General features: G+C 57.7%; 59 protein-coding genes (1 of these 59 only partly in view). 27 read left to right on the top strand and 32 right to left on the bottom strand.

All coding sequences use genetic code 11. The annotated features are described in order from the left end of the window. Positions 1-237 carry the start of a thioredoxin gene (gene trxA, locus AC2FLP_RS16825; protein WP_299900950.1) on the bottom strand. It extends 678 nt beyond the left edge of the window, so the window shows 237 of its 915 coding nt (coding positions 1-237); its start codon is at positions 235-237; the stop codon falls past the left edge of the window. Between the two features lie 75 nt (positions 238-312). Continuing rightward, the gene (locus tag AC2FLP_RS16820; protein WP_299900953.1) at positions 313-1,101 is read right to left on the bottom strand and encodes an exodeoxyribonuclease III; all 789 of its coding nucleotides are present in this window, start codon (positions 1,099-1,101) and stop codon (positions 313-315) included. Between the two features lie 242 nt (positions 1,102-1,343). On the opposite strand from AC2FLP_RS16820, the gene AC2FLP_RS16815 reads away from it, so the two are divergent. Continuing rightward, complete coding sequence (locus tag AC2FLP_RS16815) at positions 1,344-2,162, top strand: DUF2189 domain-containing protein (protein ID WP_496685066.1); 819 nt, start codon at positions 1,344-1,346, stop codon at positions 2,160-2,162. A 216-nt stretch (positions 2,163-2,378) separates the two neighbouring features. Here the strand turns inward: AC2FLP_RS16815 and AC2FLP_RS16810 are convergent, their stop codons facing one another. After that, entirely contained in the window at positions 2,379-3,065 is a 687-nt protein-coding gene (locus AC2FLP_RS16810; RefSeq protein ID WP_117872957.1) for a response regulator transcription factor, read from the bottom strand. Positions 3,066-3,227: 162 nt separating this feature from the next. On the opposite strand from AC2FLP_RS16810, the gene ribA reads away from it, so the two are divergent. Further along, positions 3,228-4,319: a GTP cyclohydrolase II gene (gene ribA, locus AC2FLP_RS16805; protein ID WP_299900959.1), complete on the top strand. Its 1,092-nt coding sequence runs from the start codon at positions 3,228-3,230 to the stop codon at positions 4,317-4,319. Further along, positions 4,316-4,816, top strand: coding sequence for a L,D-transpeptidase family protein (locus tag AC2FLP_RS16800; protein WP_299900962.1), 501 nt, complete (start codon positions 4,316-4,318; stop codon positions 4,814-4,816). The genes ribA and AC2FLP_RS16800 overlap by 4 nt, the downstream gene beginning before the upstream one ends. Here AC2FLP_RS16800 and AC2FLP_RS16795 read toward each other — a convergent pair. Both AC2FLP_RS16795 and AC2FLP_RS16790 read right to left on the bottom strand, forming a co-directional pair. Continuing rightward, positions 4,800-5,459 carry a YggS family pyridoxal phosphate-dependent enzyme gene (locus AC2FLP_RS16795; protein ID WP_299900965.1) on the bottom strand — a complete coding sequence of 220 codons (660 nt, stop codon included), beginning with the start codon at positions 5,457-5,459 and terminating at the stop codon, positions 4,800-4,802. The genes AC2FLP_RS16800 and AC2FLP_RS16795 overlap by 17 nt on opposite strands. 101 nt (positions 5,460-5,560) lie before the next feature. Next, positions 5,561-6,616 carry a porin gene (locus AC2FLP_RS16790; RefSeq protein WP_117872956.1) on the bottom strand — a complete coding sequence of 352 codons (1,056 nt, stop codon included), beginning with the start codon at positions 6,614-6,616 and terminating at the stop codon, positions 5,561-5,563. A gap of 285 nt (positions 6,617-6,901) precedes the next feature. Between AC2FLP_RS16790 and AC2FLP_RS16785 the strand changes: the two genes are divergently transcribed. The 4 genes from AC2FLP_RS16785 to holA all read left to right on the top strand — a co-directional run bounded on the left by AC2FLP_RS16785 (position 6,902) and on the right by holA (position 11,497). Further along, the gene (locus AC2FLP_RS16785; RefSeq protein WP_117872955.1) at positions 6,902-7,384 is read left to right on the top strand and encodes a DUF3576 domain-containing protein; all 483 of its coding nucleotides are present in this window, start codon (positions 6,902-6,904) and stop codon (positions 7,382-7,384) included. A gap of 72 nt (positions 7,385-7,456) precedes the next feature. Continuing rightward, on the top strand, positions 7,457-9,994 hold the full coding sequence (gene leuS / locus AC2FLP_RS16780) for a leucine--tRNA ligase (RefSeq protein ID WP_496685063.1): 2,538 nt from the start codon (positions 7,457-7,459) through the stop codon (positions 9,992-9,994). Further along, positions 9,981-10,472 (top strand): LPS assembly lipoprotein LptE, encoded by a 492-nt coding sequence (gene lptE, locus AC2FLP_RS16775; protein ID WP_299643929.1) that lies wholly within the window; start codon positions 9,981-9,983, stop codon positions 10,470-10,472. Before leuS ends, lptE begins: the two co-directional genes overlap by 14 nt. Then, on the top strand, positions 10,469-11,497 hold the full coding sequence (holA, locus tag AC2FLP_RS16770; RefSeq protein WP_496685062.1) for a DNA polymerase III subunit delta: 1,029 nt from the start codon (positions 10,469-10,471) through the stop codon (positions 11,495-11,497). Before lptE ends, holA begins: the two co-directional genes overlap by 4 nt. 1 nt (position 11,498) lies before the next feature. Here the strand turns inward: holA and AC2FLP_RS16765 are convergent, their stop codons facing one another. Further along, the gene (locus AC2FLP_RS16765) at positions 11,499-12,683 is read right to left on the bottom strand and encodes a TIGR03862 family flavoprotein (protein ID WP_496685060.1); all 1,185 of its coding nucleotides are present in this window, start codon (positions 12,681-12,683) and stop codon (positions 11,499-11,501) included. Between the two features lie 48 nt (positions 12,684-12,731). Here AC2FLP_RS16765 and AC2FLP_RS16760 point away from each other — a divergent pair, with 48 nt between their 5' ends. Continuing rightward, positions 12,732-13,028, top strand: coding sequence for an HNH endonuclease (locus AC2FLP_RS16760; protein ID WP_496685058.1), 297 nt, complete (start codon positions 12,732-12,734; stop codon positions 13,026-13,028). Here AC2FLP_RS16760 and AC2FLP_RS16755 read toward each other — a convergent pair whose 3' ends face one another. The 3 genes from AC2FLP_RS16755 to AC2FLP_RS16745 are packed head-to-tail and all read right to left on the bottom strand — an operon-like array spanning position 13,029 to position 15,111. Then, positions 13,029-13,766: a VOC family protein gene (locus AC2FLP_RS16755; protein ID WP_496685057.1), complete on the bottom strand. Its 738-nt coding sequence runs from the start codon at positions 13,764-13,766 to the stop codon at positions 13,029-13,031. Then, positions 13,763-14,371 (bottom strand): enoyl-CoA hydratase/isomerase family protein, encoded by a 609-nt coding sequence (locus tag AC2FLP_RS16750; RefSeq protein WP_117872019.1) that lies wholly within the window; start codon positions 14,369-14,371, stop codon positions 13,763-13,765. Before AC2FLP_RS16750 ends, AC2FLP_RS16755 begins: the two co-directional genes overlap by 4 nt. Further along, positions 14,368-15,111: an SDR family oxidoreductase gene (locus AC2FLP_RS16745; RefSeq protein ID WP_117872017.1), complete on the bottom strand. Its 744-nt coding sequence runs from the start codon at positions 15,109-15,111 to the stop codon at positions 14,368-14,370. The genes AC2FLP_RS16750 and AC2FLP_RS16745 overlap by 4 nt, the downstream gene beginning before the upstream one ends. 140 nt (positions 15,112-15,251) lie before the next feature. On the opposite strand from AC2FLP_RS16745, the gene AC2FLP_RS16740 reads away from it, so the two are divergent. From AC2FLP_RS16740 to lpxK, 5 genes are all read left to right on the top strand, one after another. After that, a complete protein-coding gene (locus AC2FLP_RS16740) occupies positions 15,252-16,766 on the top strand; it encodes a DUF2125 domain-containing protein (RefSeq protein ID WP_496685054.1) in 1,515 nt (504 codons plus the stop codon). 172 nt (positions 16,767-16,938) lie between these two features. Continuing rightward, positions 16,939-18,285: a TldD/PmbA family protein gene (locus AC2FLP_RS16735; protein WP_496685052.1), complete on the top strand. Its 1,347-nt coding sequence runs from the start codon at positions 16,939-16,941 to the stop codon at positions 18,283-18,285. Continuing rightward, a complete protein-coding gene (locus tag AC2FLP_RS16730) occupies positions 18,272-19,072 on the top strand; it encodes an inositol monophosphatase family protein (RefSeq protein ID WP_496685050.1) in 801 nt (266 codons plus the stop codon). The genes AC2FLP_RS16735 and AC2FLP_RS16730 overlap by 14 nt, the downstream gene beginning before the upstream one ends. Next, a complete protein-coding gene (locus AC2FLP_RS16725) occupies positions 19,069-20,307 on the top strand; it encodes a 3-deoxy-D-manno-octulosonic acid transferase (protein ID WP_299900993.1) in 1,239 nt (412 codons plus the stop codon). The genes AC2FLP_RS16730 and AC2FLP_RS16725 overlap by 4 nt, the downstream gene beginning before the upstream one ends. Next, complete coding sequence (gene lpxK, locus AC2FLP_RS16720) at positions 20,294-21,295, top strand: tetraacyldisaccharide 4'-kinase (protein WP_496685048.1); 1,002 nt, start codon at positions 20,294-20,296, stop codon at positions 21,293-21,295. The genes AC2FLP_RS16725 and lpxK overlap by 14 nt, the downstream gene beginning before the upstream one ends. 39 nt (positions 21,296-21,334) lie before the next feature. On the opposite strand, the gene AC2FLP_RS16715 is transcribed toward lpxK, so the two are convergent. After that, positions 21,335-21,997, bottom strand: a complete 663-nt coding sequence (locus AC2FLP_RS16715; protein ID WP_299900999.1) for a DsbA family protein — start codon at positions 21,995-21,997, stop codon at positions 21,335-21,337. Positions 21,998-22,010: 13 nt separating this feature from the next. Next, positions 22,011-22,517: a DUF721 domain-containing protein gene (locus AC2FLP_RS16710; RefSeq protein ID WP_117872004.1), complete on the bottom strand. Its 507-nt coding sequence runs from the start codon at positions 22,515-22,517 to the stop codon at positions 22,011-22,013. An 81-nt stretch (positions 22,518-22,598) separates the two neighbouring features. On the opposite strand from AC2FLP_RS16710, the gene mutY reads away from it, so the two are divergent. Continuing rightward, positions 22,599-23,654, top strand: coding sequence for an A/G-specific adenine glycosylase (mutY, locus tag AC2FLP_RS16705; RefSeq protein WP_496685046.1), 1,056 nt, complete (start codon positions 22,599-22,601; stop codon positions 23,652-23,654). A 61-nt stretch (positions 23,655-23,715) separates the two neighbouring features. Further along, positions 23,716-24,852, top strand: coding sequence for an alkane 1-monooxygenase (locus AC2FLP_RS16700; RefSeq protein ID WP_496685044.1), 1,137 nt, complete (start codon positions 23,716-23,718; stop codon positions 24,850-24,852). A 79-nt stretch (positions 24,853-24,931) separates the two neighbouring features. Here the strand turns inward: AC2FLP_RS16700 and AC2FLP_RS16695 are convergent, their stop codons facing one another. From AC2FLP_RS16695 to AC2FLP_RS16680, 4 genes are all read right to left on the bottom strand, one after another. After that, complete coding sequence (locus AC2FLP_RS16695; RefSeq protein ID WP_496685042.1) at positions 24,932-26,314, bottom strand: adenylate/guanylate cyclase domain-containing protein; 1,383 nt, start codon at positions 26,312-26,314, stop codon at positions 24,932-24,934. Between the two features lie 140 nt (positions 26,315-26,454). After that, a complete protein-coding gene (locus AC2FLP_RS16690; RefSeq protein ID WP_117871999.1) occupies positions 26,455-27,555 on the bottom strand; it encodes a site-specific DNA-methyltransferase in 1,101 nt (366 codons plus the stop codon). A 107-nt stretch (positions 27,556-27,662) separates the two neighbouring features. Further along, positions 27,663-28,280, bottom strand: a complete 618-nt coding sequence (gene rnhB, locus AC2FLP_RS16685) for a ribonuclease HII (protein WP_299901010.1) — start codon at positions 28,278-28,280, stop codon at positions 27,663-27,665. Positions 28,281-28,389: 109 nt separating this feature from the next. After that, on the bottom strand, positions 28,390-28,848 hold the full coding sequence (locus tag AC2FLP_RS16680) for a hypothetical protein (RefSeq protein ID WP_117871997.1): 459 nt from the start codon (positions 28,846-28,848) through the stop codon (positions 28,390-28,392). 176 nt (positions 28,849-29,024) lie between these two features. On the opposite strand from AC2FLP_RS16680, the gene AC2FLP_RS16675 reads away from it, so the two are divergent. The 3 genes from AC2FLP_RS16675 (at position 29,025) to AC2FLP_RS16665 (ending at position 31,666) form a co-directional block, all read left to right on the top strand. Then, positions 29,025-29,312: a hypothetical protein gene (locus AC2FLP_RS16675; protein ID WP_117871995.1), complete on the top strand. Its 288-nt coding sequence runs from the start codon at positions 29,025-29,027 to the stop codon at positions 29,310-29,312. Beyond that, positions 29,284-29,985: a winged helix-turn-helix domain-containing protein gene (locus AC2FLP_RS16670; RefSeq protein ID WP_299901014.1), complete on the top strand. Its 702-nt coding sequence runs from the start codon at positions 29,284-29,286 to the stop codon at positions 29,983-29,985. Before AC2FLP_RS16675 ends, AC2FLP_RS16670 begins: the two co-directional genes overlap by 29 nt. Before the next feature lie 106 nt (positions 29,986-30,091). Next, a complete protein-coding gene (locus tag AC2FLP_RS16665; protein ID WP_496685039.1) occupies positions 30,092-31,666 on the top strand; it encodes a DUF427 domain-containing protein in 1,575 nt (524 codons plus the stop codon). 100 nt (positions 31,667-31,766) lie between these two features. Here AC2FLP_RS16665 and AC2FLP_RS16660 read toward each other — a convergent pair whose 3' ends face one another. The 6 genes from AC2FLP_RS16660 to AC2FLP_RS16635 all read right to left on the bottom strand — a co-directional run bounded on the left by AC2FLP_RS16660 (position 31,767) and on the right by AC2FLP_RS16635 (position 35,456). Then, positions 31,767-32,561 (bottom strand): DUF1217 domain-containing protein, encoded by a 795-nt coding sequence (locus AC2FLP_RS16660; RefSeq protein ID WP_299901020.1) that lies wholly within the window; start codon positions 32,559-32,561, stop codon positions 31,767-31,769. Then, positions 32,558-32,959 (bottom strand): flagellar biosynthesis repressor FlbT, encoded by a 402-nt coding sequence (gene flbT / locus AC2FLP_RS16655; RefSeq protein WP_496675442.1) that lies wholly within the window; start codon positions 32,957-32,959, stop codon positions 32,558-32,560. The genes AC2FLP_RS16660 and flbT overlap by 4 nt, the downstream gene beginning before the upstream one ends. Then, on the bottom strand, positions 32,959-33,333 hold the full coding sequence (gene flaF / locus AC2FLP_RS16650; protein WP_496685037.1) for a flagellar biosynthesis regulator FlaF: 375 nt from the start codon (positions 33,331-33,333) through the stop codon (positions 32,959-32,961). Before flaF ends, flbT begins: the two co-directional genes overlap by 1 nt. 77 nt (positions 33,334-33,410) lie before the next feature. Beyond that, positions 33,411-34,622 carry a flagellin N-terminal helical domain-containing protein gene (locus tag AC2FLP_RS16645; RefSeq protein WP_496685035.1) on the bottom strand — a complete coding sequence of 404 codons (1,212 nt, stop codon included), beginning with the start codon at positions 34,620-34,622 and terminating at the stop codon, positions 33,411-33,413. 209 nt (positions 34,623-34,831) lie between these two features. Then, on the bottom strand, positions 34,832-35,191 hold the full coding sequence (locus AC2FLP_RS16640; RefSeq protein ID WP_496685034.1) for a flagellar biosynthesis protein FlgN: 360 nt from the start codon (positions 35,189-35,191) through the stop codon (positions 34,832-34,834). Next, entirely contained in the window at positions 35,181-35,456 is a 276-nt protein-coding gene (locus AC2FLP_RS16635) for a rod-binding protein (RefSeq protein WP_496685033.1), read from the bottom strand. The genes AC2FLP_RS16640 and AC2FLP_RS16635 overlap by 11 nt, the downstream gene beginning before the upstream one ends. 109 nt (positions 35,457-35,565) lie before the next feature. Between AC2FLP_RS16635 and AC2FLP_RS16630 the strand changes: the two genes are divergently transcribed. Genes AC2FLP_RS16630 through AC2FLP_RS16620 form a run of 3 tightly spaced genes read left to right on the top strand, consistent with a single transcriptional unit; the run spans position 35,566 to position 38,375 of the window. Then, the gene (locus AC2FLP_RS16630; protein WP_496685032.1) at positions 35,566-36,789 is read left to right on the top strand and encodes a flagellar hook-length control protein FliK; all 1,224 of its coding nucleotides are present in this window, start codon (positions 35,566-35,568) and stop codon (positions 36,787-36,789) included. A gap of 3 nt (positions 36,790-36,792) precedes the next feature. After that, positions 36,793-37,455 (top strand): flagellar hook capping FlgD N-terminal domain-containing protein, encoded by a 663-nt coding sequence (locus tag AC2FLP_RS16625; RefSeq protein ID WP_299901038.1) that lies wholly within the window; start codon positions 36,793-36,795, stop codon positions 37,453-37,455. Between the two features lie 53 nt (positions 37,456-37,508). After that, on the top strand, positions 37,509-38,375 hold the full coding sequence (locus AC2FLP_RS16620; protein WP_496685030.1) for a phosphotransferase: 867 nt from the start codon (positions 37,509-37,511) through the stop codon (positions 38,373-38,375). Positions 38,376-38,384: 9 nt separating this feature from the next. Here the strand turns inward: AC2FLP_RS16620 and AC2FLP_RS16615 are convergent, their stop codons facing one another. From AC2FLP_RS16615 to AC2FLP_RS16595, 5 genes are all read right to left on the bottom strand, one after another. Further along, complete coding sequence (locus AC2FLP_RS16615) at positions 38,385-39,686, bottom strand: NAD(P)/FAD-dependent oxidoreductase (protein ID WP_496685029.1); 1,302 nt, start codon at positions 39,684-39,686, stop codon at positions 38,385-38,387. Beyond that, on the bottom strand, positions 39,683-40,501 hold the full coding sequence (locus tag AC2FLP_RS16610) for an ABC transporter permease (protein WP_117871973.1): 819 nt from the start codon (positions 40,499-40,501) through the stop codon (positions 39,683-39,685). Before AC2FLP_RS16610 ends, AC2FLP_RS16615 begins: the two co-directional genes overlap by 4 nt. Then, positions 40,498-41,388: an ABC transporter permease subunit gene (locus tag AC2FLP_RS16605; protein ID WP_117871971.1), complete on the bottom strand. Its 891-nt coding sequence runs from the start codon at positions 41,386-41,388 to the stop codon at positions 40,498-40,500. The genes AC2FLP_RS16610 and AC2FLP_RS16605 overlap by 4 nt, the downstream gene beginning before the upstream one ends. After that, positions 41,388-42,515, bottom strand: coding sequence for an ABC transporter ATP-binding protein (locus tag AC2FLP_RS16600; protein WP_299901049.1), 1,128 nt, complete (start codon positions 42,513-42,515; stop codon positions 41,388-41,390). The genes AC2FLP_RS16605 and AC2FLP_RS16600 overlap by 1 nt, the downstream gene beginning before the upstream one ends. A 76-nt stretch (positions 42,516-42,591) precedes the next feature. Next, positions 42,592-43,677, bottom strand: a complete 1,086-nt coding sequence (locus AC2FLP_RS16595; protein WP_496685027.1) for a polyamine ABC transporter substrate-binding protein — start codon at positions 43,675-43,677, stop codon at positions 42,592-42,594. Between the two features lie 140 nt (positions 43,678-43,817). On the opposite strand from AC2FLP_RS16595, the gene AC2FLP_RS16590 reads away from it, so the two are divergent. Together AC2FLP_RS16590 and AC2FLP_RS16585 are read left to right on the top strand one after the other, a co-directional pair. Beyond that, positions 43,818-44,501 carry a GntR family transcriptional regulator gene (locus AC2FLP_RS16590; RefSeq protein ID WP_299901055.1) on the top strand — a complete coding sequence of 228 codons (684 nt, stop codon included), beginning with the start codon at positions 43,818-43,820 and terminating at the stop codon, positions 44,499-44,501. 77 nt (positions 44,502-44,578) lie between these two features. After that, positions 44,579-45,976 (top strand): aspartate aminotransferase family protein, encoded by a 1,398-nt coding sequence (locus AC2FLP_RS16585; RefSeq protein ID WP_299638165.1) that lies wholly within the window; start codon positions 44,579-44,581, stop codon positions 45,974-45,976. Positions 45,977-46,028: 52 nt separating this feature from the next. Here the strand turns inward: AC2FLP_RS16585 and AC2FLP_RS16580 are convergent, their stop codons facing one another. Together AC2FLP_RS16580 and AC2FLP_RS16575 are read right to left on the bottom strand one after the other, a co-directional pair. Beyond that, complete coding sequence (locus tag AC2FLP_RS16580) at positions 46,029-47,345, bottom strand: lytic murein transglycosylase (RefSeq protein WP_496685025.1); 1,317 nt, start codon at positions 47,343-47,345, stop codon at positions 46,029-46,031. 62 nt (positions 47,346-47,407) lie between these two features. Beyond that, the gene (locus tag AC2FLP_RS16575; RefSeq protein WP_117871958.1) at positions 47,408-48,121 is read right to left on the bottom strand and encodes a helix-turn-helix transcriptional regulator; all 714 of its coding nucleotides are present in this window, start codon (positions 48,119-48,121) and stop codon (positions 47,408-47,410) included. Positions 48,122-48,208: 87 nt separating this feature from the next. Here AC2FLP_RS16575 and AC2FLP_RS16570 point away from each other — a divergent pair, with 87 nt between their 5' ends. Together AC2FLP_RS16570 and AC2FLP_RS16565 are read left to right on the top strand one after the other, a co-directional pair. Continuing rightward, positions 48,209-48,907 (top strand): glutathione S-transferase family protein, encoded by a 699-nt coding sequence (locus tag AC2FLP_RS16570; protein WP_496685024.1) that lies wholly within the window; start codon positions 48,209-48,211, stop codon positions 48,905-48,907. Continuing rightward, complete coding sequence (locus AC2FLP_RS16565; RefSeq protein WP_117871953.1) at positions 48,904-49,290, top strand: DUF1801 domain-containing protein; 387 nt, start codon at positions 48,904-48,906, stop codon at positions 49,288-49,290. The genes AC2FLP_RS16570 and AC2FLP_RS16565 overlap by 4 nt, the downstream gene beginning before the upstream one ends. On the opposite strand, the gene rnr is transcribed toward AC2FLP_RS16565, so the two are convergent. From rnr to dapE, 3 genes are read right to left on the bottom strand one after another with little or no spacing between them, the layout of a single operon-like run. Continuing rightward, a complete protein-coding gene (rnr, locus tag AC2FLP_RS16560) occupies positions 49,281-51,539 on the bottom strand; it encodes a ribonuclease R (RefSeq protein ID WP_496685023.1) in 2,259 nt (752 codons plus the stop codon). The genes AC2FLP_RS16565 and rnr overlap by 10 nt on opposite strands. A gap of 47 nt (positions 51,540-51,586) precedes the next feature. Continuing rightward, positions 51,587-52,162: a TIGR04282 family arsenosugar biosynthesis glycosyltransferase gene (locus AC2FLP_RS16555; RefSeq protein WP_496685022.1), complete on the bottom strand. Its 576-nt coding sequence runs from the start codon at positions 52,160-52,162 to the stop codon at positions 51,587-51,589. Positions 52,163-52,165: 3 nt separating this feature from the next. Then, a complete protein-coding gene (dapE, locus tag AC2FLP_RS16550) occupies positions 52,166-53,305 on the bottom strand; it encodes a succinyl-diaminopimelate desuccinylase (protein WP_496685020.1) in 1,140 nt (379 codons plus the stop codon). A gap of 209 nt (positions 53,306-53,514) precedes the next feature. Between dapE and AC2FLP_RS16545 the strand changes: the two genes are divergently transcribed. Next, positions 53,515-54,573 (top strand): transporter substrate-binding domain-containing protein, encoded by a 1,059-nt coding sequence (locus AC2FLP_RS16545; RefSeq protein ID WP_496685018.1) that lies wholly within the window; start codon positions 53,515-53,517, stop codon positions 54,571-54,573. Here AC2FLP_RS16545 and AC2FLP_RS16540 read toward each other — a convergent pair. Then, on the bottom strand, positions 54,570-54,914 hold the full coding sequence (locus AC2FLP_RS16540) for a DUF8846 family protein (RefSeq protein WP_117871945.1): 345 nt from the start codon (positions 54,912-54,914) through the stop codon (positions 54,570-54,572). The genes AC2FLP_RS16545 and AC2FLP_RS16540 overlap by 4 nt on opposite strands. A gap of 337 nt (positions 54,915-55,251) precedes the next feature. On the opposite strand from AC2FLP_RS16540, the gene AC2FLP_RS16535 reads away from it, so the two are divergent. Further along, positions 55,252-55,497 (top strand): hypothetical protein (locus AC2FLP_RS16535; protein ID WP_496685016.1); only part of this gene is annotated, 246 nt, incomplete at its 3' end.

Raw genomic sequence — 55,497 nt, 5'->3', positions numbered from 1 at the left:
AATTGTCTGCGCCTCATCCACATTGATCTTGACCATCTTCACCGCGCCTTTCGCGGCTGTCACAGCCTCTTCCAGCATCGGGCCAAGGGTTTTGCACGGGCCACACCAAGGCGCCCAGAAATCGACGATCACAGGTGTTTCCTGCGAGGTTTCGACCACATCGGCCATGAAAGTGGCCTCGGTCCCGTCTTTGATCAGATCGGTTGCTGGGGCGTCTCCGCCGTTCAGAAGGTCCATGGCAATCACTCTTTCGTTCGAATTTGCGCCCTATATGCAGTCGCTGGCCGCGGAAACCAAGGGCTGAGTTGCGGATCAGACGTCGAAACTGGCAAAGACCGGAGCGTGATCGCTGGGTTTTTCCCACCCACGGGCATCCCTCAGGATACGGCTGGAATGGCCCGCGTTCGAGATATCGGCCGTAGCCCAGATATGATCCAGCCGACGCCCCTTGTCTGCCGCATCCCAATCCCGGGCGCGATAGGACCACCAGCTGTAAAGCTGTCCTTCTTGAATATCCTGACGGGTGATATCGACCCAGCCGCCTGCTTCCTGTGTCTCGGCCAGATGCTCGACCTCGATGGGCGTGTGCGAGACGACCTTCAGCAGTTGTTTATGTGACCAAACGTCATCCTCACGCGGGGCGATGTTCAGGTCGCCGACAAGGATGGATTTAGCCGGCTTTTCCGCACGGAACCAATCGCGCATATCGGTGAGGTAGTCGAGCTTTTGGCCGAATTTCTCATTCACGTCCCGGTCCGGCACATCGCCGCCCGCCGGAACATAGAAGTTATGAATGGTGACACCGTTTTCCAACCGCCCGGCAATGTGGCGGGCATGCCCGAGGCCTGCGAAATCCTGATCGCCAACCTCTTCCATCGGCAGGCGCGACAGGATGGCGACACCGTTGTACCCTTTTTGCCCTCGCGCAATCATGTGCGTGTAACCCAGTTCGGCAAAACCTTCGGTCGGGATCTTCTCAACCGGTGATTTACATTCTTGCAGGCACAATACATCTGGGGCTTCTTCCTGCAGCAATTTCAGCACGATAGGCTCACGCAGGCGAACAGAATTGATGTTCCATGTGGCAAGGGTGAAAGGCATGTCGGGGATTCCTTTGTCGCAATTGGCGCAGGTTAGCGCGGCACAAAGCCAGTTGCCACGAGAAAAGGCAGCTTCATGCCTGGACTATCCGTCGGCAGGTCAACGAGCTTCGCCGTCGCGCTTTCCCTTGCCCTGATACCTCGCCTGATGCAGACTTGTGCGCGAGTTAGGAATGTCTGTTTCACCGCTGGGTCTGTTCGCGAACAGACCGGCCCGGCACTATGCTTTGGGAGGAGTGTGTCATGGCATCCGAATCCGCAGGTTCCACGCCGCCGGAAAACCTGACGCCACAGCAGCAGGCCATGCCCAAGGTCAACAGGGTCACTGTAGATGATATCACAGCGTCACTGAAGGCAGGGTTTTCCGACTTTCTGGCCCGTCCTGTCATGAGCGGTTTCTTCGGCCTTTTCTTTGCGGTTTTCGGAATTCTGTTGGTTTGGGCCCTGATCTGGCTTGGCCAGATCTGGATGATTATCCCTGCCATTGTAGGCTTTCCGCTGATCGCACCTTTTGCCGCCGCCGGGCTTTATGAAATGTCGCGCCGTTTGCAGAAAGGTGAAAGCTTTGGCTGGTCTGCAATCCTGACCGTTATGGCCAATCAACGCAAACGTGAAATGGGCTGGATGGCCTTTGTCACTCTTTTCATTTTCTGGGTATGGATTTACCAGGTTCGGCTTTGGCTGGCGATCATCCTCCAGAACGCATCCTTTTCGGATTTCGACGGGTTTTTGAACGCCGTATTCTTCACACCGCAGGGTTGGATATTCCTTGCCGTAGGCACCTGTGTCGGCGCATTCCTGTCGGCCGTACTGTTTTCGGTGACAGTCGTCGCCATGCCTTTGCTGCTCGACCGAGAGACCAACTTCATTTCCGCCATGTTGACCTCTTTGCGCGTCGTATCGGAAAGCCCGGTGGTCATGCTTGGCTGGGCGGCGATCATCTCGGTTACCATGCTGTTGTCGCTGGTTCCGGCGTTTCTGGGGCTGATCTTTACCCTTCCGATCCTTGGCCACACCACGTGGCACCTTTACCTGCGCGCCGTTGCCCCAGCGGAAGGGTAAACCGCCGCAGAGCTCACCTCCATCATTGGTCAAATATCGGTCAATGCGGCTGTCTGACTTGTGTGGAAACCTTCCCTCAGCAACGAAAAAAAGCCGGGCCATTCGGCCCGGCAGTCCAACAGGGAGGTACATGTCATAACCCGGGCATGCACGGGTTGGGAGTAACCTAATTATGAGTACAGAGTATCACTTTGATCCACATCAATCCACAACCAGTTAAGACACGAGCCTATATCCACCCGATTCTGTGACCAAAAGGCGCGCATTGGACGGATCGGGCTCGATCTTCTGACGCAAACGGTAGATGTGGGTTTCCAGCGTGTGGGTCGTGACCCCGGCATTATAACCCCACACTTCGTGCAACAGCACATCCCGCGCCACGACGCCATCGGTCGAACGGTACAGGAACTTGAGGATGTTGGTTTCTTTTTCGGTCAGACGGATTTTGCGATCTTCTTCCGTGATCAGCATCTTCATCGCTGGCTTAAAGGTGTAGGGGCCAAGCACAAATACCGCGTCTTCGGATTGTTCGTGCTGCCGCAGCTGAGCGCGGATACGGGCCAGCAACACCGGGAATTTGAATGGTTTGGAGACATAATCGTTCGCGCCGGCGTCCAGGCCAAGGATCGTATCGGCATCGCTGTCATGACCGGTCAGCATCAGGATCGGGCTTTTGACACCCTGTTTGCGCATCAGGCGACACAGTTCCCGCCCATCGGTATCGGGCAGACCAACATCAAGAATGACCAGATCATAGATCGCTTCGCGCGCGCGCTCCATTGCGGACTGGCCGTCTGACGCTTCGAAAACGTCAAAATCCTCGGTCATTACAAGTTGCTCGCTGAGCGCCTCGCGCAGATCCTCGTCATCGTCCACCAACAGGATTTTCTTGAGTTGAGCCATTTCCCGGTCCTCCAAACGCTTTTCCATCACTTGCGCGCGGAATATGCAATCAACAAGATTTGCTGCAACGGTTTCACGCCTTCGTGTCAGAGTTGGCAGAAATGTTTCACATTTCCTTTCGAAAGAGCTAGGAGAAGGGCTCAGCGTTATAGGGTAACATAGATGAGTCTCATTCCCGATATCACCGAACTTCTGGCCAGGGCCCGGGCCGATCTGCGCATGGGCGTTCCTGTGGTGCTGACCGATGACAGAGGCTTTAGCGTTGTGGCGATCTCTGCGGAAACGCTCAGCCCACAGCGCCTGGCTGATCTGAAAAAGCTCGGGGAACCAGTGGTGGCCATTACCGGGCGGCGGGCTGAAACTCTTAAAGCGCGGGCCTATGACGGTGATCTCGCGCGGGTTTCGATTCCCGCTGATGCAGACATCACATGGGTGCAGGCGGTTGCCGATCCCTCGGACGATCTGAACGCGCCGATGAAAGGGCCACTGATGACCGAGCGCCACGGTAACGCTAATCTGCACCGCATAGCAATTGCGTTGGCCAAGTCGGCTCGCATTCTTCCTGCTGCGGTCGTCGTGCCGGTTGAAGACGGCCGGGCCTTGGCCGCTTCGCATGGCCTGACCTGCATTGATCACACACGCGCCGCGCCGCATCTGGCGGACCGCAGCGCCTTGCATGAGGTGGTCGCCGCCCGCCTTCCGATGGAAGTGTCCGAGGCCGGTCGCCTGCATGTTTTCCGCCCCGAAGATGGCGGGGAAGAACATTACGCGGTCGAAATAGGCCGCCCGGATCGGGACAAGCCGGTTCTGGCCCGGTTGCATTCTGCCTGTTTCACGGGCGATCTGATGGGCAGCCTGAAATGCGACTGCGGTCCGCAATTGCGCGGCGCCCTGGCACAAATGGGGGCCGAAGGGGCAGGTGTTCTTCTGTACCTGAACCAAGAAGGGCGCGGTATCGGGCTGGCCAACAAGATGCGAGCCTATTTTCTTCAAGATCAGGGCTTTGATACGGTAGAAGCCAACCACAGGCTCGGCTTTGAAGATGATGAGCGCGATTTCCGACTTGGATCGGATATCCTGAAATCTCTGGGTTTCAATTCGGTGCGCCTGCTCACCAACAACCCCGCCAAGATCTCGATGATGGAGCGGGCAGGCATTGCCGTAACCGAACGTGTACCATTGAAAGTGGGCGAAACCGCGCATAACCGGGGGTACTTGGCCACGAAAGCCGCGAAATCCGGGCACTTGCTGTGATCCCAGACGATCTTGTGCTTTCCCCGCGTGGCGTTCGCTTTCTTGGCAGGACTTTCGCCTGTTCCATTGGCAAAGGCGGATTGAGCAACACGAAACGCGAGGGCGATGGGGCGACACCTACGGGATGCCATCGGATCGTTGGAATGCTCTACCGACCTGATCGGCTGATCGCACCCAACTTCTGGGCGATCCCGATTGGGCCGATGGACTTATGGTCGGATGACGTAGAGGACACCCATTACAATCACATGGTGTCTGCCCCTTATGCGTTCAGTCATGAAAAACTGCGCCGGGCCGATCCGCTTTACGATCTGGTCCTGTTGACAGACTGGAACTGGCCGAATGCGGTTCCCGGCAAGGGATCGGCGATTTTTCTGCACCAATGGCGCAGGCCCGGTTACCCGACCGAAGGCTGCATTGCCTTCCGTCGGGACCATCTGCACTGGATTGCAGGGCGAATTTCCCTTGGAACGCGCCTGATTATCCCAGAGGTTTGACCCGCTCGCCGAAAATGGCCGATCCGACGCGGACATGGGTCGCGCCCAATGCGATGGCCTGCTCGAAATCACCACTCATACCCATCGACAACCCCCCAAGCCCGTTGCGTGCGGCAATTTTGGCCAAAAGCGCGAAATGAAGTGTGGGTTCTTCATCGACCGGCGGGATGCACATCAACCCACGCACCGGAAGGTCCAAAGACTGGCATTCCGCGATGAACCCGTCCGCGTCCGCAGGAAGAACGCCTGCTTTTTGCGCTTCTTCACCCGTATTGACTTGAATGAACAGGTCGGGGCAGCATCCCACCTCTTGCGCCAGCCGCGCCAGGGTTTTGGCCAGTTTGAGGCGATCGACAGAATGGATCGCATTACACAGTTCCATTGCCTGCCTGGCCTTGTTGGTCTGCAAAGGGCCGATGAGATGCAGATCGACAGCATCAAACTGCTCTTTGAAAGCGGGCCATTTGCTGGCCGCCTCCTGCACCCGGTTCTCACCAAAACACCTGTGCCCCTGTTCAAGAACAGCCTGAACCCGTTCGTTGGGCTGCACCTTGGACACGGCAATCAATTTTACCGAACCGGCCTGCCGTTGTGCTTTGGCTTCGGCTTTGGCGATACGCGCGGTGATCTCTTGCAACGACATGGGGCCCTCAATCTGTCTTTGGCGCAGAAAAACACCAAGTCAGCACAAAAGAAAAGGGCGAGTCAGAAGACCCGCCCTTAAACCTTACGGTTCAGATCAGCTTAGAAGTTGAACTGAGCACCGAAGTCAGCCTTCATAGTCGAGTCTGCGCAAGAGTCACAGTCGTTTACACCCAGACCACCGCGCAGCGATACACCGCCACCCAAGTCGTAGATCGCACCGATAGCAACCTGCTGAAGGTCAGCAGAGGCGTTACCGTCACCGTAGGTGAACAGCAGGGTGGTTGCAGCGCCCAAGTTGTAGGCAGCCGACAGACCCCATGCAGTACCGTCAGTCGCTGCAACCCCAGTTGAGTCGTCCGCGACAAACAGAGTACCCGAGAAGTCACCCCATTCGCCACCCAGGGTCAGAACGGTCAGGCTCGGATCGCTTACACCGGCAACACCCGCGTCGGTCTGACCATAGGCCACAGCGGCAGTGATGTTGTTGAAGGTGTAGGTTGCGCTGATGTCCCAGCGGTCTGCGTCAACGGTGGTCGAAGTTGTACCACCAGCTCCGATAACGGTAGCCTGTGCTTGGTCATAAGATGCGCCAAACGAGAAGTCGCCTACGGAGTACTGGAAGAACACAGCGTTCGCACCCGAACCGGTCGACGAGTACGCCAGGAAGTTATAGTTAACGCCCGAGTACTGACCAGCGAACAGTTCCAGACCTACTTCGTTGCCGTAGTAGTTTGCCAGGTTGTCAAACGAACCTGCGACGTTGCCCGCGTCAACACGCAGACCACCGTAGATGACCGAGAAGCGTGCGCCGTTCAGGCCGGCCGAGTTTGCTTCACCGTTGCTGGCGTCTTCGTCGGCCTGCAAACGAACACGGCCTTCAAAACGTACGCCGCCATCGGTTTCTGCGATGCCGTCGATGTTCAGACGGAAGCGCGATACCAGAATGACGTCGTCGGTTTGAGCGGTCGAGCTTGCCAGAACGTCGTCGGCTGTCCCGTTCAGGCCGTCGGCGCCAGGCCCACGAACGATGGTGGTTTCGCTACGATCTTCAGTGTAGCCAATACCAAAACGGCCATAACCGCTGAAGTTAACTTCAGCTGCTGCAACGCCTGCGGTCGCGATCAGCGCCGTCGATGCGAAGAGAACTTTTTTCATCTTGTTTCCCTCGGTTTCATTCAAAAGAGTTATCTACTCGACACATGCCTAGGCATATGTCTCAGCACGGACACCGTTTCGCTCTTTTTGCCCCTGTTGCGCAAGCTTGGCATAAACCCGGTCACGTCATTGGGGTCAGATTGGTGCAAGGATGCCACAGTTCCTTTTCGCCCGGATGCAGGTGATACACTTACATTTCAGAAGAATAGGCTTGTTGCAGCGAGGGTCCTTGGCTAGGAGTATGCCCTGAATACTGCACAACAAGTGAAACAGGACCTGCTGACAATGCGCCTGCCTACGATTTTGGGATTAATCATGCTGACCACCACTATTGCGGCATGCGGGCAGAATCGAACCACTTCGACATATTCCCCCAACCCCGCCAGCGGTAACTCCGATGAACGCGAATTGAACGATCCCGAACGTTCAACGTTGTGGGATATTTTTGACCGCAGCACGGCCGAGCAGACCACCAATGTAAACCGGTACCTGTGGGCAGCTTCTCTGGACATATTGAATTTCCTGCCTGTGCAGGAGGTCGATCCGTTTACAGGAGTGATCGTAACAGGTTACGGCACCCCTCCGGGTGGTGGCCGGTCATACAGGGCGACCGTACACGTCAGCGATCCGGCGCTTGCAGCCCGGTCTTTGTCCGTCGCCCTGCAATCCAGCGGTGGCGCCCCGGTAAGCGCGGCAACAACACGTGCCGTGGAGGATGCGATTCTGTCCCGCGCCCGTCAGCTGCGCATCGAGGACAACAAGTTCTAGCAACCCGCCGAAAATCACACTAATACCACGCCGGGTTCCTACCCGGCGTTTTCATTCACGAAGGACCGCACAATGTCGCGCTATTCGGCCACCGAAATCGAAGCAAAATGGCAAGAGGCCTGGGACAAGGCAGGAATCTTCGCCGCCAACCACAAGGCGGACAAGCCGAAATACTATGTGCTTGAGATGTTCCCCTACCCGTCCGGCCGAATCCATATGGGGCATGTGCGCAACTATACGATGGGCGACGTCATCGCGCGGCACAAGCTGGCCACCGGGCACAATGTTCTGCACCCAATGGGCTGGGACGCGTTCGGGATGCCGGCGGAAAACGCTGCCATGGCGATTGGCGGTCACCCTAAAGAGTGGACTTACGGCAATATCGCCGACATGCGCGCCCAGATGAAGCCGCTGGGCCTGTCGATCGACTGGTCCCGTGAATTCGCCACATGTGACCCGGAATATTATGGCCAGCAGCAGGCACTGTTCCTCGACATGCTCGAGGCCGGGCTGGTCTACCGCAAGAACGCCGTGGTGAACTGGGATCCGGTCGACATGACCGTTTTGGCCAATGAACAGGTGGAGAACGGGCGCGGATGGCGCTCGGGCGCGCTGGTGGAACGGCGCGAGCTGACACAGTGGTTCTTCAAAATCTCGGATTATTCCGAAGAACTGCTGGACGCTCTGGACACGCTGGAAAACTGGCCCGCCAAGGTTCGGCTGATGCAGGAAAACTGGATCGGCAAGTCGCGCGGCCTGCAATTCGGGTTCGAGCGCACGGATGGTGGGGAACCGATCACCGTCTACACAACGCGCCCCGACACGCTGCTGGGTGCGTCCTTCGTGGGGATCTCGCCCGATCATCCGATCGCCAAACAGCTTGAGGCCGAAAACCCAGAAGTTGCTGAATTCGTTGAGGAATGCCGCAAGGGCGGCACCACGGAAGAAGCCATCGAAACCGCGGAAAAGCTGGGCTTTGACACCGGTATCCGCGTCAAGCACCCGCTGGACCCGAACTGGGAACTGCCGGTCTGGATCGCCAATTTCATCTTGATGGATTATGGCACCGGCGCGATTTTTGCCTGCCCGGCCCATGACCAGCGCGACCTTGATTTCTGCCGCAAATACGATCTGCCCGTGGTCGATACGTTCTTTGCGCTGGACGACGACACGCCGGTCGACAAGATCGCCTTTGTCCCGCCAAAGACCGAAAAAGTCCGCTGGGTGACCCATTTCGCGGGCCTGACCGAAGCAACCGGCGAAGAAGCGATCAACGCCACCGTCGATTTTGCCGGAAAAGCCGGTTGGGGCGAAGGAGTAACCAAGTATCGTCTGCGTGACTGGGGCTTGAGCCGTCAGCGCTATTGGGGTTGTCCGATTCCTGTCGTTCACTGCGACGGCTGTGGTGTGGTCCCTGAAAAGAAAGAGAACCTGCCTGTTCGCCTGCCCGACGATGTCACATTCGACAAACCGGGAAATCCGCTGGATCGTCACCCGACGTGGCGCGACTGCGCTTGCCCGAATTGTGGTGCCCCCGCCCTGCGCGAGACCGACACGATGGACACGTTCGTCGATTCGTCATGGTATTTCGCCCGTTTCACCGCTCCACGTGCCGAAACCCCCACTGATCTGGCCGAGGCGGAATACTGGATGAATGTCGACCAGTATATCGGCGGTATCGAACACGCGATTCTGCACCTGCTGTATTCACGGTTCTTCGCACGCGCGATGAACATCACCGGGCATTTGCCGGACAAAGCCATCGAACCCTTCGACGCGCTGTTCACCCAAGGCATGGTCACGCATGAGATCTACCAAACCCGCGACGCCAATGGTCGCCCGGTCTATCACCTGCCCGAGGAGGTCACAGACGGTAAACTGGCCGACGGTACAGAGGTCGAGATCATCCCATCGGCCAAAATGTCAAAGTCCAAGAAGAACGTGGTCGACCCGGTCAGCATCATCTCGGCCTTCGGTGCCGACACAGCCCGCTGGTTCGTTCTATCCGATTCGCCGCCCGAACGGGATGTGGAATGGACCGCTGCGGGGGCTGAGGCCGCGTACAAGCACCTCAACCGTGTTTGGAACCTCTGTGACAAGATCGGTGCCATGGACCCGAACGCCACGGGCGAAGGGGATGAGGATCTGCTGCGCGAGATGCACAAAACCATCCGCGACGTGACATTGGGTGTTGAAAGCTTTGGCTTCAATGCAGCCATCGCCAAGCTTTATGCCTTCACCAACACCCTGGCAAAATCCAAGGCAGGTGCTGCGGCCCAAAAGCAGGCCATCAAAACGCTGGCACAGCTGATGTCGCCGATGACACCACATCTGGCGGAAGATATTTGGGCCCATCAGGGCGCCGAAGGCCTTGTGGCCGTTGCGCCATGGCCCGTCGCCGACGAGGCGATGCTAGTCGATGACACCGTCACCTTGCCGATTCAGATCAACGGCAAGCGTCGCGCGGAAATCAGCGTGGCCAAAGATCTGGACAAAGCTGAGGTTGAAAAAATCGCGCTCAGCACCGAAGCTGTCCAAAAGGCGCTGGAAGGTAACGCGCCGAAGAAAGTGATCGTAGTTCCGGGCCGAATTGTGAATGTCGTCGTTTGATCGCAGAACCTTTTTACTGATGCCGCTGGCGCTGGTCGCCTGCGGCTTTGAGCCTGTCTATGCACCTGGTGGATCGGGTTCGGCCTTGTACGGCCGTGTCGAAGTGTCCGCCCCCAACACCGTGGAAAGCTATTTGCTGGTCCAAAATCTGGAACAGCAACTGGGACGAAGCGCCGGGTCGGTCAACGACTACAAGCTGGATGTTCAGGTTTCGACCGTAACACGGGGCGCCGCAATCACCACAACCAACGAAACGCAACGCTACACCATCGACGGAAGCGCGCAGTATGCCCTGCGGTCCAACGCAACCGGTCAGATCATCGCCTCGGGCTCGGTGGCGGACTTTGTGTCTTATTCTGCCGCAGGGTCGACCGTTTCCACGTTGGCGGATGAGCGCGATGCCAAGGAACGACTGATGGTGATTCTGTCGAGTCAGATCATGAATCGTCTTTACGCCACACCGGACCTGGCCGCATGAAGCTGAGCCCGCGTGAGGCTGACGGATATTTTGCCAAGCCGGACGCGGACAAGACCGGGCTGCTTATCTATGGCGCGGATGCGATGCGGGTTGCGCTCAAGCGGCAACAGGTGCTGGCCGCTCTGCTTGGCCCCGAAGCCGAAGAAGAAATGCGTCTGACCCGTCTGCCGGGGGGCGATCTGCGTGGTGATCCCGCTCTGCTGCTGGACGCAGTCAAGGCGGTCGGCTTCTTTCCCGGCCCACGTGCCGTTTTCGTGGAAGATGCAACTGAAACCGCAGCGCCTGCGATTCTGGCCGCGCTCGAAGACTGGGCCCCCGGAGATGCCCAGATCATGGTGACCGCAGGGCAATTGAAACCCAGCTCGAAAATCCGCAAGGCGTTCGAAGGCCACCCTGCCGCCTATGCGGTTGGTATTTATGACGACCCGCCCTCACGCGCCGAAGTGGAACGGGTTCTTGCCGAGTCGGGTATAAAAAACGTGCCCCGAGATGTCATGTCTGCAATCAGCGAGTTGGCCGTCAGCCTCAGCCCCGGTGATTTCGCGCAAACGATTGAAAAACTGTCACTTTACAAGCGTGATGACAGCTCTGACTTGACAGTCGAAGATATCGAGGCCTGCGCTCCTCGCTCGACCGAGGCGGCGCTGGATGACGTTCTCAACGTCGTGGCCGAGGGCCGCGCGGGTGAGATCGGGCCGCTGATTCGGAGGTTGCAGGCGCAAGGCACCAACGGCGTGACACTGTGCATCGGGGCGACGCGGCATTTTCGGACACTCTATGCCTGCGCGTCCGATCCCGGTGGTGCCGCGCAGGGCATCGGCAAGCTGCGTCCGCCGGTTTACGGCAAACGGCGCGACCGCATCCTGCGGCAGGCACAGGGTTGGGGGGCGGCCAAGCTGCAAACCGCGCTGACGGTTCTGACGGATACGGATTTGTCGCTGCGGTCCGCCGGGCAAACAGCCCCTGCCATGGCGCTGGTGGAACGCGCGATGATCCGTTTGGCGATGTTGGCGCGATCCCGCTAAATCACTTGGCCGTTTCAAGCCAATCTGCGGCGGCCTGACCGGCCCAGCACCCAGTAGCAAAGCAAGCCGTGAGCAGATATCCCCCGGTTGGGGCCTCCCAATCCAGCATTTCACCGGTGCAGAACACACCCGGCAGGGCCGTCAGCATCAGCCCGTCATCCAGCGCTGTCCGTTTCACACCACCTGCGGTCGAAATGGCTTCATCCATCGGGCGAAGTCCGGCATGCCGGATTGGCAGCTTTTTCAACATGCTCACTTGCACGGATTGAGAGTGGCCGCCGCGTTTTGCCATTTCATGAAACAGGGCGATTTTCTGAGCGGACAGGTTCAGCGACTTTCTCATCCACTGGGATAACGTTGTTTTCGACCGTTTTGCAGAAAACCGCGCCAGCAGAACCTGTCGGTCCAGATCGGGCATCAGATCAACAAACAAAGGCTTCCCCGCACGCAAGCCCGGTGTCAGAGAATAAAGCCCGCCGCCCTCCAGACCGGTCTCGGAAATCGCTGCCTCCCCTCGACTCTCAAGATCGCCTGCAATCCATCGGACCGATTTCAATGCGGCCCCGAAATGAGGCTGCATATGAGAGCTCCAATCGACTGAAATAGCTGAGTTCGCAGGTTCAAACGGAGCCAGAGCCACACCTCTACTGCCCAATATCTGCGCCCAGTGACCGTCCGAGCCAAGGCGGGCCCAGCTTGCGCCGCCCAGTGCCAGCACGGTGACATCCGCTGAGATACTGCGCCGCCCGTCCGGGGTGTCAAACAACAGCGCTTCACCGTCCCAGCCGGTCCAACGCCAGCGGGTCCTGACCTCGAACCTGGACTCGCCCAACCGTGCCAGCCAGGCCCGCAACAAAGGCGAGGCCTTCATGGATTCAGGAAATACACGCCCCGTCGAGCCGACAAACAGCGTCTGACCCAGATCACGCGCCCAGCGCTGCACCGCCTCGGCATCAAAGGCTGAAATGATCGGGCGCAACCAATCCGCCGCCACACCATAGGCGCGGATCAGGTCATCAAGCTGCTCGTCCTTGGTCAGGTTCAGACCCGACTTCCCGGCCATCAGGAACTTGCGCGCGACCGAAGGTTTGGCCTCGGCCACCAATACGGAATGCCCGGCTGCTGCCAGTTGCTCGGCTGCCATCAACCCGGCGGGGCCTGCTCCGATCACCACTGCCTGCGCCATTCGCACCCTCTTGCCTTCGCCCATCACAGGCGCAAGTTTCATATCGTCATGACGAACAGCGATCCGATCTGCCCGCTTTGCGGCCGCCCGATCCCCGACGGGGGTGGCAGCCTGCATCATCTGATCCCAAAACTCAAAGGAGGCAAGGGCGGACCGACCGTTATGCTGCATCAGATCTGCCACAAAGAGGTGCACGCCACCCTGACCGAAGCCGAACTGGCGCGCAGTTTCAACACGGTCGAGGCCTTGCGTGCGCATCCAAGGCTTGAGAAATTTCTGATCTGGGTTCGCAAACGCCCACCCGGGTTTCGTTCGAAAGTTCCGGGCAAGCGGCGCGGGAGGTGATCAGCCCGGCAGGATCGGGTCGCCGAAAGTATCTGTCAGTGGTTCGGACAGACCTTCGATCTCGATACCCAGAAAGTCCGGCACATGCGCGAATTGTGCGCCCGCAATATGCTGGAATTCCATCGTCGTATAGGCGCGTTTCCACAGCCATTCGCGGTTTTCAACAGCCCAAAGATCAGGATTGGGAGGGGTTTCGTCCATAAAGGCATAGAAATGCAGATCGAAGCCGTAGGGGGCGACCTCCTGCATCGACAACAACGACATGCCCTGGGCACGCCAGAACGCGTCTTCGACGGCAATATCGCCGGTTCGAAGGGTAATCTGGCCGATCCGAGCCTGCGCAAAGGGCGCGTCGGGGTCCGCCGCATGCGGCGGTCGGTTGCCTTCGAAATCATGTTGCAGCAGTTCGATGACGAACCCTTCGGGATCCGCAAGATGGCACATGTAGCCGATTTCCAGAAACTGGTTCGGCGCGCTCACTGGAACGTCAAACCTGCGCAGATGAGCCGCGGCAAGATCGACATCCGGTACAGTGATTCCTATCTTCCAGTACCGCTGCCCCTTGTCATGGGTGTACCCTCCTCCACCCGGCAGCAACAAAATGTCTGCGTCTGCGCCGTCATAGCCGACACGACGGTCGGTTTCTGCTTCGCGAACGGACATGCCCAGAACGTCGCGATAAAACGTGGCCAGCCGATCCGGATCAGCGACCCGCACGCGTAGTGCAGACAGCCTCATGAGCACAACCTTGCGATTCCCGCTGCGATCTCGGGGGCGGCGTTCACGCTGTCGGCCACCAGATCGCGTGCGGCTTGCATCAGGTGATCGGGGTCGACAATCCGGTCCACCAGGCCAAATTCATACGCTTCCTGCGCGGTGATTTTCTGACCGGCCACAAGAATCAACTTTGTCCTTGCCGGTCCGACCAGAGCCGCCAGCCGCGCGGGGTCGGACGGTTGTGGCAGAAACCCCAGCTTCATCACCGGATAGAAGAACTTGGCCGACGGCACGGCAATGCGCAGATCACAGGCCAGTGCCATACCATTGGCCCCGCCGGCCAAGGTGCCGTTCAGTGCGGCGACGGTCAGACAGGGCAGCGCGGCAATGGCGCCAGACAGTCTTTCCCAGACATCCGACCTGGCCAGACCGGCGCGTGCCTCGTCCAGATCCGCCCCGGCGCTGAACACTTTGCCCGCGCCGGTCAGGATCAACGCCTTCGCGTCTTTCGCAGACTCGGCAATCTCGGCCAGTTCTGACAGCATGGCCCCCGTCAGGGCGTTTGCTTTGTCAGGGTTATTGATCGTGACAATCCAGAGGCCGTCCTCTTTGGTCAATTCGATCATATCAGCCCGGCCCGCTTGCGAATGTCATCAAGCCGCAGCGAAATTTCAGTGCCAAGGAATTCATCTGCATCATCGGAGCACATCCACAGCAGCGCCCGTGCGGGCCAATCTGCGGGGATGTGGACATCCCAGTCCAGCTGACTGACGGGATTGATGCCGCTGGCCTTGATCGAACGCTGCATTTCGGTGGCCACCGTCCCCGGTGAAAGACCCATGGCGCGAATACCATTATGGGCTTCTTCCAGATGCAGGCATTCCGTGAGCATCTTGGCCCCGGCCTTCGAGGCGCAATAATGGCTCCAGGCTTCGACCGGGTTCGACGCTGCACCGGACGAGATCGTAAGAATACTCCCCCCTCCAGCGGCCCGCATCACCGGCAACGCCGCGCGCATCCCGTAGAAAATGCCTTTCAGGTTGATGTCGATGGCCTTGCTCCACGCCGCTGTATCAGCGTTCGAGAGATGAAAGATCGGATCGATCACACCCGCATTGCCGATCAGAACATCCAGCCCACCGAACCGGTCCACGCATGTGGCCACGGCTTGCTCGACCTGCGCGAAATCGCTGACGTCACAGGCCAGTGCGATGGCCTGATTGCCCAATTCTGCGGCCAGCGCGTCAATTTGATCATGGCTGCGGGCCACCAATGCGACATTGGCACCAGCTGCGGCAAAAACGCGCCCTGCCTCGGCCCCAATTCCACGGCTGGCCCCGGTTATGAGAACAGTTTTTTCCTGCATTTGCCCCTCCTCACGCATTGCAATCTCTGTCGGCTACAGCCGTAACGCGGAAACGGGGAAAGGGTCCAGCCCTTGCCCCCTTGACGATACCGGCTGCAAACCCGACCATGCGCCACAAATTGATCAAGAAGGGTTACCTTATGTCCGTTTTCCTTCGCCGCAGTTGCGGCGCTGCTCTGGCTTATGCCGTTGCCGCCCAAGGGGCGTTTGCCGACCTGTCAGCCAATGATGTCTGGTCCGACTGGCAGAGTTATTTCACCTCGATGGGTTACACCATCACAGGGGACGAAAGCACCGCAGGCGACGTTACCACAATTTCAAACATGACGCTTTCAGTGGCCTTTCCCGAAGAGGAAGGGCAGTTTCGGATGGTCATGCCAGAAATGACACTGACCGAAAATGATGACGGGACCGTTACCATTGGACTGCCGGAAAGCTTTCCCATGGAAGTCACCGGACAGGCCGAAGATGAAGATTTTGCGGCCACCGTCACCTATTCCCACAGCCAACTGAACATGGTCGTTTCAGGCACGCCAGAAGACATGACCTATGATTACACGGCTGACCAGCTGGGGGTGAAACTGGACTCGATTGAGGTCGACGGCCAGCCTTTGCCGAATGAAGTCTTTGGCATAAATGCCGAAGCAAGCGATCTGTCCGGCAGCTCGCGGATGCAGATCGGCGATAATCGCAATATCAGCCAGACCTTCAACGCAGCCACTTTAACCTATGATTTGAACTTTCAGGATCCTGAAAGCGGCGAAAACGGGCTGATCAACGGTCAACTGGATCAACTGGCATTTGAAGGCAACAACGTGATCCCCCCGGATTTTGACTTTTCGGACCCAGAAGCCTTTTACAAGGCTGGTTTCTCGTTTGACGGCACCTTCACCTATGCTTCCGGCAGCACTGATCTGAGCGGGACCAGCGAAGGTCAGGCGTTCTCGGTGAACAGCACATCCGAAGGCGGGCGATTTGCAGCCAGCATCGATGCAGAGCGTATCGTCTATGACATTGACCAGAACAGCACGAAGATGGCCGTTACCACGGCGGGCTTGCCGTTCCCGATCGAGCTTTCGATGGCCAAGGCTGGCCTGAACTTCGAATTCCCCATCCAGCAATCGGACGAAGTTCAACCCTTCGGCTTTGGGCTGAACCTGACTGATTTCACCATGTCGGACATATTGTGGGGCATTTTCGATCCTGCGGGCGCACTGCCGCGTGATCCTGCGACGATTGCGTTGGATGCGACGGGTACTGCGAAAGTGCTGATGAACATATTCGATCCTGAAATCGACGTCGAATCCGACGAAGCGCCGGGAGAACTGCACTCGTTGAAGATCAACGACCTGCTGGTTTCGCTGGTTGGCGCCAAACTGACCGGTGACGGTGATTTTGCTTTCGACAACACCAATACCGAAGAGTTTGATGGCCTGCCCAGCCCAAGCGGCGTGGCGAACCTGCAACTGGTTGGAGCCAACCAGTTGATCGATACCCTGATCGGCATGGGAATCATCTCGGACGAAGACGCGCTGGGTGCCCGTATGATGATGGGTCTGATGGCTGTTCCGGGCGAAGAACCGGACACTCTGAACTCGAAGATCGAGTTCACCGAAGACGGTCAGATTCTGGCGAATGGTCAGCGTATCAAGTGACAATCAAAGGAAAGGGCCGCGCAACATGCGGCCCTTTCTCCGTCCAGCCGACCCTTGCACAAACCTCTGAAACGGCACGGGTTCACCGCGATCCTCAACATACAATCTGGTCACAGGTCTTGCGAGACGGGCAGTCCAAGGCTAGGTCCTTGGCAACCAACCCGGAGGCCTCATGACCCGCACACCAGAAGAAATCAGCCAGCACTTGCTTGACGCGGCCCGCAAGGCAGGCGCGGACGCGGCGGATGCCATCGTTCTCGACGGATCCTCTGTTTCGGTCGAAGTGCGGGGCGGGGCGCTGGAACATGCCGAACGCTCGGAAGGCACTGATTTGGGATTGCGGGTGTTTCTGGGCAAACGATCTGCCATTGTGTCCAGTTCCGACAGCCGGCCGGATACCTTGCGTGCAATGGCAGAACGAGCCGTTGCGATGGCCAAGGAAGCCCCCGAAGATCCGTTTTCCGGGCTGGCTGACAAGGACCAGCTGGTCACAGACTGGGACATAGAGTCACTGGAATTGACAGACTCTGCCCCGGCCCCGTCTGCCGAAGCCCTGATGCAGGACGCTCTGACGGCCGAGACCGCAGCGCTGGCCGTTACCGGTGTTACCCAAGTGTCAGATGCGGCTGCAAGCTATGGAACCCACCGTGTGCATCTGGCCGCCACAAACGGGTTTACCGGCGGATATGAACGCAGTAACCGGTCGATATCCTGTGTTGCGATCTCGGGCGAAGGCACCGGGATGGAACGGGACTATGACGGCGACAGCCGGACGTTCCAATCCGACTTGCGCAGCGCGGATGAGATCGGTCGCACCGCAGGCGAACGCGCCGTGCAACAGGTTGGTGCGCGCAAACCTGAAACGGGTAATTTTCCCGTGCTCTTTGACGAACGAATCTCATCTTCGCTCATCGGCCACCTTCTGGCCGCCAGCAATGGTGCGGCAATTGCGCGGGGCGCATCCTGGCTCAAGGATTGTCTGGGGCAGGACGTTCTGCCAGTGCACCTGTCTCTGATCGAAGACCCGCATCGGCCACGCATCTCGGGCTCGCGCCCTTTTGATGCCGAGGGTTTGCCGACACAACGCCGGGCAATCGTGGAAAACGGCGTCCTGACCGGGTGGACGCTGGACCTGTCAAGCGGGCGAAAACTGGATATGGCGTCCACGGGTAACGCTGCACGCGGGGTCTCGGGCCCGCCTTCTCCCAGCAACTGGAACCTGAGTCTGACACAAGGCGATCACAGCCGTGCCGATCTGCTGCGCGATATGGGAACCGGGTTGTTGGTCACATCCATGATCGGATCGACGATCAACCCCAATACCGGTGACTATTCCCGGGGTGCATCCGGGTTCTGGGTCGAGAGTGGCGAGATCACGCATCCGGTCAATGAATGCACCATCGCGGGCAATCTACGGGACATGCTGCGCAGGATCATTCCGGCGAATGATGCCCGCCCGTATCTGTCGCGCGTGGTTCCGTCGCTTCTGATCGAAGGAATGACACTTGCCGGCAACTGACCTGCCCCTGCTGATCGAGGCGGCGTTGGAGGCCGGCAAGATCGCCACACGCTATTCCGGCACGCAAGCACAGCGCTGGGACAAGCCTGACGGCGCCGGGCCAGTGACCGAAGCGGATCTTGCTGTCAACACGATGCTGGAGGAGCGGTTGTGTTCAGCGCGGCCGGGCTATGGCTGGCTCAGTGAGGAATCCGAAGACTCACCCGACCGGCTGAACCGCAGCAACACTTTCATCATCGATCCGATCGACGGCACCCGAAGCTTTGCAGAAGGCGCGCGCACCTGGGCACATTCCATAGCCGTCGCCGATGACGGCGTGGTGACGGCGGCGGTCACTTACCTGCCGATGCGGGATTTGCTGTACACGGCGGCACAGGGTCAGGGCGCGACTCTCAATGGTGAGACGATCACGACCTCCGTTACCGCAGAGCTTTTGCAATCAGAAATTCTGGCCGCCAAGCCAAACCTTGACGCTCGGAATTGGCGCAACGCGCAGGCACCAGAGTTCGAACGCGCGTACCGCCCTTCGCTTGCCTATCGCATGGCTTTGGTTGCACAGGGACGGTTCGATGGCATGCTGACCCTTCGCCCCAGTTGGGAATGGGACATTGCCGCAGGCGACCTGATCATTCAAGAGGCAGGCGGAATCTGTTCGGACCGTACGGGTCAAAAGCTGATCTTCAACAATGCGCACCCCAGGCTGAACGGCGTGATCGCAGCCAGCACCGCGATTCACCAGCAACTGTCCGCATTGCTGGACCCGGCCGGGCCGGGAATCGGAACATGAGCAAACCGCGCTCGCTCAGCCTGGCCGCCTACAGGGTGTTGTCATGGGGCATGCGCAACGGGGTTGCGCCGCAATCCAACATGCCGCGCCCCGAAGGAGAGTTGGTATGGATACAGGTTGCCACTCCGGATCGACTGCGGGCTGTGACCGACTTCTGCCGTCGGTTGCTGCAAGTCAGGGCCAATCTGAATTTCCTGCTCACAGCCCCCCCGGATGAGGATTTGTCCAACTGGCCGGATTGCAAGTTCCCTTTGATCAACTTGCCGCAGGAACAGAGTGGAGCAGCCCGCGAGTTTGTCGAATACTGGCGTCCGAACATGGGGGTGTGGGTCGGTGGCGACCTGATGCCCAACATCATCACGCGCGCTGACGAACAGGCGATCCCGCTGGTCTTGTTCGACGCTCAGTTCAGCGTCACACTGTCCCGAAACGCCCGTTGGCTGCCGGACATCACACGGGTGACCTTTGACTGTTTCCGCAAGATTCTTACGCCATCCGCCGAGACGGCGCGGCAGATCCGCCGTCTCGGCATTCAATCCGGAAAAGTTGCGGAATCACCGCCTTTGCGGATCAGCCCCGACCCCCGGCCCTGGCCGGAAGACGAGCTTATTGAAACCACTCACACGCTTGCGGGGCGCCCGGTTTGGTTGGCGGCATGGGTTCAGGACAAGGAATTTATCTCGGTCCTGACAGCCCACCGTCAGGCGCTGCGGATGCTGCATCGGCTGGTTCTGGTGCTGCACGTCGCAGATGAGCCGGAAGTGATGCCGTTAAGGCGGCGATTGGAATCGATGGACCTGCGCTGCGTCAATTGGGATGAAGGGGATCTGATTGAAGATACCACTCAGGTGGTCCTGACATCGGACCCCGAAAATCTGGGCCTGTGGCATCGCATGGCAGCAGTGACCTTCATGGGCAGTTCGCTTGAACGCGGAGCGGGCGGTCAAGACCCGTCCGAAGCAATCGCGCTGGGGTCTGCGATCATGTTCGGACCGCATGTGCATCGACATCAGGAATTCTATTCCAGCCTGCGGCAAGTGAACGCTGCCAAGGAGGTAAAAACGGCGACCGAACTGGGCGACGCCGTTGTGCAGCTTCTGGCCCCGGATCGAGCGGCCGACATGGCGTTGGCGGGATGGCAATTGTTAACCGAAGGCGCACCACAGGCTGACGCCCTGATCGAATTGGTGCAGGATATTCTGGATCAACGGAGTGCGGATCATGCGGGCACCTGATTTCTGGAACACGACCCCGGACCAACCGGATCTGAGGGCGCGTCTGCTGGCGCCTTTTGGACGCCTTTATGCAGCGGCAACCGCGCGAAGGATCGCCTCGGAGACCGGTGAAAAACCCAGTGTGCCAGTGATCTGTATCGGCAACCTCAATGCCGGTGGAACCGGGAAGACGCCCACGGTGATCTGGACTCTCGAACAACTTAGAAATGGCTGGCATGAACCACATGTCGTCACGCGGGGGCACGGAGGCTCTTTGGAGGGGCCGGTGCGGGTTGATCCGGCCAAGCACACTGCTGCCGAAGTTGGGGACGAGCCGCTGCTTCTGGCGATGTTCGCCGAAGTCTGGGTTGCCAAAGATCGGGCGGCAGGCGCACGCGCAGCTGCCGGGGCCGGGGCCTCGGTAATTGTTCTGGATGACGGCTTTCAGAATCCCTCAGTTGCCAAGGATTTCTCGATCATTGTTGTGGATGCACAACGCGGGTTCGGAAACGGCTTGTGTCTGCCTGCCGGTCCGCTGCGGGAACCGGTCGACATCGGGTTGAAACGGGCCGACCTTGTGTTGTCTCTGGGCGATGAGGCTGCACAACAGGCTTTCACTGATCAGTGGGGCGACAAGTTGTCCGTTCCCCATGTCACTGGTGCAATCGAACCCCTGAAAACAGGCATGGACTGGACCGGAACACGCGGTCTGGCATTTGCCGGTATCGGCCATCCCGAGAAATTCTTCAAAACCCTGCGGCAGCTAGGCGTGGAGCTGGTCCGCGCCGAAGCTCTGGACGATCACCAGCCCTTGACTCAGGCCCTGATGACCCGACTGGAAAACGAGGCGCGCCAGCTAGGTGCTCAGATGATCACAACTGAGAAAGATGCCGTACGCCTGCCTCCGGCCTTTCGGAGCAAAGTTATCACTCTGCCCGTTCGATTGTATATTGGCCAAGCTGACGAGGTCAGGGAAATGCTGCTGAACGCAGCACCTTCACCAAAATAGGCCCGGTCGGCCCAGACAGGGCCAACCGAAAAAGGGTGGTTAGCCACCCAATTCGTCTTCGATCAGCTTTTTGAAGTCAGCGTAGGACTGGTTGTCGACTTTCTTGCCGTTCACAAGGAACGACGGAGTCGCCTGGATGCCATCACGTTCGGCGTTTTCCTGATACCACGCAGCCAATGTCCGCGCCTTGGTGCCATCTTGCAGGCAAGCCTCGAGCTGGTCGCCATCGATACCGGCCAGACGACCGATCTTGCGCAGCTCGTCCACGATCTCGGCCGGACCACCAGCACGTGACCATTCGGCTTGCCCTTCGTAGATCAGGTCTGTGATACCGAAGAACTTCTCGGGGCCGGCGCAGCGGGCCACCATCGATGCCCAAAGGCCGTAGCGGTCAAAATAGACTTCACGGTAGGTAAATTTGACCTTGCCGGTGTCGATGAAGTCTTTCTTGAGTTGCTTATAGGCGCCTGTGTGGAAATTTGCGCAATGCGGGCAGGTATAGGATGCATATTCGATGATTTCGACAGGCGCATCCTCAGCGCCCTGGACCATATCGACGATCGTCGAAGTATCCAGGTCTGCCTCCTGCGCTTCGGCAGCACTGACCAGCGGAAAGGTGACGTTGGTGTTCGACTGTGTCAGCCAATAGCCGCCAGCGGCTACGGCGACAGCCGCACAGATTACGGTTGCAATACGGCTCATTCTCAGCCCTTTCTTAGCGTTTCTGTTTGGATAAAACGTTGCGCCCGAGACGTTCAAGGGCCGCGCGCAAATCTTCATCATTTACATTGCGTGACACTTTGTCAGCCTCGGCGGCAATGTCAGGCGCAATCTTGGGTTTAGCCTGCTTCGGCTTGTGGTCGAAACTGGCCTGCCCTTCGGCAAATCCGGTCGGAGCGGTCTGGGTAATGCGGACGCGGCTGATGGCGTTATAGCCATAGACCGCATTCACCTTGCCGCGAAGCTGTTCCTTCTGCATTTCCAGCATCGGAGCCTGTGGTCCGGTCGTCAAAACGGTCAGGGTCGCACCAAAACCGCCCTTGCCATAACCCACTTTGACCGGGCGTGCGATGGCGGCGATTTCCTGGCCGACGATCTCGGCCCAATGGGTCAAAAGCCGAGAGACGGCAAAACCCCGGCTTTCCCCGGCGCGCCTGATCTGATCGTTCAGCAAGGACGCGGTGCGTTTGAACCCACGGGTCGAAGAACGTCTGCGTTGCATCTGGTTTCCAGCTCCTACACCTCTATTGTACTGAGCAGGGCACCGGGTGCCAGAGAAACCCGACAGGGAGATGGATAAAACTTGCGTGACTCTGCTGAATTGACCGTCAGTGATGCGTTGCTGGAGTGGTACGACCGCCACGCCCGCGAAATGCCATGGCGCACGGGTCCGGCGGATCGCGCCGCCGGCATACGTCCGGACCCGTATCGGGTCTGGTTGTCCGAAGTGATGCTACAGCAAACAACAGTTGCGGCGGTGCGTGACTATTTCCTGCGTTTCACCACCCGTTGGCCCACGGTTCAGGCCCTGGCCGCCGCACCGGACGAACAGATCATGGGCGAATGGGCCGGGCTTGGCTACTACGCTCGCGCCCGCAATCTGTTGAAATGCGCGCGTGCTGTCACGCAGGATCACGATGGCCGGTTTCCCGACAACTTTGAAGCCCTGCTGGAACTACCCGGTATTGGCCCCTATACAGCGGCTGCGATCTCGGCCATTGCATTCGATCAGCCCGAAACCGTGCTGGACGGAAACGTCGAACGGGTCATGGCCCGGTTCTATGACATTCACGACCCGTTGCCCGGCTCCAAACCCGTGCTGAAAGAAAAAGCTTCGGCTCTGACTCCGACCTCACGCCCTGGCGATTACGCGCAGGCGGTTATGGACTTGGGGGCCACCATCTGCACGCCGAAGTCACCGGCTTGCGGCATCTGCCCCCTGCGTGAACCCTGCCAGAGTCGCGTCGCAGGAACCCAAGCCGACCTGCCAAGAAAAACACCCAAAAAACCCAAGCCAACCCGCTATGGGCACGTGTATGTCGCGCGTATGGCAGACGGTGCCATGGTGCTGGAACGCCGGCCTGACAAAGGTCTGCTGGGCGGAATGCTGGGTTGGCCCGGATCAGAATGGAACGATGACCCCACCGAACGTGCCCCGTTCCCTGCGACATGGAAAGTCTTGCCGGGCGAAGTGCGCCACACGTTTACACATTTCCACCTGATTCTGCGGATCTGGAGCACGGATGCCGTCCCTCGGGACGTACCCAAACATCTGACCGTAGTAGACAAGCACAGCTTCAGACCCAGCGACCTGCCAACAGTGATGCGAAAGGTCTTTGATCTGTGGAGAGGACAATAAGTCCGCTGTGCAAGTCTTCGGGTCATGGCTAGGGTATGCCCATAAAGTCGGAGCAGAAAAGATGATCGCAACAGGCACATTGTCCCGCTGGCAATCTGCATCCCCTTTCTGGGTGTCGCTGCTGTTGGTTCCGCTGGTCTGGTTTTCAGCTGCTACCGGCGGATGGTCACTGCTGCTGGTTCCTGCCGCAACCTGGTGGGCCTTTGCAGTGATGGACCGGATCACCGGGCTCAACACTCAAAACGCCGACCCCGAGGCACCTGACACGGCGCTGCAATGGTACATTTTGCTGACAAAACTCTGGGTCCCGATCCAGTTCATCACCCTTTTTGGTCTGATCTGGTACGCAACCCACAACACCCATCTGTCAACGCTTGAGAAAATCGGCCTCTTCTTTGGCATGGGCGTCATTTCGGGCACGATTGGGATTAATTACAGCCACGAGTTGATGCACCAGAAAAGCCGCTTGGAACGCTGGCTGGGTGACATCCTTCTTGCCATGGTGCTGTATTCTCATTTTCGGTCCGAGCACCTGTTGGTCCATCACCGCCATGTCGGCACCCCGCGCGATCCGGTAACGGCGCGCTACAACGAAGGGTTTCATCGCTTCTATCCCCGCGTTCTGTGGCAATGCTGGGCTTCGGCCTTCAGCGCCGAGCGCGACAAGCTAACCCGCGTCGACAGACCGTGGACAGATCGATCAAACCCGTTCTGGCGGTACTGGGCGCTGCAGGGTGGGATGCTGGTACTGGCCGGCCTGATCGGAGGATGGTCCGGCGTGGCGCTGTTTCTGCTACAGGCTGGTGTCGCGATCTGGCAGCTCGAGCTGGTCAACTACGTGGAACATTACGGCCTGACCCGAAAACACCTGGGCGACGGACGGTACGAGCATGTCCTGCCACGCCATTCGTGGAATGCCTCGCAGAAAGCGTCGAACTGGTTGCTGATCAACCTTCAGCGCCATTCGGACCACCATTACAAACCCAACCGCCGGTTTCCGCTGCTGCAACATCACGCGTCAGACACAGCCCCGCAATTACCTTATGGCTATCCCGTCATGACCGTGGCCGCGATGATCCCTCCGCTGTGGCGGCGGGTCATGAACCCGCGCGTTCGCGCGTGGCGACGCCACTATTATCCCGAGATCACCGACTGGCACCCCTACAACAAATCTCTGAACCCCATGCCCAAAGCGTGACCGCAGCGCGCACAGGCGCGCTGCTTGGCCCAACTGTCTGCACCGCATCCTCGATGCGGTTCTGACGGGCGGGAGGACTTCAGCTTTTCATCACCCAGACATCCATAGGTGCCTCGACCCCTCGAACGGATTGGTCGCGATAGGCGACAAAACCGGCCATGGCCTCCGACATCGACTGGTTTTCTTCCGCAACTCGCAGGCGCACGGCATCACTGACAATGACACGCGCCTTGAAATCTCGCGTCAGCGCTTCAAGTTTGGCAGCCACATTGACCGCATCGCCAATCACCGCGAATTCCAACCGGTTGGCACCGATGTCCCCAAGTACGACCGAGCCGTAATGCACCCCAACGCCGACATGGATTTCGGGCTCTCCGGCCCTGCGGCGTTCCAGATTCCAACGGTCGATTCCACCCACCATCGCACGGGCGCAGTCCAGGGCATTGCTCGCGTCCAGAGGCGTTGGCACCGGCGTGCCAAAGGTCGCCATCAAACCGTCGCCCAGATATTTGTCCAATGTCCCATGGTGCCGGAATACCTCGGTTTCCATACGGGCATGAAACCCGCGCAGCACCTCGATCACCTCATAGGGATCCCGTCCGGCGGCGTATTTGGTGAACCCGACAATATCGATGAACAGAACGGCCACATCCGCTTTACGGACTTGTTTCAGCGGTTCATCGTTCTGACTGAGCTCATCTACCACATTGGGCGAGAAATACCGTGACAGATTGGCCCGTTCCCTTTCCAGCCCCGCGTTGTTCATCAACAATTGATTGAGTCGCCGCATCGAGATGCCCAGCGTTACTGCAACCATCATGAACACGATAACCTGCTGAATACGTTGAGGGATCATGAAACTGTTGGGATCCAACAGCTCGGCGACATCCGGGTAGCCCTGCAACGCCTCTGCAACCTTTTCGCTGATCTCCGGAATAGGCGTGGCCACCCACCAGGCGACGATCCAACCGATCGTCCACATCATTGCCGTCCACGAACCGATGGCAATCACCGTACGCCAGGAATAAGCCAAGGTTCCAGCCGCCAGAATGACGAAAAAATACTGAAAATTGTCAAACCGATATTGCATGGCCAGCGGCCGGACATCATCGCTGAACGGGTTGGGCACGATCATCCCAAGGGTCATGATCAACAGATCAACAAAGATCAAAAGAAGCTCGACCCGGGATTGCCCCACCCGGCCCGCGCTACGGATCAGCCATCCATTGGCACAGATCAGCAGCAGGATGAAATGATACCACAGCACATCCCATTGCGGGTTCAGAAAAATAAGCAGAGCCCCGGTCAGGGCCATGGCCACCCAGCGCGCGCGCACAGCCAGTTCAAGCCCTTCGCGCTTGTGCCGCTCTAACGCGGCTTCGGTGTATTTGTTGTCCAGATCGAACGTGTCAGATTCCGTGAAAAACAGACTGCGGCGGGGCTGCGCGGTTGTCTCGGTCATGGCCGTGATCTTTCTTGCAGTGTCAGGGTTGTCTTCATGCAATCACTGTTGATCCAAAAACAAAAGACCCCGCCGTAGGATCGGCGGGGCAAGGCGTAGTGCCTTGTGTCAGGCCACAGGCACCGGCGGTGTTCTTGAAATCAGTTCATCTCGGCCCGGATCTGCTGACGCAAGACATCGATCGGAACCGTTTTGCCGTCGCGCTTGAAGCACCAATAGGTCCAGCCATTGCAGGACGGCGCATTTTCCAGATGAGCGCCTACCTGATGAATCGAGCCTTTGACGTTGTCGCCGACCAGCGTGCCATCGGCGCGAACCTTGGCCTTGTGGCGCTGGTTCATGGAATACAGCTCTTCGCCAGGGCGCAGCATGCCGCGCTCGACCAGCTGCCCGAACGGAACACGCGGCTCGGCACGTTTGCTCGCACTTACTTCCAGAGCCTCACGGTCGAACTTGCGCACCTTGGCGATGCGTTTCTCGGCCACCTTGCGATAGCTTTCCTCGCGCTCGATGCCAATGAATTCACGGCCCAGCATCTTGGCAACCGCACCAGTGGTGCCGGTGCCGAAGAACGGGTCCAGCACCACGTCGCCGGGATTGGTCGACCCGATCAGTACGCGATGAAGCAAAGATTCCGGCTTTTGCGTCGGATGCGCCTTGTCGCCATTTTCATCCTTCAGACGTTCATGCCCGGTGCAGATCGGCAGCACCCAGTCGCTGCGCATCTGAACGCCTTCGTTCAGGGCCTTCAGCGCCTCATAGTTGAAGGTGTATTTGGCACCTTCACGTTTGGACGCCCAGATCATCGTCTCATGCGCGTTGGTGAAACGCTTACCGCGGAAGTTGGGCATCGGATTTGATTTGCGCCAGACAACGTCATTCAGAATCCAGTACCCTGCATCTTGCAACGCCGAACCGACACGGAAAATGTTGTGGTAAGAGCCAATCACCCAGATCGCGCCGTTTGGTTTGAGCAGACGGTGCGCCGCCTTCAACCACGCGCGGGTGAATTCGTCATACGCGCCGAAGCTGGAAAACTGATCCCAGTGATCGTCGACCGCATCCACTTGGCTGTTATCCGGGCGATGCAGTTGGCCTTTCAACTGCAAATTATAGGGCGGATCCGCAAAGATCAGGTCAACGGACGCCTCGGGAAGACTGTTCATCACGTCGATGCAGTCCCCAGATAGAATCGTGTTTAAAGGGGGCGCTTTCGCGCCCTTTTTGGTGGTTGTCGTCATATCACTGCCTCAAGTGTCCACGGCGCTTTTGCGCTCATTTGGTTGAGACTAGGATGAGTCAAAGACGATTCGCCGTCAATTTCTTTTTTGAATCAGCGACTTACGATTTACTCTTGATACAAGATGTTGTGCACCGGCTTGAACGAACGTCTATGGTGTGGGGTCACGCCAAGATTTTGCAACGCTTCCTTGTGTTGTTTTGACGGATAACCGGCATTGGTTTCCCATCCATATCCCGGGTGCTGTTGCGCCAAATCCACCATCACCTGATCGCGCCAGTTTTTCGCAAGGATCGAGGCGGCTGCAATCGACACCGACCGTGCATCCCCCTTCACGACTGCCTGCGACGGAATCTTCAGGCCGCGCGGAATCATGTTTCCGTCAATCAGCAGGAAATCAGGCGCCGGCGACAGCGTCTCAACCGCACGTACCATCGCCAGATGGGATGCCCTTAGGATGTTGATCTCGTCTATCTCGGCGACCGAGGCTTCGGCCACCGCGAACTCTGCGCTGTGTCGAATTTCTGCATCCAGCGCGGCCCGACGTCTGGCCGTCAGCTTTTTGGAATCATTCAACCCTTCGGGGATGGCCTGTGGGTTCAGGATCACGGCCGCGGCGACAACTGGTCCCGCCAAAGGGCCGCGCCCGACCTCATCCACACCCGCGATGCGAAAATGGCCCCGGTCCAGCAGCGCCTGCTCAAGTTCGAAATCTGGTTTTGTCATACCCCTGGAAAACCGCGTTTCGCACAGCGCCGCAAGAAAAAAGAGAGGGCAGCCCACACCGCCCTCTCTCACACGGCGCTTCTTTGGCACCGCTCCTGCTCAACCGATGTTACTGATAAACGACACGGTATCCTTTCTGGCGCAGGCACGCGGGTTCATACGCCCGCTTGACCTTTTGGCCGTTCCAGAAACCGACCTTGCACTCTTGCGGCAGGCTATTGGCATGTTTGTAGTGCTTCTTGAGACATTTCGGCCCAAGTAACGGATGATCCTGTGAGTACCCGTTGAATGTACGAAGGCAACGCTGGGGCAGATCGTATCGCGCCACGCGCGGCGGCAGCGGGCGCACGGGCTGCGGCGTGTACGGTGCAGGGGTATAGGTCTGGTGGCGAGCCGCTCGGTCCTTTTTCTTTTCCTTGTTATAGTAGTGAACCCCGGCACCGATAATCGCGATGGCAGCCAGCCCGCCAAGAATGTCCTTTGCATCAGCAGCCCGTGCCTGAGAAGCAGAAACCCCGGTTATTGCAACTGCGGTCACAACGATGAAAGTGATGAATTTCTTGTGCATGATGCGTGTCCTTCATAGTGTTTGGGCGACCGTGTGACGGAGCGCGTCCTGATTGCCCTGACATTGGGGGCGGCCGGCTCAGACAAGCAATAACCGCCCGGTGTTATCGGATATCAGAGGCCGCAAACCCCTTGGGTTATTGAATATCGCAGTAACTCATGCGCAGGATGCGGCCTATGAAACAGATACTCTCTTCTCTGACCTTTACGGTCCTGATATCGCTTGGCTCCACCGCGTCTGCCGCGGATTGCTACGCGGATTACAAGGCTAAGAAAGACAATCCACTGCGTCTGCATTACGGAGTCATTCAGGTCTCGAACTGCGATAAGGGCCAGGCCCGTGCAGAAATCGCCCAGCGCCTGCGCGCGTCAGGCTGGACCTTGCTTGAAGTGCAGTCCGTTTTCGGGCCGGAAGGGTTGGATCAGAGGAAGGGCAATGCCGGACAATTCTATCTCCGTTTCTGATGCGCGTCGGTCTGGTGTCAGGCTGGTTGTGCTGGGCATCGCGGCTATTGTCGCCATTCTGATCACCGCCGCGGTTTTCCTGTTATGGACCCTGCCCGACGCCAACGCATTCAACGCGCGGGTCGAGCGATTATTCGTCGAGGCCGATCTGACCTCGCAAACTGAAATCCGGTTGCTTGAAATTCTGGCCCAGTCTGGCACCGCCTTCGCGGACACCCTGTCCAGTTATCGGATGGTGATATTCGTGTTGCTGGTTTTCGCCAGTGCGATGATGGTCTCGGCATTGGTCTTTCTGGTAATGCTGGTTCTGCTGAACCGGCGCATGGCGCAAATCGAACGCACCGGCATTCAAGTGACATCCCTGCTGATCAGCCGCGAAGAAAATACTGTCTACCTCAACAACATGGATTTCAAACTCACACCTGCCGCCATGGAAACCCTGTCGGTTCTGGCTGAATCCCGGCTGGATGACGAGGTATTATCCGGTGCCCAGATCGAAGCCATGATTTCCGGCCGCAATGCAGCCGATTGCGACGAAGCTGCGGGCGCGACGCGGATCAAGCGGTTGCGGGATGCGCTTGGCAACCAGATGGTCAGTGAGCTTCTGGTCAAGAACATCGCCAAAAAAGGCTATATGCTGTCCATCGAAAAAGACGTCATACAGATGGTCTGAGCCTTGCTGTGTGACCGTATGCGTTGGCACTTTTCCCTTCGCCGCCTCTTGGAATGTGCGATGCAAAGCCCCATTCTAGAACAACCCCAGGCAAGGGAGGTCGCATGTGAACGTCCACGCCGCACCAAAGATCAATGGGTATGGAATATCGGTTGAATCGCTGAATGGCAGAATTGCCATTTACCGAAACGATGTACTTTTGGCTGAAAGTACAAATGCCAAGGTGATGTATGAAACGCGCCTGCCCCCCACGATCTATGTTCCCCGCGCGGAAGTCTGTGTTGATCTGAGCGAAGAAACAGACCTGCAAACATTCTGCCCGTTCAAAGGCACTGCCACTTACCACGACATCAATCTGGGTTCAGAAATTCTGGCCAATTCTGTCTGGGCCTATGAAGAAGCCCTGCCCGAAAGCGTGGCCATACAAGGCTGCATAGGGTTTGTGCCCGGCGCCTATACGAAAATCGATTTGGGCGAAAACCACCTTCGCGAACCCGATGACGGTAGTATCAGCGGGCCGCTGATCGATTGGCTGATGCGTGGTGCTTCGACTGCGACAACACCCGAGAGCTTTACCAAAGCGTTGGCTGAGAAGATGCTGGAGCATGGCATCGCGATACAACGGCTGAGCATTCTGGCCTGGTCTCTGCACCCGCTTATCGCGGGAAAGCACTATATCTGGGAAAAAGATGAAGACGAGATTCTGACCCGGGCCCCGACATACGAAATCTATGATCACCCGGCGTTCATCAACAGCCCTTTGCGACATGTCTCGAACGGTCTGGGTGGCGTGCGGCAAAGGTTGAACGATGAGAACCCGCATAACAGCTTCCCGATCATGGAGGATTTGCGGGCCAAGGGCGCAACGGATTACGTGGCCATGCCCTTGCCGTTTTCCGACGGGCGCACCAATGTTCTGACGCTGACTTGCGATCACCCGGACGGGTTCACTACCGAAAATCTGGGCCTTGTATTTGAATGTTCCTCTGTCATTGCCCGTTTCTACGAAGTGTTCATGCAGCGCGAAAACGCGCAGGTCCTGCTGGAAACCTATGTCGGCAAACGCACCGGCGCGCGTGTGCTGGGCGGCGAAATCAGGCGGGGTGACGGGGATGAGATCGACGCCGCAATCATGTTCTGTGATCTGCGCAATTCAACAAGCCTGGAAGAGAAGCTGGGCCGGGGCGAGTATATCAATCTCCTGAACGAGTTCTTTGAAACAGTCTCGGGTATTGTTCACGACAATAACGGAGAAGTTCTGAAATTCATCGGCGACGCTGTGCTGGCCGTTTTCCCGGCAACGGACGAGAATGCCAGTGCAGCCCGCACCAATGCCCAGCGCTCGGCGATCAAAATCGTAGAAACTTTGGGTGAGCTGCGCAAAGAAGGCACAGACGTGCATTGCGACTGTTCAATCGGCGTCGCTTATGGGCGTGTCACCTACGGCAATGTGGGGTCTCGTGAACGCCTTGACTTCACAGTTATCGGTCAGGCCGCGAACATCGCAGCGCGTTTGGGAGAATTCGGCAAGACGCAAGGGCACCGCATTGTCGTTTCCGAAGACATCGAACCGGCCTGTTCCAACGCCGTGCCGCTGGGCGACATCAATCTGCACAATGTGTCCCAACCCGTCAGATCTTATGCTTTACGAACAGCAGCCGATGAGATTCTGAACGGTTGAAGCCTTCCGTTTGCAGTGCTTAAGAAAAGCAGGTTTTTCGATTGACGTGATGCCGTCGCGACTAAGCACCATCAACGAAGTCGATCCGAGAACGTCCGATTCAAACAGCCCCCAGCAAGATCAATGCCGTCTGCGCTGGCGAGATCGTATTCTGAAGCTGGGCAATCTGGCTTCTGGCCAAATAAGTGTCGGTCAGTTTCTCAATGGAGTCTGGATTCGAAAACTGTGCCAGATCCTCCGAGCCAGTCAGTTTGAGCAACCTGTCCTTAAACTCGACCAGCTGCTTGTCAATGTCCAGCTGCGCAAAAGACGACGGCAAACCAAGTGCGGTTTCCATCATGCTGCGTAAGGGTGGCAGCCCCATCAGATCGAACCACTTTGTATCTGCGCTGGAGGCGCTTTTGGCGAGATCCGAAAGCTCCCGTTGTGCATAGAGCGAAATACGCATCGTCTCATCTGACGCGCCAACTGCAATTTCAAACCGGGCGGTCAAATTGGCCTGAGCGATTTGGTCCATGTTTGAAGCCAGCGCCGTTTTGCGGACAGCGCCGGGACCAAATCCAAAGGCATCCGAAAACTCCCGGTATCGTTTGTCTGCCAATCGATTGGACAACGCGTCATCCGCCTGAGTACCATCCTCAAGGATTTTCTGTATGAAAAACCGGTTTTCCACATCTCCTTCCAGCCCAAACGCACCCAAAGCGACCTGCAACAACCTGCGATCCGACACCAGCTCTATGGCGGATCGAATTTTTCCGATGTTGTCCAGAAAGTACTTGGTCTCTCTCTCATTCACCGCTGAAGATGAAAAACTCTGGAACTGGCCCTCATAGGTACGTTGCAAGAACCGCCAGCCCACGATCCCGCCGCTTGGGATGACTGGTTGAAATGTCATTGCTGATAAGCCATCAGCCGCTCTTCCCGTGGCAGAAGCGAGCGAAGGGATTTGAGGCATTTGTAATAATGCTCCGCGACCAGGGCATCAGTGGCTTCGGCCAATACCCGTCGGCTATCAGCGTCCGTAAAAACCTGGCTCAGCTCTTCCACGCGCCGCAACATTTGCTGACGCGCTTGCCCCGGCTCCATGTCGCCGGACAATACAAGCTGAGCAGCATAGCAGACGCGGCGCACTGGCGTGTTCACTTCGTCAGGATGAATCGCGTCCCGCAGTCGCAGTACATTTGCCTGCGGCGTCATGATCGAAAAACGGCCGCGACGATCCCCGTTCTCGATCACAACTCCGTTGATCAGAACCCTTTCTTTCGGGGCAAGCTTCAGGACCAGACCGCTCATCAAGTTGCCCTCATCTGGCGCAATCCGCGCAGTACGGCTGTGTTGATTTCCACTAACGGTTCAACGGTTGCGCCCTCTCCCAAAACTCGGCTGCTGTGTTGCTCGGTGAATTCAGCAAGGTAGAAGATTCTGGCTCTCAGGTCGTTGGGCAGCGCATTATTGGAATCGGCGACACCAGTTGCCAGCACCCCCCATAGCCGCCGGTTTTCGTGTACGGCCTGAACAAATGCCGAAAAGTCCGTTGCCTTTTGTGCAGTTGCCGCCTTCAGGCGCCGTGTGATCCTGGAAATCGCTTCGTATTCCGTATCGCGAGGCGTCCGCGTTGGCGCGGCGGTTTGCGCGTAGGTTTGATGGGCTAAGGTTTGTGGTGTCACTTGAAATCCTTCCAAAGAGCCGTCTTCAGGCAGTCATTGATGGGGCGCGAAAACCGCGCCCCAACCGGTTTCGCGATTTAGCGGAACAGCGACAGTATCGATTGCGGCGCCTGATTGGCGATCGAAAGCGATTGTGTTGCCAGCTGTTGCTGAACCTGAAGTGCCTGAAGCCGCGCGGACGTCTCTTCCATGTCCGCATCGACCAGCGAGCCAATACCTGACTTGAACGAGTCGGACAGGTTCGAGATGAACTCTTTCTGAGTTTCGATCCGGCTTTGGGAGGAACCGAAAGCAGCTGATGCGTCGATCGAAGTATCGATCAGCGACTCAACGGCAGCCAAGGCGGCGGTCGCACCCGCGCCGGTCGAGACATCAATACCGGCCAGCGCGCCCAGACCACCTGCACCGGCATTCACGAATTGAGCTGAGAACGAAATGTCAGAGCCCGTACCGTTGGTGACAGACAAGGTTCCGGCGGTGCCTGAGTCATAGTCTACGGTCAGACCGGCAATCCCAAGCTCTTCAATCTTCGATTTCAATCCAACGGCAACCAGATCACCGGTTGTTGTCGCAGCAGCGTCTTCAGCAGACACGGTATAGGATACAACCTGATCGTTAATCGCGACGACGACCTTGTCGCCGGCAGCAAAGGCACCGCTGGATTCGTCGGTGACGAGCGCCGTTGCAGCGGTCGCGCCGTTGTCGATGGTTGCGCCAACGCGATCGTTGCCTGTCGATGCGCCGGTCGAACCGTCAAAGACCTGCTTGGTGACATAACCGCCGGTTGACAGGTTCTGCCCTGCAACGGTGATCGACGATGCGGTCACGGCCCCGGTATTGTCACGATCCAACGACGCCAAAACCGATGCGGAACCGGCAGAGCCGTCAACCAGGTTCAGGCCATTGAACTGCGCTGCGCTGACAACGGACGCGATCTGATCTTTCAGAGCAGTCACGTCATCATTGATTTTGCCTCGATCAACGTTGTCTTCCTGCGCGGCGACGATCTTGCCTTTCATCTGTGTCAGCAGATCAGTGACGGTTTCCGCGGCATTTCGGGCAACGGCGACGGTCGATTCGCCAAGCGCCAGGCTGTCCTTGATGGCATTGAAACCTTTGACGTCCGACTCCATCACTTTGGAAATCGCCCATACTGCCGAGTTGTCCTTGGCCGTTGCGACATCCTTGCCAGTCGAGATTGCGTTCTGGGTCATCGCCAGGTTTTTATTGACCGCCTTGAGAGTTTGCAGCGCAACCATCGCGCCATTGTTTGTCAGAATGCTGGACATAGCTGTCATCCTTTTCCGTTCGGGCCATTTTGCCCATTTTCACCCCGCACTATTTGCAGGCATTGGTGTCTTTCTGACCTGTGCGACGCGCCGCGTGGCCGTTCGCGCCACCTGCTGATTTCAGGTGCAGCACCACTTTTGAACCCGATCCCCTAACGGAGTGCTAAAACGCGCAACCCAGAAATTTCGGATTTGAATCAAACTTCTACCTACGCCCGCTTTTCCAGCTTTGCAGTGTTACGAACCGTAAATTCACTCCGCTGCCCGTCTGCACCATAGGTGCTGAATTCCTGCCGAACACGCCGCAGTTCACCCATTCGGCTGGCGACTGCTCGGATGCCTTCAGCCGCGCTGTTCAGCAGCGCCTGATTGCGTTCGGCTTTCTGTTGAACGCGAATCAGTGCCTCGCTTTCCAGCACCTGAAGATCATTGATTGCACCGATCAGCTTCTCTTTTTCAGGCGCCATGCTGGACAAACGGTCCAGATCCCCCTGCACAAGTGTGACACGTTCCAAATCCAGGACTTCTTCCAAAGACTTGATCAACACTGCATCGGCCTTAGACGTCATCGGTTTTCTCCAACAGTGACTTGAACAGAATTTCGGAAAGGCCCACGCCACCGGACCGGGCCAGTTGCTGCGCCTGATGTTGAACAAGCATCGAAGAAAACTGATCTTCACCTGCGCCACCACCAAAGGACTGGCGGGTCTTGCCCAACCCGGCAGATTTCAGCATTTCACCTAGAAACGCGGCTTCCAGCTCTATGGCCACATCTTTCAGTCGGGTTTGGGATAATGGTGATTGAGATACGTGAGGAAGGGTGGAAACCTTCATGGCCTTCTCCGAATTTGCCTCGAACTTTCTCGATCAAAGGCGAAAGCGGTTAAAATAAACGTAACTTCCTGCAGGCAGTGTTCCGACCAGACACACGGAGCCGGAGCAAATGCCCAACCCCCTAACGCTGGCGAACGCAACGCCGACTTCAACCGAGAAAGCCGCCACATTTCGTAAAGCTCCGGGCCAAAAAACTGGCTCGGAGAGCTTTCAGGACGTCCTCGGACAAGAGGTTGGCGCCACTGGCCTTCCTGAAGGCGAAAACCCTGCCATCAATTCCGAGCTGACACATGTCGAAGCGGAGCCCGAGCCTGTGCCGGGGACAACGGCTGAGGCATCAGCAGCGGCCCATCCCTCCCCGATTTCAGAACACACCGGTGAACAGCAAATCCCTTCTGCATTCCTCGAAACCCCCGGCTTAGACGAGATAACGATGGTGCCGGTTCAGATTGCGGAGGCAAATCAAGCACCCTCAAAAATACCGGATCAACCACAGGTATTGGTATCAAAAGGACTGTCCCTGCAAAGCGACTCGTCCTTCCCGGTTCCGCCGCTCTCGCAGAAGGCGCAGGATCCGACGCCCCAACCTGCGCAAATGACAAACATGACCGAAAAAGGCCAAGTGTTTGATCAGCTGGTAAAGACCAAAGGCACGGTCGAACAAATGGGGGGCATCCCGCTTCCTCTGGACCCTGAAAAGAAACTGTTGCCCGAAGTGAGCATTCTCACGCCTAAACCACCAACGCCTAACCGGGCGCCCTCGGTGGCGCAGCTTCAGCTGATGGCAACTGCTGTTGAATTCGAACCGGTGGCACCCGTTGTCGAGGCTGAGGCCCTGCATGCCGCCAGAGAGGAACCTTTGCCGCTGACCTCACGCGATTCTGTGCCTCAACTTACGGGTCCGTCTTCTGCCGCCCGAGCAGAAATCGCCCGGGCGATCGCTGGTCAGCTGGCAGCAGCGGTCCAGACACGTACCGGATCAGGAGCAACGGAAATTGCGCTGAATCCGGAAGAGCTTGGGCGTGTTTCCATTGTTCTGAATGGCCGGGAGGATGGCCTGCAAATCACTATTGCGACCGAGCGTCAGGAAACTCTCGAATTAATGCGACGTCATTTATCCGTTCTGACAGAAGAGTTTCAGAAACTGGGCTATGGGGATCTGAGCTTTGATCTGGGAACCTCTTGGGGTTCTGGCGCACATCAAAAGGGTGCAGACGACGCAGACACCCAATCCCCATCACGTTCAGAAGCTGCGCCGCACGAACGGATCGATCGCACAACTTCCCATCCACAGAATCTGGCCTCGGGCCGGGGCATCGACATGAGGTTTTGAGCAATGATTACGCCTGTCAACACCACGCAGCCCGTTGCGGATCAACAAAAGGCCGGGGCATCACAGAAGTCTGCGATTACTTCGGACTTTGAGACATTCTTGCTGATGCTAACGGCGCAGGCAAAGAATCAGGATCCGTTGGAGCCGATGGATTCGACCGAGTATGCGTCTCAGTTGGCGCAGTTCTCGATGGTCGAGCAACAAGTCCAGACCAATGACCTCTTGTCCACCTTGGCCAACGCATTGGGCGGTACGAAACTGAACGAACTTGCAAGCTGGGTGGGCATGGACGTCCGCTCAACCTCGGCCTTTCACTTTGAAGGCCAGCCGGTGACACTGTTTGCTCAGGCCGACCCTGATGCGGACGCAACCAAATTGGTGATCCGCGACAGTGACGGTACGGTGATCGACAAAGTCACTGTGCCCACGACGACTGAGGAGTTTGTTTGGGCGGGGGTGGATTCTTCAGGCAATCCAATGGCATCAGGCAACTACACTGCAACCCTTGAATGCTACAAAGGCAATGAGTTGCTCTCCGAGAAACCTGTCGCCACCTACGGTCGCGTCGTCGAAGCACAGGCAGGCGTCGATGCTGTTTTATTGACCCTGCAAGGCGGTCAGGTAATTCCCGCAACTCAGGTCACTGCGGTCAGAACTGGTGCTTGATCTACCGGGCCGGACAGGCCAAAGCTTGGCAAATCGACTCGCCAGAAAAAGTGATGGAACCTCTGCCCAACCTGTCTGCCCCCCCTCGAGATCTGGTTGACCATCTCCATGCGCAAGAATTGGTCAACGCACATTCTCGGTTCGAGACCTTGTACGGCGGGCGCACCAACAGGGTCTGGAAGGTCAAGGGCCGCGCAAGCGACAAGGTCCTGAAACTCTACAGCACAGCATTGCGCAATCCATTGTTTCGAAATGATGCAGAGTTGGAAGTCCAATGTCTGAAGGCGCTAGGCACCACGGGTTTCGTGCCAAGGCTGCGTGCCACAGGGCAATACAATGAAGCCAGTTGGGTGTTTTACGACCACGCACCCGGAGCACCCTGGCGGCAGGGGTCAGCCCAGGTCGGTGCCTTGCTGCGCAAGCTTCATTCCCTGTCCATCGCCGTCCAGGCGCCAGCCGGATGCAATGGCAGCGAAGACTTGCGAGCTCATGGAAACAAAATTCTGCAAGGCTGTACGTCAAACGCGCGTGGAAAACTCGCAGATTTGCAACCTTCAACCTCTGTCACACCTACGGAACAAACTTGTCTGATCCATGGCGACCCCGTGGCAGGTAACATCCTGGTGGCGACCGGTGGTCTGACTTTGATCGACTGGCAATGCCCAGCCCTTGGCGATCCTTGCGAAGACCTTGCGCTCTTTTTGTCGCCTGCGATGCAGCAACTTTACCGAGGCTCACCGCTGTCGAAGAAAGAGGAAGACCAGTTTCTTTCCGCCTACGGCAGACCCGATATCGTCGCGCGCTATCTACAGCTCAAACCGTGGTATGCGTGGCGCATGGCAACGTATTGCCTCTGGCGCGCCGAAAATGGTGCGCCCGACTATGTGACAGGGTTGAATTTGGAAACCGCAATTCTGTAACGCCCCGCCTCATCGCAGGTCGGCCAGCGCCAACATGGCGTAGGCTGGCGGCATGAGCACACGGCGCCAGCGACCCAATGGAAACTGACCTGGTTTTTGCGTCATCACGGCTGGCAGCCTGGCGTCCTGCCCCAGAACCAAGCGCGCCAATGCTCGACCACAGTACGTGCCCATGGCGACGCCATTGCCGTGATATGCAAACCCGGCAAACATCCCCGGTTGTTCCGGAACGGGGCCGACGAAAGGTGTCAGGGCCCGTGACAGGCACACCAAACCGGACCAGATATGAGTGACCTCGACCGTCGACCAAGCAGGAAACATATGTTTGAAATCCTGCTGGACCTTTTGCCGAATGGCCGCTTCAGCCCCGGCCGATGACCGCAAGCCGCCTCTCATCCCAAACAGAAAGCGCCCGTCCGGCATCAGGCGAAAATAGTGCAACAGATTGCGCGTATCATAGCACATCTGATCCGTAGACCACCCTTGTACCACTTGCTCGGCTCGACCAAGGGGACGCGTTACCAAAACGGTCGACTGTGCAGGCATGTATCGTCCGGACATCCAGGCCGGGATATCCTCGCTGGAATATCCGTTGGTACACACCAACACCGCCTGCGCTTTGACTGGCCCGCTCTGCGTTTGCAACACAAAGCCGGACGCCGTTTTTTCAACGCTCAGAACCGGGGATTTCTGGAACAGATATGCGCCCATTGCTTCGGCGGCTCGGGCAATCCCGAACAGATATTTGCGGGGATTCAATCCGAAACCGATCGGCGAAGTGTAGGCACCATGAAACGCGCCACCCATGCCCTTCGCAGGCAGGTCTCTGGCTTCGTGCAGGGTTCCCTTCTCGTCGGCATTCCGGCGCAACACGTCCATTGCCCTTTTGGAATGCGCCATTTGGGTTTCCCCGTTGGAGTGGGTATCCGCATCGATCTGATGCTGTGCCAACAGATCAGCGACCAGTTGAACCGCTGCCTGTTCCGCTTTCGCATAGTCCCGAGCGGCGTCGCTGCCAAATCGACGCTCCATGGATTCGTGGCCAAGTTTTGAACCCCCAAGACAGCAAAACCCACCATTGCGGCCCGAAGCACCCCACCCCGGCGCGCCGGCTTCGAACACCGCAACCGAAGCGTTCTTAGCCAAATGCAAGGCAGCAGAAACGCCTGTAAATCCGCCACCGATGATGGCCACATCCACATGCATGCCGCCTTGAACCTTTGGCCAATCCGGGCTGGCAACAGTTTCGTCCCACCAGCAGCTGTCGCGAGGTTCGCTGCCATAGGCGTAGTCTGGAAATATCCGCTTCATTCGGTGCGCGCTGCGGCCATTTCGTCCTGCTGCTGCCGCACCATCGCGCGTTTGGTCACAAGCGAAGCCGTGATTACCCCGACTGTCACCACAGCGATCATGATCGTCGACAACGCGTTGATTTCCGGGCTGACGCCAAGGCGCACGGCCGAGAATATCTTGATCGGCAATGTCGTTGCCGACGGCCCCGAAGTGAACGATGCAATCACCAGATCATCAAGTGACAGGGTAAAGGCCAGCAACCAGCCCGAGATTACCGCAGGTGCGATGATCGGCAGGGTGACAAGACGGAAGGCTTGCGCGGGCGAGCATCCAAGGTCCAGCGCAGCCTCTTCCAGCGAGCGATCAAAAGTTATGAGGCGCGAGGATACGACAACCGAAACGAAACACATCGAGAAAGTCGTGTGTGCCAGAACGATGGTCAGAATACCCCGATCCAGGCCGATGCCGATAAACAGCAGTAGCAACGACAGGCCGGTGATCACTTCAGGCATCACCAGCGGCGCATAGATCATGCCGGAAAACAGTGTCCGGCCAAAAAAGCGCCCGCTGCGGACCATCACGTAAGCGGCGGCCGTTCCCAGAATCGTAGCCAGCGTCGACGAAAAGACCGCGACCCGGATCGTGACCCAGGCGGCATCCAGAAACGCCTCGTTCTGAAGAAGCTCTCCGTACCACTTCGTCGAAAACCCGGCCCAGACCGTGACCAGCTTGCTTTCGTTGAAGCTGAAGATGATCAGGATGATCATCGGGATGTAAAGAAAAGCAAATCCCAGCGTCAGCGAAACCGTGTTGAACCAACTTAATCTGTTCATCCCTCTGCCTCCGCCTGTTTCTGCTGGTTGCGCTGAAACAGCACGATAGGAATGACGAGAATCAGCAGCAGTACGATGGCCACCGCACTTGCAACCGGCCAGTCACGGTTCGAAAAGAACTCTTCCCACAGAACCTTGCCGATCATCAGCGTACCCGAACCGCCCAGAAGTGATGGGATCACGAATTCACCGATCACGGGGATCATCACAAGGAAACACCCTGCGATGATGCCAGGCTTGGACAGTGGAATGGTCACCAGCCAGAAGGCCTGAAAACGAGAACATCCCAGATCCTCCGCCGCCTCGATCAGCGATCCGTCCATACGCTCCAACGCCGAATAGATCGGCAGGATCATGAAGGGCAGATAAGTGTAAACGATGCCAATATAGACGGCGGTCGAAGTGTTCAGGATCGTCAACGGGGTCGAGATTATACCGGTCCACAGCAAAATCTGGTTGAGATACCCTTCGTTCGACAGAATACCCATCCACGCGTAAACCCGGATCAGGAATGAGGTCCAGAAGGGCAGGATAACCAGCATCATCAGTGTCGGTCGCCATTCCTGAGGTGCCCGGGCCATACCGTAAGCCATTGGGTAACCCACCAACAGGGTCAGGAAGGTCGAAATCAAAGCGATCTTCACGCTGGACAGGTAGGCTTTCCAATACAGGTCGTCTTCCGTCAGCCAGACATAGTTCTCGAAGTCCAGTTGCCCGAAGAAATCTGTGATCCCCGTCCAGCCAGCGGACAGGTCCAAAGTTGGCGTATAAGGCGGGATGGCCAGGGCGATGTCCGACAGCGAAATCTTCAGAACGATGAAGAACGGCACCAGAAACAGCGCCAACAGCCAGACGTAAGGAATGGCGATCAGAATGGCACGGCGCATCAGTTGGCCAGCAGAACCGCAGCCGTGGCTGTCCAGGACAGCCAGACTGGGTCTTCCCAGGTGAACGAACGACGCGAGATGCGACGGGTGTTGGCCGTCTGTGCCTTGATGATCGTGCCGTTTGCCAATTCAACGTGATAGGTGGACAGATTACCCAGATAGGCAATGTCGTGAACCTTGCCCTGAACAGCGTTGACCGCATCAACGGGCCGTTCGGCAGAGATCGTCACTTTCTCGGGGCGGATCGCCAGATGGCAGGACTGACCGTCTGAGAAACCAGCAGGCGATGATGCCGTCAAAGGTGCCTGACCTTCGGCCCAAACGATCTGGTAGGCGTCCTCTCCGGATGGAGTGGCGCGGCCTTCGATGATGTTCACATCTCCTATGAAATCAGCGACATAAACAGATTCAGGGTTTTCATAGATGCGATCCGGTGTGGCCACTTGCTTTAACTGGCCCTGATCCATCACCGCGACACGGCTGGCGACTGTCATAGCCTCTTCCTGATCGTGGGTGACGATGACGAAGGTGGTGCCCGTCTTCTCCTGAATATCCATCAGCTCGAACTGGGTATCTTGTCGTAGTTTTTTGTCCAGCGCACCCAACGGTTCATCCAGCAGCAGAAGCTTGGGCGCTTTGGCCAATGAGCGCGCCAGTGCCACGCGCTGCCTCTGACCACCCGAGATCTGATGGGGTTTGCGACGGGCAAACTGTTCCAGCCGGGTCAGGCGCAGCATTTCTTCCACCCGGTCTTCCAGATCGTGCTTGGGCATGTTGTCCCGTCGCAGACCAAAGGCGATGTTTTCCCAGACACTGAGATGCGGGAACAGGGCATAGGACTGGAACATCATGTTCACGGCCCGCTTGTTTGGCGGGATGGGGTCGATATCCTGCCCGCCCAGCAGGATATGGCCTTCGGTCGGGGTCTCGAACCCGGCCAGCATCCGCATCATCGTTGTTTTGCCGCACCCTGAAGGGCCTAGCAAAGCAAAGAATTCTTTTTCGAAGATATCCAGAGACAGGTTGTCGATCGCGGTGAACTCACCAAAGCGCTTGGTCACGTTCTGGAACTGGATCAAAGGTTTCGCCTGTGGGTCTTCCCACGGCGCAAAGACATCAGAATTCAAAGCAGCCCCCGCATGGTCAGTTTGGACAATAGTGCGGCGGGGCGGTCTGGTTACCGCCCCGCGCTTATAAACCGGATCAGGTGCCTGACTTGATCTTGGTCCAAAGACGGGTCACGACCCGCTGTGTTTTCGCGGGGTACGGAGTCGTGATGTACAGGTTTTGCATCGTAGCTTCATCCGGGTATATTGCCGGATCACCGATCACGTCTTCCTCAAGAAACTCCTGAGACGCCTTGTTGCCGTTGGCGTAGTACACATAGTTGGACGCAGCGGCCATGTTGTTGGCATCCAGAATGAAACTCAGGAACTTGTGCGCACCATCTGGATTCGGCGCGTCGGCAGGAATTGCCATCTGGTCGAACCACATCAACGAGCCTTCTGCGAACGGATGATATTCGATGTTCACACCGTTGTCGGCTTCGGCCGCGCGATCCCGCGCCTGCAGAATATCTCCGGACCAACCCACGGCTACGCAAATATCACCATTTGCCAGCGCGTTGATATATTCCGAGCTGTGAAACTTCTGGATGTAGGGACGAACGTTTGTCAGAACGTCTTCGACCTTCTTGATCACTTCCGGGTCGTGGCTGTCGGGGTCTTCACCGATGTACTGCAAGGCCATCGGTATCATTTCGGCTGGAGCATCAAGGAAATGAACGCCACACGAGGCCAGCTTTTCCATGTTCTCCGGTTTCAGAACCAAATCCATGCTGTTCAGGGCCACGTCGTCACCCAAGACTTCTTTGACTTTGTCGACGTTCACACCGATGCCCGTTGTTCCCCACATGTAGTTGATCGAGTAGGCATTGTTCGGATCATATCCTGCGGTGCGTTCCTGGATCACGTCCCACAGATTTCCAGCATTCGGCAACATGGCCATATCCAGTTCCTGAAACGCGCCCGCCTGAATCTGGCGCTGCAGGAATGTGCCCGATGGCACCACCACGTCGTATCCCGAACCACCGGCCAGCATCTTGGTTTCCAAAACCTCGTTGCTGTCGAACACATCGTAGATCAGAGTCAGACCGGTTTCTTCTTCGAATTTGCTCAGCAATTCTTCGTCGATGTAGTCAGACCAGTTATATACACGCACCTCTTCGGCGAATGCCGCCGAAGTCCCCAATGCGATGACCGCTGTCATGGTCAGCGTTTTGATTGTCATATTCTTCTCCCTGCAAGTGTACGGCTATTTTCCCGTTTTTTTGGATTTGATCAAGTTTTGCGTTTTTCCTCGATCCAGCGTATGGTTTCACGAGGTCTGTCACCTGACAAGTCAGGGTTAGTCGAAATAGGAAGAACCAATTGGATTTGATCAAAAATAAGGCATCTGCGTCGACAATCGACAATGGGAAACAACCCGCGCATGAGCAGGTTTACCAAAAACTCAGATCACAGATCCTGTTCGGGGAATTGGTTCCTGGTCAGCCTGTCACGATCCAGGGCCTGACTGATTCGCTTGGCGTTGGCATGACCCCGGTACGCGAAGCCATCCGCCGGTTGATCTCGGATGGAGCATTGGTGTTTCAAGGCAATCGGCGCGTGAGTGTTCCACTGCTTTCACCAGGTGACATCCAGGAAATGATATTTGCGAGAACCGCAATAGAATCAGAGCTTTCAAGGCGCGCGACGTCGAATCTGCAAACCGAAGATATTGATCATCTGGAGCGTCTCGACATGCATCTGGACCGAATGATTGCCGACGGAGACGTGGGTGGATATCTGCGCCTGAACCAGGCGTTCCACGAAACCTTGTATTCACACGCAAACGCACCGATTCTTAGCGATCTGGCCGAAAGGCTTTGGTTGCGGTTCGGTCCGTCGCTGCGTGTCGTATGTGGCCGATTCGGAACTCAAAGTCTGCCGGATCGACACAAGGATATCATTTCCGCTTTGCGCAACGGAGACGCCGAAAAAGCCGCAAAAGCAACGACACAGGACATTGAGCAAGGCATGGAATTGATGGCGGACGCCCTAACTTCCACCTAACTCAACCCGATTCGATTGACAGCAGTGAATTTGATCATATTGTGAACCGCAACTGCGTTCTTGTAGGAGATTCTCCGATGTCCACCATAACCAACCATATGCCGACCGCCGAATTGCAGGCGCTGGATGCGGCGCATCACATCCATCCTTTCTCGGCCAATGGCGCGCTGGGACAGGAAGGGGCACGCGTGATTACACGCGCCAGCGGAGTTTACCTGACCGACAGCGAAGGCGAGGAAATTCTGGACGCTATGGCAGGTCTTTGGTGCGTCAATATCGGCTATGGCCGTGATGAGCTGGCCGATGTCGCCGCGCGTCAGATGCGAGAACTGCCCTACTACAACACCTTCTTCAAGACGACCCACGTGCCCGCAATCGCACTGGCCGCCAAGATCGCCGAGCTGGCACCGGGTGATCTGAACCATGTCTTCTTCGCAGCCGGCGGATCCGAGGCCAACGATACCAACATCCGCCTTGTACGCACCTATTGGGCCGAGAAGGGGCAGCCGGACAAGAATATCATCATCAGCAGGAAAAACGCGTATCACGGGTCTTCCGTCGGGTCGGCTTCGCTGGGCGGTATGGCAGGCATGCACGCGCAGGGCGGCATTCCGATCCCGAACATTCACCACATCAACCAACCGAACTGGTGGGCCGAAGGCGGCGACATGTCGCCCGAAGAGTTCGGACTGGCCCGCGCGCGCGAGCTGGAAGAAGCCATTCAGGAACTGGGTGAAGACCGTGTTGCGGCCTTTATCGCCGAGCCGGTTCAGGGCGCGGGCGGTGTAATCGTGGCGCCGGACACATACTGGCCGGAAATTCAGCGTATCTGCGATAAATACGATATCCTGCTGATTGCCGACGAAGTGATCTGTGGGTTCGGCCGTACCGGCAACTGGTTCGGATCCGAAACCGTGGGCATCAAACCGCATATCATGACCATCGCCAAGGGGCTCAGCTCGGGCTATGCACCGATCGGCGGGTCCATCGTGAATGACGAGATTGCCGAAGTCATTGGCGGCACCGAATTCAATCACGGTTACACCTATTCCGGCCATCCGGTCGCGGCTGCTGTGGCTTTGGAAAACCTACGTATCCTCGAAGAAGAGAAGATCGTCGAGCATGTGCGCGATGTTGCTGCCCCCTATCTGAAAGAGAAATGGGAAGCCCTGGCCGATCACCCGCTGGTGGGCGAGGCGAAGATCGTTGGCATGATGGCGTCCATCGCATTGACCCCCGACAAAGCCAGCCGCGCCAAGTTCGCGTCCGAGCCCGGCACGGTCGGCTATATCTGCCGAGACCGCTGCTTTGCCAACAATCTGATCATGCGCCATGTGGGCGACCGTATGATCATCTCGCCGCCGCTGATCCTGACCCCGGCGGATATCGACGAAATGTTCGTGCGCATTCACAAGTCGCTGGACGAAGCACAGGCAGAGATCATCGCTCAGGGACTGATGAAAGCCGCATCCTGAAATCAGAACGGGCTTTTTCAAGGGGGCGACCCGTTTGGATCGCCTCATTTTTCTACCGAAGCCGCTGCAAAAGTTCCGCAGTTGGATAGCCGTCCGGCATCAAGCCCCGCGCCAGTTGGTAAGCGCGGACCGCATTGATGGTGTTCGGCCCAGTGCGCCCATCGATACCCTTCGTATCAAACCCGGCCTGGGTCAGCCGGGTTTGCAACTCTTTTTTCTCGGTGAAGCTCAGCGCCCGCTCACCTCGGGGCCAGTCGGACTGAAACGGTTCACGACCCGCAAGCCGGTCGGACAGATGTCCGATACCGATCACATAGGCATCGGCACCGTTATAGGCCTCGATCACGCTGAAATTGTCAAAAATCATCAGCGCTACGCCCTGCCCCCCTGCCGGAAGCAGAATCGCCGCCTTCCCATGATCCGGCACGGCTTGGCCGTTCCCGGCCACTACACCCCGAGCGGCCCATGCAGACGGCAGCAGGGTATAGTCACGACGGGCTACCGCGTAATCGAAATCGGCAGGCAAGCGCACCTCAACGCCCCAGGGCTGCCCCTTTTTCCATCCGTGCTGCGCCAGATAGGACGCGGCCGAGGCCAGAGCATCCGTTGGGTCGTCCGACCAGATGTCACGCCGACCATCGCCATCAAAATCAACCGCGTGATCTAGATATGAGGTCGGCATGAATTGCGTGTGCCCCATCGCGCCTGCCCAGCTGCCCAGCATATTTCCGGCAGTGACATCCCCTGCCTGCACGATCCTCAGGGCGGCGATCAACTGAGTTTCAAAGAACTGCGCCCGCCGCGCATCAAAGGCCAGTGTCGCCAGGGAACTCAGCGTCCGGTTGCTGCCACGATAAGAGCCGAAAGATGTTTCCAGCCCCCAGATTGCCGTGACCACTTCCTTTTCAACGCCATATTCAGCCTCGATTTGCTTCAACACCTGCCGATGTTGCTGCATGGCGGCACGACCATTGGAAACGCGCGAGTCCGAGACTGCGGAATCCAGATACTCCCAGATCGGTTTCGAGAATTCCGCCTGATTGCGGTCTCGTTTCAGGATATCCTCGTCAAAGGCCATGTCCGAGAACACCCTGTTCAACGTTTTTTCCGTTATGCCCTGCTGTCGCGCGCGTTTCTGAAACGCACCGAGCCAGGCCTGAAACCGTGCGGTCATTGCCGCGGACACCCGCAAAGCCTCAACGGCCGGGCGCGGGACCGGACGGATCGAAACCGTCACATCCGCCGAGGCCAGCTGGATCGTTTCGCCGGTCACTGCACTGTCTGGCCATTTCGTGTTTTCTGATGTTTCCGCCTGCACTATGGATGCCCACAATGCGACGGTCATAACGCCGCCTACGCATTTATGCATTCCGATTTTTCCTGCTTACTGCTCAACCTCAGGGTAGCGCAAAATCGGTGAATCACAAAGTCTCAGACGTCCACTTCGCGCTCCTGTGCGTCGCGCTCTGCGCGGATTTGCGCCAAAACCTCACGCAGCATGGGCACGCGGTTCGGTCTAAAGCTTTGATCTGTCACAGACATGTCCTGCATGCGATCCAACCGGAAGACGCGAAAATCCTGTCTTAGGTGGCACCAGCCGAGCAACACATTTGATCGATCCATGTAGACGATGCTCAGCGGGTTGATCCGTCTTTGTGTGGCATCGCCTTTTGCGTCCGTGTACGAGAACTCGACCGCGCGTTCGTCCCACGTCGCCTGCCGCAAAACGGCCACGTCGATTGTCGGCGCGGGCGGGCGATTGAACCGCGTTGCCGCCAGAACCGCGTGGCTCAGCCGATGGGACTGACGCTGTGGCAATCGCCCCTGCAATTTCCGTAGGGCGGCGCTGGCTGCATCTGACAAGGCAGGATCACCAATCACCTGTACTTCGCGAAGGCCGAGAACAAGGGCCTCAAGCTCGTCATCAGTGAAACCCAATGGCGGCAGTGTGGCATCTTCGATCAGAGTGAACCCAAACCCCGCTTCACCGTCGATAACGGCCCCCAGACCACGCAGCGCGTCAATATCCCTGTGAATTGTTCTGGCAGAAACACCCAAATCCTGTGCCAGCTGTTCAGACGTTCTGGGCGATGGGCCAGAACGCAGGGCTTGCATCAGTTGGAACAATCGGGCGGTGCGGGACATGATGAACCCTAGCCTACCCCTAGTGACAGGAACTGTCATTAGGTCGGTTTATTCATCTGGCACGTCAAAAAAATACGGAGCCATGCGATGCTGACCCTTCTCACCTATCCTTCTGCCTTCGGGCTGTTCAGCGCCAGCCCGTTCTGCGTCAAGACAGCCTTGATGCTTCAACACTCCGGTCAGGTCTGGCAGCGTTCGGACATGCTTGACCCGCGCAATATGCCGCATCAAAAACTACCAGTGCTGCGAACGCCAGAGCGGTTGATACCGGACAGCGATCTGATCCGCCATTGGCTGGAACAGAAGGGCGCGGAGTTCGATCAGGGGCTTTCGGATGTGGAAAAAGCGCAATCCCGCGCGCTGGTGCGCATGGCCGAAGAGCATCTGTATTTCCACATCGTTCTGGACCGCTGGGGCAATGATGAGGTCTGGCCAATCCTTCGCGAAACCTTTTTCACTGGAATTCCAGCCATGATCCGAAAGCCGGCGTCCAATGCGATCCGAAAATCCGTTCTGAAAGGGATCTCGTCACAAGGGATCGGACGGTTCTCGTTGTCCGAGCGCATGGACCGGGTCGAACGCGATCTCGAGTCGATCTCGGCCTATCTGTGGCAATCCCGCTTCCTGCTGGCGGATCAACCGACATCAGCAGACATGAGCGTCGGCCCGATGCTCGCCGCTATGTGTGCAACGCCTGCAGATACCCCACTGACCCGCAGGATCAAACAGGATAACCTGTTGAACAGTTACGTGGACCGGATGGAACAGGCGATACCGATTGCATGAAACCGTTTGATGACCCCTCGGTCGCCTCGGCCTTTGAAGCCCTGCCCCCGCAAGCACGCGTCGGGGCTCTGGCGCTTCGCGATCTGATCTTTGAAACGGCAAACTCTCTGCCCGCTGCCAATCCATTGCGTGAGGAGTTGCGCTGGGGCCAGCCCGCCTACCTTGCCCCCAAAGGATCAACGATCCGGCTGGGGGCTCACAAATCTGCAGGTTTCGCGCTGTTCGTACACTGCCAAAGCCGATTGATCGGTGATTTCACCTCAGCTTTCCCGGGAGAGGACCGGATCGACGGGAACCGGGCCATTCTGTTCGATGGCCCAGGCCAGATCGATAAAACCCGCCATGGCTGGCTGATTGCCCGGGCGCTGACCTATCATCTTTGACGGCGCTTGCGTTCGACCTTGCGCTTGATCTTGTCCTTCTTGCGCTTGGTGCTGGCTGCCTTGCGTCGCGTCGACCGCTTGGCAGGCCCGCGCCCGCGCGGCAGGGCCTGATCGTCGATGGACAGCAGTTCCAGTTCCAACCCGCCGGTCACAGGCGTCGCCTCGGTCAGCCGCACCGTGACCCGCTGGCCGATGGCGATGATCAGTCCAGTGTCCGAACCCATCAGCGTTCCGGCCTCCCGATCAAAATGGAAGAATTCACGCCCCAAAGACCGCACGGGCACCAAACCATCCGCGCCCGTTTCGTCCATTTTCACAAAGGCCCCGAACCGGGCAATACCACTGATCCGCCCGGCGAACTCGTTGCCCACACGCTCGCTGAGATACGCGGCCAGATAGCGGTCGGTCGTGTCGCGTTCAGCCATCATCGAGCGGCGTTCGGTATCCGAGATGTGCGCGGCCGTCTCTTCGAGCCGGGCAATTTCGTCCTCGGTCAGCCCATCCTTGCCCCAGCCATGAGCCGAGATCAGCGAGCGATGGACGATCAGATCGGCATAGCGCCGGATGGGCGAGGTGAAATGCGCGTAATTGCGCAGCGCCAGCCCGAAATGACCGAAGTTTTCCGGGCTGTAATAGGCCTGCGCCATCGACCGCAAGGTGCTGAGGTTGATCAGCTCGGCATCCTCGGTCCCGGCGGCGGCATTCAGCAGTGCGTTCAGATGACGGGTCTGGAGCACCTGCCCCTTGGCCAGATTCAGCCCGGCGGCCTGTGCCGTTTCGCGCAGACTTTCCAGTTTTTCGGGCGCGGGTTCCTCGTGCACCCGGAACAAAAGCGGGCTGCGCTTGGTGATCAGGGTTTCCGCGGCGGCCACGTTAGCCAGGATCATAAACTCTTCGATCAGCCGGTGCGCATCAAGCCGGTCCCGGAAAGCCACGCTTTCGACCTCGCCCTTGTCGTTCAGAACGATCTTGCGTTCCGGCAGGTCCAACTCCAGCGGCTGCCGAACAGCACGGGCTTTTTTCAACGCGGCATACGCAGCGTAGAGCGGGTTCAGAACCGTCTCGAGCAACGGCCCTATGCGGTCGTTCGGATTACCGTCAATGGCCTCCTGCACTTCTGTATAGTTCAACGAGGCGGCCGAGCGCATCAGGCCGCGCACAAACCGGTGACTGATCTTGTTGCCATCGGCGTCGATCTGCATCCGCACCGCGATGCAGGCGCGCGGCACGCCTTCGTGCAGCGAACACAGATCACCCGACAGGCGGTCCGGCAGCATCGGCACCACACGGTCGGGGAAATAGCTGGAATTGCCGCGCTTGCGTGCCTCGCGGTCCAGCGCGCTGCCCGGGCGCACATAGGCGGCGACATCGGCAATCGCGACCCAGATCACATGGCCGCCCGGGTTTTTCGGGTCGTCATCAGCATGGGCATAGCAGGCGTCGTCATGATCGCGCGCGTCCGATGGATCGATGGTCAGCAACGGCAAATCCCGCAGATCCTCGCGCCCTTTCAGGCCGGCGGGTTTGGCCTGATCGGCCTCTGCAATCACCTTGTCAGGAAAATCATCCGGGATACCATGCTGATGGATCGCGATCAACGAAACAGCCTTGGGCGCAGTCGGATCACCCAACCGTTCAATGATGCGCGCGCGTGGCAGCCCCATGCGGTTCTTCGGTCCGGCTTGTTCGGCCTCGACCAGTTCTCCGTCCCTGGCCCCAAGAACGGCTCCGTCCGCGACCAGCCATTCGGTTTGGCCCGCCTTGTCGATCGGAACAATCCGCCCGCCTTCAGCTCCTTTCCGGAAGATACCCACAATTTTAAGAGGGTTCGTCCCGATACGACGGATCAGGCGTGCTTCGTAATTGTGGTCTTCCTCATGCACGGCCATCAGACGGGCCAGAATGCGGTCACCTTCGCCCAGCGCCGGGTCACTGGCGCGGGCAATGATCAAAACGACGGGCTCGACCCCCTCGCCATGCCATTCCAGCGGCCGCGCAAACAGGTCTCCATCCTTATTCGGAGCTTTTACCTGCAACACACTGACCGGCGGCAGACGATCCGGGTCGCGATAGCTGCGCTTGCGTTTTTCAAGATGCCCTTCGGCCTCAAGCTCCTTGAGGATGCGTTTAAGATCAATCCGATCCGCGCCCTTGATGCCAAAAGCCTTGGCGATATCGCGTTTCGAGGTCAGGGTGGGGTTCGCCGAGATCCAGTCAAGGACCTCTTGCTTGGTAGGAATGCGAGTCATACGTCCGGCCTAGCATGCGTTTGCGACCGCGTCATGACCAAAAAACCTCAGGGCTTAAGATCGGAAACCGTATCGACATCGCGCAACTGATCAAGCAAAGACACACGGCAGCCTGGGATCGAAGCAAGCGTGTCAGCCAATGCGTGTTCCGACGACCAGCGTACATTGCGAAACAGACCCGCTGGCAAGCCTGTATACCGTTGCGCTCCGACCAGCCAATAGCCACCATCTGGGGCTGGCCCAAACACCATTTGAGAATGCCCCAATGCATCGAAAGCACGGGCAATATGGGGGCGCGAAATCCCTGGTATATCCGCGCCGATCAGGCAAACCGGACCTTTGGGCATCCCGCGCAGCATCCGCGCCATACGATCCCCCAGATCCCCACGCCCCTGCGCCGCGCGCGGCAGGTCAGCTGGCCAGACGCGACTTTTCAGACCTTCCTGATCGGGCGAGACGGCCAGCACGATGTGCCAGCTGGGATCGCGCAGCCGCCGGATCAAGGACCGGGTCTGGTGCCGAAACCACCACGCGGCTGCGACCATGCCAATTTCTCGTCCAAGCCGCGTTTTGACGCGGCCCGGACGAGGTTCCTTTACCATGATCACCAATGTGCGCTGCATGGGTCAGGCGAAATAGTCGGTCAGGATACGGGTATAAATCGACTTGAGCTGTTCGATCTGGGCCACCTCGACACACTCGTCGACCTGATGCATCGTACGCCCGACCAGACCGAACTCAACAACCGGGCAGTGGTTCTTAATGAAACGCGCATCCGACGTACCACCGGTCGTCGAAAGCTCGGGCGTTGCGCCTGTTTCTGCCTTCACCGCCTTGGCCACCAGATCCGACAATGGCCCCGGCGGGGTCAGAAAACTTTCGCCTGAAATCTTGATTTTGGCATCTATTTCAACGCCGAACTGAGCGGCCACCTGATCTGCCTCCAGTTTCAGCCAATCACTCAGGCTGGCCCCGGAATGCAAATCATTGAATCGAATATTCACTGTTCCCTTGCACTGCGCCGGGATTACGTTGGTTGCCGCATTCCCGGTGTCGATTGTCACCACTGCCAATGTCGAGGCATCGAAGTGATCCGTGCCTTGATCCAGTTCGTGACCCGCCAACCGATCCATCAGCCGTGCCATGGCTGGCAAAGGATTTTTGGCACGATGTGGATAGGCCGAATGGCCCTGAACACCTGTGATCGTAAACCACGCAGTCATCGATCCGCGACGGCCGATCTTCATCATTTCACCCATCTTGTTCGGGCAGGTGGGCTCACCCACCAGGCAGACTGACATACGTTCATCCGCGCCGTTCATGTAATCGAGCAAGGCGGTCGTGCCATCCAGCGCATCGCCTTCCTCGTCGCCGGTTATGGTCAGGATAATGGCGCCGTCCAGCGGTGTGTCACGTACGAAATCGATTGCCGCAGCGGCAAAAGCCGCAACACCCGATTTCATATCCGTTGCGCCGCGCCCATACATCACACCATCCCGCATTTCGGCCCCAAAAGGCGGCATCGTCCAAGCGGCCTCATCGCCGACCGGAACAACATCCGTGTGACCGTTGAACCCGAAGCTGCGAGCATGGCCTTTCCGGCCCCACCGGGCGAACAGGTTGCTGACGCCACCGCGGTCGACACGCGTGCATTCAAACCCGGCATCCGCCAGCACCGCCTCGAGCAACAGCAGCGCGCCGCCTTCGACAGGTGTGACCGATGGGCAACGGATCAGATCGGCAGTCAATTGAACGGGATCGGTCATGCAATGGCCTCTGGAACAGTGTCTTTCGCGGGTTCACGCACAGATTCAACGAATTGGCCGGTTTTCCAACCCCAATCCACAAAAAAACCTTTCAACCAACTGAGAAGATATAAAAGCGACACCCTAATAATTCATAGCGATTTACCCCACGACCATCTTGCGGCCCACTGTACAATCGCGTTACTGGGCCGCGAAACAGGTGAATGAATATGAAGCGCGCATTCTTCGCACTGATCTGCCTGACTTTCGCCGTCCTAGCACAGCAGAGCATGGCACAATCCCTCACGGTCACAACGGTGACCCGCCCCCCGTTTTCCTATGTCGAAAACGGTGCGGAAACCGGCTTTTCGATGGATCTGCTTGCTGCGTTGGCCGAGTCGCTGAACTGGGATTACACTGTCAATCGGGTCGATTCATTCTCGGAAATGCTGGACGCGGTGCGGGATGGATCTTCGGATCTTGCAGTTGCCAATATCTCGATCACTGCTCTGCGGGAAACGCAAATGGACTTCACCCAACCGATCTTTGAGGCGGGTCTGCAGATCATGGTGCCATCGGAAGCCAAGCGGCAGCCGTCGCTTCTGCATGCGCTTTTCTCCACAGAGCTGTTCATCGCCATTGGCTTGGCATTCGCCATCCTGCTGGGCGGTGGCATGCTGATGTGGAGCTTTGAGCGCCGCGCCCAACCCTATTTCGACCGCAAGCTGAACGAAGCCTGGTTTCCCTCGTTCTGGTGGGCGCTGAACCTTGTCGTGAATGGCGGTTTCGAAGAGAGGATGCCGCGCACGCCCTTCGGCCGTCTTCTGGGTGTCGTTCTGGTTGTTTCGTCACTGTTCATTGTGTCAGTTTTCACGGCCCGCATCACGTCGGTCATGACCGTGGAAGCGATCACCGGCAGCGTGAATTCCGTGAACGACCTGTATGGCAAGAGTGTCGGGACAATCTCAAACTCAACTGCAGCAAACTTTCTGAACCGACGTGAGATTGAATTCACCGGCTATCCCGGGTTGGAACAGATGCTGGACGAGTTCGAGTCCAAGCAACTTGACGCTGTGGTATTCGATGCACCGATCCTGTCCTACTATGCGGCCCACGAAGGCCGGCGGATTGCATCGATGACAGGAGGCGTCTTCCTGCGCGAGAACTACGGTATCGCTTTCCCGACCGGGTCGCCTCTGGTCGAAGATGTCAACCAGGCCCTGCTTTCGTTGCGTGAAGACAGAACTTATGACGAAATCTATCGCAAGTGGTTCGGTATGCGGAACTAGGCCTGCGCCTCGTCTCCAAAAAACGGTGTCATCTGCGCGACGATCACGGCGTTTTCATCCAGCGCGCGCTGCATCAAGGCACGTTCGTCCGGTTCTATGTCATGCCCCTGTGCCTCACGTTCGGCCAGGGTCCCATAGCCGGTGACATCCAAAGGTGCGGTGTCGGCCTGTTTTAGAATAGCCACTGTCTCGCGCACAGCCTCGGCTTCATCCACGCCACTGGCGTAGCAGATCAGTGCCGCCCCGGTCGCACCGTCCGGCAGCCCGTCGCCATCCTTGCGGCCGATCTGGACCAGAAGGGTATAGACTTGCTGACGCGAGGGCTTCTTTTGCTTTTCCATGGGCCATGCATTACGCGCGGTGTTTTGAAGGGTCAACTGCTTCCATTGATCCCGGCAATGAGTTTGGGTCTTCAGCGAACCACGACCCTGCCGCAAAGGACAGAGCGCTTGCAAAAAAGCGACTCAGTGAACTCCATTCCCCGATTTCGCTCAATAATTGAGCAGCGTTTCAGTTCAACTCCCAGAGTTGAATCGGGCACATTTTCGCCGCAGTTTGGCCTTATTTTTGGCCATTTCCTGCTGGGTTCGACGCGCTTCTGGCCTTTCATAACAGTGGGGGGAAGCCATCTCTACGCTGGGGCCACTGCGTAAGTCATTTTGAAACAGGAGAATTAGAATGAGTGTTCTGTCCAGATTAATGATGACAACTGCAAGTGTGATTGCGCTTTCCGGAGTACCTGCTGTCGCTGTGCTGTCTTTTGTGACGCCAGGTGCGGTTTACGCCCAAGACGGCGGTGGTGATAACGAAAGCGGCGGCGACAGCGAAAGCGGCGGCGACAGCGAAGGCGGCGGCGACAGCGAAAGCGGCGGCGACAGCGAAGGCGGCGGCGACAGCGAAAGCGGCGGCGACAGCGAAGGCGGC

Source organism: Ruegeria sp. CDSA141, assembly GCF_059612005.1.
The sequence above is the reverse complement of the archived record's forward strand: the minus strand, read 5'-3'. Positions and strand labels throughout refer to the sequence as shown.

Bases quoted from the DNA above. Each gene is read 5' to 3' on its own strand.
- AC2FLP_RS16675 (WP_117871995.1), top strand. From the start codon at position 29,025: ATGAAACAGATACTCTCTTCTCTGACCTTTACGGTCCTGATATCGCTT.
- AC2FLP_RS16760 (WP_496685058.1), top strand. From the start codon at position 12,732: ATGACGAACAGCGATCCGATCTGCCCGCTTTGCGGCCGCCCGATCCCC.
- AC2FLP_RS16785 (WP_117872955.1), top strand. From the start codon at position 6,902: ATGCGCCTGCCTACGATTTTGGGATTAATCATGCTGACCACCACTATT.
- ribA (WP_299900959.1), top strand. From the start codon at position 3,228: ATGAGTCTCATTCCCGATATCACCGAACTTCTGGCCAGGGCCCGGGCC.
- AC2FLP_RS16585 (WP_299638165.1), top strand. From the start codon at position 44,579: ATGTCCACCATAACCAACCATATGCCGACCGCCGAATTGCAGGCGCTG.
- AC2FLP_RS16820 (WP_299900953.1), bottom strand. From the start codon at position 1,101: ATGCCTTTCACCCTTGCCACATGGAACATCAATTCTGTTCGCCTGCGT.
- AC2FLP_RS16795 (WP_299900965.1), bottom strand. From the start codon at position 5,459: ATGTCGTTGCAAGAGATCACCGCGCGTATCGCCAAAGCCGAAGCCAAA.
- AC2FLP_RS16630 (WP_496685032.1), top strand. From the start codon at position 35,566: ATGCCCAACCCCCTAACGCTGGCGAACGCAACGCCGACTTCAACCGAG.
- lpxK (WP_496685048.1), top strand. From the start codon at position 20,294: ATGCGGGCACCTGATTTCTGGAACACGACCCCGGACCAACCGGATCTG.
- AC2FLP_RS16695 (WP_496685042.1), bottom strand. From the start codon at position 26,314: ATGACCGAGACAACCGCGCAGCCCCGCCGCAGTCTGTTTTTCACGGAA.
- AC2FLP_RS16750 (WP_117872019.1), bottom strand. From the start codon at position 14,371: ATGATCGAATTGACCAAAGAGGACGGCCTCTGGATTGTCACGATCAAT.
- AC2FLP_RS16610 (WP_117871973.1), bottom strand. From the start codon at position 40,501: ATGAACAGATTAAGTTGGTTCAACACGGTTTCGCTGACGCTGGGATTT.
- AC2FLP_RS16555 (WP_496685022.1), bottom strand. From the start codon at position 52,162: ATGCAGCGCACATTGGTGATCATGGTAAAGGAACCTCGTCCGGGCCGC.
- AC2FLP_RS16645 (WP_496685035.1), bottom strand. From the start codon at position 34,622: ATGTCCAGCATTCTGACAAACAATGGCGCGATGGTTGCGCTGCAAACT.
- AC2FLP_RS16605 (WP_117871971.1), bottom strand. From the start codon at position 41,388: ATGCGCCGTGCCATTCTGATCGCCATTCCTTACGTCTGGCTGTTGGCG.
- rnhB (WP_299901010.1), bottom strand. From the start codon at position 28,280: ATGACAAAACCAGATTTCGAACTTGAGCAGGCGCTGCTGGACCGGGGC.
- AC2FLP_RS16615 (WP_496685029.1), bottom strand. From the start codon at position 39,686: ATGAAGCGGATATTTCCAGACTACGCCTATGGCAGCGAACCTCGCGAC.
- AC2FLP_RS16595 (WP_496685027.1), bottom strand. From the start codon at position 43,677: ATGACAATCAAAACGCTGACCATGACAGCGGTCATCGCATTGGGGACT.
- flbT (WP_496675442.1), bottom strand. From the start codon at position 32,959: ATGAGCGGTCTGGTCCTGAAGCTTGCCCCGAAAGAAAGGGTTCTGATC.
- AC2FLP_RS16745 (WP_117872017.1), bottom strand. From the start codon at position 15,111: ATGCAGGAAAAAACTGTTCTCATAACCGGGGCCAGCCGTGGAATTGGG.
- lptE (WP_299643929.1), top strand. From the start codon at position 9,981: ATGTCGTCGTTTGATCGCAGAACCTTTTTACTGATGCCGCTGGCGCTG.
- rnr (WP_496685023.1), bottom strand. From the start codon at position 51,539: ATGACTCGCATTCCTACCAAGCAAGAGGTCCTTGACTGGATCTCGGCG.
- AC2FLP_RS16565 (WP_117871953.1), top strand. From the start codon at position 48,904: ATGAAACCGTTTGATGACCCCTCGGTCGCCTCGGCCTTTGAAGCCCTG.
- AC2FLP_RS16765 (WP_496685060.1), bottom strand. From the start codon at position 12,683: ATGGCGCAGGCAGTGGTGATCGGAGCAGGCCCCGCCGGGTTGATGGCA.
- AC2FLP_RS16735 (WP_496685052.1), top strand. From the start codon at position 16,939: ATGACCCGCACACCAGAAGAAATCAGCCAGCACTTGCTTGACGCGGCC.
- AC2FLP_RS16625 (WP_299901038.1), top strand. From the start codon at position 36,793: ATGATTACGCCTGTCAACACCACGCAGCCCGTTGCGGATCAACAAAAG.
- AC2FLP_RS16545 (WP_496685018.1), top strand. From the start codon at position 53,515: ATGAAGCGCGCATTCTTCGCACTGATCTGCCTGACTTTCGCCGTCCTA.
- AC2FLP_RS16715 (WP_299900999.1), bottom strand. From the start codon at position 21,997: ATGAGCCGTATTGCAACCGTAATCTGTGCGGCTGTCGCCGTAGCCGCT.
- AC2FLP_RS16635 (WP_496685033.1), bottom strand. From the start codon at position 35,456: ATGAAGGTTTCCACCCTTCCTCACGTATCTCAATCACCATTATCCCAA.
- AC2FLP_RS16755 (WP_496685057.1), bottom strand. From the start codon at position 13,766: ATGAGGCTGTCTGCACTACGCGTGCGGGTCGCTGATCCGGATCGGCTG.
- AC2FLP_RS16620 (WP_496685030.1), top strand. From the start codon at position 37,509: ATGGAACCTCTGCCCAACCTGTCTGCCCCCCCTCGAGATCTGGTTGAC.
- AC2FLP_RS16700 (WP_496685044.1), top strand. From the start codon at position 23,716: ATGATCGCAACAGGCACATTGTCCCGCTGGCAATCTGCATCCCCTTTC.
- dapE (WP_496685020.1), bottom strand. From the start codon at position 53,305: ATGACCGATCCCGTTCAATTGACTGCCGATCTGATCCGTTGCCCATCG.
- leuS (WP_496685063.1), top strand. From the start codon at position 7,457: ATGTCGCGCTATTCGGCCACCGAAATCGAAGCAAAATGGCAAGAGGCC.
- AC2FLP_RS16570 (WP_496685024.1), top strand. From the start codon at position 48,209: ATGCTGACCCTTCTCACCTATCCTTCTGCCTTCGGGCTGTTCAGCGCC.
- AC2FLP_RS16660 (WP_299901020.1), bottom strand. From the start codon at position 32,561: ATGACATTTCAACCAGTCATCCCAAGCGGCGGGATCGTGGGCTGGCGG.
- AC2FLP_RS16670 (WP_299901014.1), top strand. From the start codon at position 29,284: ATGCCGGACAATTCTATCTCCGTTTCTGATGCGCGTCGGTCTGGTGTC.
- AC2FLP_RS16540 (WP_117871945.1), bottom strand. From the start codon at position 54,914: ATGGAAAAGCAAAAGAAGCCCTCGCGTCAGCAAGTCTATACCCTTCTG.
- AC2FLP_RS16640 (WP_496685034.1), bottom strand. From the start codon at position 35,191: ATGACGTCTAAGGCCGATGCAGTGTTGATCAAGTCTTTGGAAGAAGTC.
- AC2FLP_RS16810 (WP_117872957.1), bottom strand. From the start codon at position 3,065: ATGGCTCAACTCAAGAAAATCCTGTTGGTGGACGATGACGAGGATCTG.
- AC2FLP_RS16790 (WP_117872956.1), bottom strand. From the start codon at position 6,616: ATGAAAAAAGTTCTCTTCGCATCGACGGCGCTGATCGCGACCGCAGGC.
- AC2FLP_RS16580 (WP_496685025.1), bottom strand. From the start codon at position 47,345: ATGCATAAATGCGTAGGCGGCGTTATGACCGTCGCATTGTGGGCATCC.
- AC2FLP_RS16740 (WP_496685054.1), top strand. From the start codon at position 15,252: ATGTCCGTTTTCCTTCGCCGCAGTTGCGGCGCTGCTCTGGCTTATGCC.
- AC2FLP_RS16575 (WP_117871958.1), bottom strand. From the start codon at position 48,121: ATGTCCCGCACCGCCCGATTGTTCCAACTGATGCAAGCCCTGCGTTCT.
- AC2FLP_RS16690 (WP_117871999.1), bottom strand. From the start codon at position 27,555: ATGACGACAACCACCAAAAAGGGCGCGAAAGCGCCCCCTTTAAACACG.
- AC2FLP_RS16710 (WP_117872004.1), bottom strand. From the start codon at position 22,517: ATGCAACGCAGACGTTCTTCGACCCGTGGGTTCAAACGCACCGCGTCC.
- AC2FLP_RS16815 (WP_496685066.1), top strand. From the start codon at position 1,344: ATGGCATCCGAATCCGCAGGTTCCACGCCGCCGGAAAACCTGACGCCA.
- AC2FLP_RS16680 (WP_117871997.1), bottom strand. From the start codon at position 28,848: ATGCACAAGAAATTCATCACTTTCATCGTTGTGACCGCAGTTGCAATA.
- AC2FLP_RS16725 (WP_299900993.1), top strand. From the start codon at position 19,069: ATGAGCAAACCGCGCTCGCTCAGCCTGGCCGCCTACAGGGTGTTGTCA.
- holA (WP_496685062.1), top strand. From the start codon at position 10,469: ATGAAGCTGAGCCCGCGTGAGGCTGACGGATATTTTGCCAAGCCGGAC.